Genomic DNA, 57137 nt, shown 5'->3' with positions numbered 1-57137 from the left:
GAGAAAACCAGTAATCGGATAGCAGTCGTGACCGCCACGACACTCCATTTGTCATTTTTGCTCCCTTTTATTTCAGGCATGCGTGTTGTACAACAATCCTGGCTCAAGCCGATCATCGTCTCAGGCAGGAATAATAATGAAAACCCTTGTCGATCATCTCAGCCAATACGCTGCGTATCACCGTGATTCACGCAATATCGTGACGCACTTCGTGGGCATTCCATTGATTGTACTGGCCGTGGCGGTACTTCTGTCGCGCCCGGGCTGGACTGTAAGCGGCGTGTGGGTTTCGCCTGCGGCCCTGCTAGCCCTGGGTTCGACGATTTTCTATCTGCGTCTGGACCGTCCGCTGGGCGTGGTCATGGCAGTGCTACTGGCACTGTGCATCTGGGCCGGGGCCAACTTGGCGCAACAGGCGACCATGGTCTGGCTGAGCGCGGGCGTCGGGCTCTTTGTGATCGGCTGGATCATCCAGTTCATCGGCCATTACTACGAAGGGCGCAAACCGGCGTTTATCGATGACGTGACCGGCCTGATCATCGGCCCGCTGTTCGTGATCGCGGAGCTGGCGTTCCTGATGGGCTTGCGCAAACCGCTGCAACACGCCATCGAAGAACGCTCCGGCCCAGTGGGGCGCAATACCCGTAAGGCTGCGATGTAGCGACCGTTAACGATCAGTCTCCGTGCTCTGGCCCGTCAGTCCGCTGGTCCCGCTGGTGTGGTGCAGCCCGGCCAGCAGCAGTCGCTGATACAACTCTTCGCGCAAGCCCTGAGGCTGGTCGAGTTGCATTCGTTGCAAGTGCTCCGGGAAGGCTTCGGGGGCCGGGGCGTCGAGAGTGGCCTTGCCCAATTCCAGAATTTCGGTAAGTTTGAGCTTGCTCTTCAGCCAGTTCAACGCACGCATCAGGTCGCGCTCTTCACCTGTAAAATCGCATCCCAGCGGGTATTCAGTAAACAGCGACGGATAGCGCGATGCCGTCTCCTTGAGGCGTTCCGGGGTGTTTTCTATGAAGCGTGGATCAAGGCGGAATTCCCTGGGCAGCTTTCCGGCCTTTTGCGCCTGCTCGATCAAGCCGGGCTGAAAGCGCGAGTCAGTGATGTTGAGGATGCGCTCGATCACCGTGGCGTCGGTCTGACCGCGCAGATCGGCAATGCCGTATTCGGTCACGACAATATCGCGCAGGTGCCGGGGGATCGTGGTGTGGCCGTACTGCCAGACGATATTGGAGCTGACCTCGCCACCTGACTCACGCCAGCTGCGCAGCATCAGGATCGAACGAGCGCCCTCCAGGGCGTGAGCCTGCGCCACAAAGTTGTATTGGCCACCCACACCGCTGAGCACTCGGCCATCTTCCAATTGATCGGCCACGGCTGCGCCCATCAGGGTGACGGTGAACGCACTGTTGATGAAGCGCGCATCGCGGCGTTGCAGGCGTTTGAGTTCTTCCTGACCGTAAAGCTCGTTGATATAGCTGATGGCAGTCATGTTGAACTGCGCCAGTCGCTCGGCGGGCAGCTCGCGCAAGCGCTCGTAGAAACTACTCGGGCCAAGGAAAAAGCCGCCGTGCACCACCACGCCTTCGGGATGGGCGTCTTCATCCAGCGTGCCCAGGTTGGCCAGCCGTTGCAGCTCTGCGTCGGCATACACCTTGCGTCGCACGATCCCGGCATCGGCCAGTACCAAAAGACCGTTGACGAACATTTCGCTGCAACCGTAAAGGCCGCTGGCGAACGGCTGAACGCCGCCTTCGCGGTCGATCAGGGTCTGCCAGTTACTCATGTTCAACTCAGCCAGAAGACTGCGCCAGGTTTCATTGTCGGCTTGCCTGGCCAGCAGTGCGCCGGTCAGTGCATCGCCCATCGAGCCGATGCCGATCTGTAGCGTGCCGCCGTCGCGCACCAGTGTACTGGCATGCAGACCAATCAAATGGTCTTGATAACCCACCGGCATGTTCGGGGTGGAAAACAGCGTGCTGCGCTCATCTTCGTTGATCAGCAGGTCAAACGCATCGACATCCAGCTCCGAGTCGCCCGGCATGTAAGGCAGGTCGGCGTGGACCTGACCCAGCATGAGGATCGTTTCTCCGGCGGCGCGGCGTTTGGCGATCATGGGCAGCAGGTCGAGGGTCACATCCGGGTTGCAACTCAGGCTCAGCTTGCCCGGGTGCTGATCGTCACGGGCCACCAGTTGCGCGACCAGATTCAGGCCGTTGGCATTGATATCGCGGGCGGCATGACTGTAATTGCTGCTGACGTAGTCTTGCTGGGCTGACTCGCTATTCAGCAGGCTGCCCGGCTGCATGAAGAATTGCTGCACGCGAATGTTGTGTGGAAGTTTGTCGCGACGCAGCGCGGCTAGAAACTCCAGCTCCGGATAGTCACCGAAGACCCGCTCCAGAAACGGCTCCAGAAACCGCGCCTGCAAACCCTCTCCCGGCGTTGGCCGCCCGAGTGTCAGCGCGGTGTAGATCGTCAGCCGTCGCTCGGGCAACTGGCTGATGCGCTGGTACAGCGCATTGACGAACCGATTGGGCTTACCCAGCCCGAGCGGCATGCCGAGGTGAATATGCTCGGGCAACTGCGCCAGAACGTGATCGACAGCGTGCTCGATGGAACAGGAATACGGCATCCCAGCTCTCCTGAATTGTTATTGGTGCAGCTTGGACCGGTGGCAATCTGAAATTGCTGCATGCTCGCTGCGCAACTATCGTTCCCACGCTCCAGCGTGAGAACGGAGTGCACCTCACTTCAACCCGGACATGCTCTGAATGGCGCTCTTCAGTTCGTCGTTAGTGCAATCGCCGCAGGTGCCTTTCGGCGGCATGATGCCAATGCCTTTGATGGTGCTGGCCAGCAGGCCGTCAAGGCCGCCTTTTTGTCTGGCCCGCTCTTCCCAGGCGGCCGTGTCACCGGTTTTCGGCGCGTTGAGCAGGCCGACGCTGTGACACGCGACGCAATGGGCGGCGATGATGTCGTCAGGGGCTCGGGCGGTATCGGCGGCTTGCACATTGAACACCCACAACGTCAGAACGCCAGCGTTGCTCAGAATCTTCCGGGTCAGCTTCACGCGTCACTCACTGCAAGGGGCGGGTCAGAAATTGGCTGGCGTTGCCGCACTGATCAATCGTGCCGGGACGTCGAACGGGTTGCGGAAGCGGTGCGGCCGGGTGCTTTCAAAATAATAGCTGTCCCCGGCTTCCAGTACGTAGGTGTCGAGACCCACTACCAGCTCCAGTCGCCCCTCGACGAGAATTCCGGTTTCTTCACCGTCGTGGACGAGCATTTCTTCACCGGTATCGGCACCCGGCGGGTAGGTTTCGGTAAGAAAGGCGATGGCACGGCCCTGGTGCGACTTGCCGACCAGCTTCATGGTCACGGCACCGTCCGAGATATCAATCAACTCGCTGGCCTTGTACACCACCTGCGCTGCGTTTTCCGGAACGGTTTCTTCCGAGAAAAACTCGACCATGGACATGGGAATGCCGCCGAGCACCTTGCGCAGCGAGCTGATCGAAGGGCTTACGCTGTTTTTCTCGATCATGGAGATGGTGCTGTTGGTCACGCCTGCGCGCTTGGCGAGTTCACGCTGGGACAGGCCCTTGAGCTTGCGGATCGATTGCAGTCGTTCACCCACGTCCAATGCGATATTCCCCCAGGTTTTGTCAGGTCTAGTCGAGATGAACGCCATCATGGCAACAGCGTTCAATATTTACAACACTTCGACAGACACCAGACATACAGCGGCCTGACGGACAGGGGCTCGATCAGTCTTGGGAATAGATACGCGGAACGCGACGCAGATTGCAGAAGATTTCGTAGGGAATCGTTTCTGCCCGTGTGGCCACTTCACTGGCGAGCACGTGCTTGCCCCATAACTCGACCCGGCTGCCAATCCCGGCCTGCGGTACGCCGGTCAAGTCTACGCAAAGCATGTCCATGGACACTCGCCCGAGCAGCCGGGAGGGCTGACCGTCGATCTGCACAGGCGTGCCGGTCGGCGCATGACGCGGATAGCCGTCGGCGTACCCCATCGCCACCACGCCAATACGCAATGGCCGATCACAGACAAACGTCGCGCCATAGCCCACGGCTTCACCGGCAGGCAGTTCACGCACGCTGATGATCTTCGATTCCAGGGTCATGACCGGTTGCAGGCGGTCAGCCAGCGGGTGCGCCTGACCAAACGGCGTAGCGCCGTAGAGCATGATGCCGGGGCGCGACCAGTCGCTTGGAATATGCGGCCAGCCCAGAACGGCCGGGGAGTTTTTCAGGCTGGTTTCTGCAACCAGGCCTTTGCGAAAGCTCTCGAATACAGCGAACTGTTCATCACTGCATCCACTGTTCAGTTCATCGGCGCGGGCGAAGTGGCTCATCAGGACGATTCTGGCCACTTTGCCGGTTACCAGCAGGCGTTGATAGGCGGACTGATATTCATGCGGGTACAGGCCGACGCGGTGCATGCCCGTGTCAATCTTGAGCCAGACCGTTAAAGGTTTGGCGAGCTGCGCCTGCTCGATGGCCTCCAGCTGCCAGGTCGAATGCACGACCGTCCAGAAGTTGTGCTCGACAATCAGCGCCAGTTCATCGGCTTCGAAAAAACCTTCAAGCAGCAGAACAGGTGCGTGGATGCCTGCCGCGCGCAGCTCGAGCGCTTCTTCGATGCAGGCCACTGCGAAACCGTCGGCCTGGGCTTCCAGTGCCTGGGCGACGCGTACCGCGCCGTGACCATAGGCATCGGCCTTGATCACCGCGAGCGCTTTGCCGCCGCTGTGTTCACGAGCCAGTTGGTAGTTGTGACGCAGTGCCTGAAGATCAATTAAGGCGCGGGCTGGACGCATGATGACGTTTCTTGCCTGAAGGGTGAAAAGGGTCAGAAAAACCCCGACGCAGAGATGCGTCGGGCACAACAGTATGAAGACAGCAGACTCAAGGCAGCGCGGCGACAACCGACAGTTCGACGAGGATTTCCGGCTCGCACAGCTTGGCCTCGACGGTTGCACGCGCAGGCGCGACACCCTTGGGCAGCCATTTGTCCCAGACGCTGTTCATGCCGGCAAAATGAGCATCGATGTCTTTCAGATAGATCGTGACCGACAGAATGCGAGTCTTGTCAGTGCCGGCCAGGTCGAGCAGGCGCTCGATACTGTTCAGAACCTCGCGAGTCTGTTGCTCGACACCTGCAGTCATGTCATCGCCGACCTGGCCCGACAGATAGACGGTGCCGTTGTGGACAACGACCTGACTCATGCGCTCATTGGTGAGCTGGCGCTGGATTGACATGCTGTGCATTCTCCTGAGTGTTGCCGTAACGAGAGATATCGAGGCCTTCGGCACTGATACGGGGTGTCTTGCGGGCAATGAGGTCTGCCAGCAAGCGACCGGAACCACACGCCATCGTCCAGCCCAATGTGCCATGGCCGGTATTGAGGAACAGGTTGCGGAACGGTGTTGCACCCACAATCGGTGTGCCATCGGGAGTGGTCGGACGCAACCCGGTCCAGAAACTGGCCTGGGTCAGGTCGCCACCCTGAGGATAGAGGTCACCGACGATCATCTCCAGTGTTTCGCGTCGACGCGGATTGAGCGACAGGTCGAAACCGGCGATTTCCGCCATGCCGCCGACCCGGATGCGGTTGTCGAAGCGGGTGATGGCGACCTTGTAGGTTTCATCGAGAATGGTCGAGGTCGGAGCCATGGCCGGGTTAGTGATCGGCACCGTCAGCGAATAGCCCTTCAGCGGGTAAACCGGAGCCTTGATACCCAGCGGTTTGAGCAGTTGCGGAGAATAGCTGCCCAGCGCCAGCACGTAGCGGTCGGCTGTTTCCAGATTGCCGTCGATCCACACACCATTGATGCGGTCGCCAGCGTGGTCGAGGCGCTCGATGTTCTGTCCGTAGCGGAACTCGACACCCAGCTCTACGGCCATTTCTGCAAGGCGCGTGGTGAACAACTGGCAATCGCCGGTCTGGTCATTAGGCAAGCGCAGTGCACCGCTGAGAATACCGGTCACACCGGCCAGTGCGGGCTCGACACGGGCGATGCCTTCGCGATCCAGCAGTTCGTAAGGAACACCGGACTGCTCGAGCACGGCAATATCCTTGGCAGCGTTGTCCAGCTGGGCCTGAGTGCGGAACAGCTGAGTAGTACCCAGGCTGCGCCCTTCGTAGGCAATACCTGTTTCCAGGCGCAGTTCATCCAGGCAATCACGGCTGTATTCGGACAGGCGCACCATGCGCTCTTTATTCACGGCATAGCGGCTGGCGGTGCAGTTGCGCAGCATTTGCGCCATCCACAGGTATTGATCGATATCTGCCGTGGCCTTGATCGCCAATGGCGCGTGGCGCTGCAGCAACCACTTGATCGCCTTCAGCGGAACACCCGGCGCTGCCCATGGCGAGGCATAGCCTGGCGAGACCTGGCCGGCATTGGCAAAGCTGGTCTCCATGGCGGCGGCTGGCTGGCGGTCTACCACGGTCACCTGAAAACCGGCACGCGCCAGATAATAAGCACTGGTTGTACCGATTACACCACTTCCAAGGACCAGAACGCGCATGTAGATGACCTCATCGCGGATATCCGCTGACGTTTTGAAGTTTTAAGCAAGAATGTGCGCAGTATATTGAGCAATGGGCAGTGCTTCTCACTGTATAAACATCTATATTTGGCGTTTATTCCCGGCGATAAACGCTTTGGTAGAGGGGAAATAACCCATGCGCACTCAACACCAGTCAAATCGTGAACTGGACAAGATCGACCGCAATATCCTGCGCATCCTCCAGGCAGATGGGCGTATCTCGTTTACCGAACTGGGCGAGCGCGTCGGCCTCTCGACCACTCCGTGTACCGAGCGGGTTCGCAGGCTGGAACGCGAGGGCATCATCATGGGCTATAACGCCCGCCTGAACCCGCAAAGCCTGAAGGCCAGCCTGCTGGTATTTGTGGAAATCAGTCTGGACTACAAGTCTGGCGACACCTTCGAGGAGTTCCGCCGTGCCGTGTTGAAGCTTCCGCATGTGCTGGAGTGCCACTTGGTATCAGGCGACTTTGACTATCTGGTCAAGGCGCGCATTTCCGAGATGGCGTCCTACCGCAAACTGCTGGGCGATATCCTGCTCAAGCTGCCGCACGTGCGTGAGTCCAAGAGCTATATCGTGATGGAAGAAGTGAAAGAGAGCCTGAACCTGCCGATTGCCGACTGATTGCGCTAGGTTCTGTACGAAAAGTCGGCGAGCGAAGGTCAGGCAAGGCAAAAACAGGCGAGGAAGCGGAGTCTACGTGTTGTAAATGAGCATTCCGAGCCTGTTTTTAACGCAGCATCACCGAGCGCAGCCACTTTACGTACAGAGCCTAGACCAGCACTTGTCGGGTGGAAGCCATATATTCGTGTATCTGCTTCTCTACCCGCGGGTGAATCAGTTCGACCGGGCGACGGCCATTCGGGCATGGCAGGCTGTCGGTGGTGCCAAACAGACGGCAGATCAACGGGCGTTCGTCATACACGGTGCAGCCCTGCGGGCCAAGGTGCACGCAATTGAGCTCATCGAGCGCGGCTTCCTGTTCGGCGGCAGTCTTGCGCGGCAGGCGCGACATTTCTTCGGGCGACGTGGTAACCGGGCCGCAGCAGTCGTGGCAGCCAGGCACACACTCGAACGAGGGAATCTGGCGGCGCAGATCACTTATTTTCTGACGGTTGCAGCTCATTGAATCAACCATTCCTACACAATGCGCTGAGTTTGCCCCAGTTGGCAGGCTCATGACAGCGGCTTATCCTCCCCACACGCAAACCGCCACCGACAGGACCCGCTCATGAACGCCCGCGTTCAGCACCCGACTCTTCACGACGACCAGCATGTTGCCTCCTACTACGCCGCCAGCAGCCATCCGCAACCGGATCACCCTGCGCTGCAAGGCGAGGTGAAGGTTGATGTGTGCGTGGTGGGCGGCGGATTTTCCGGCCTCAACACTGCCATCGAGCTGGCCGAGCGCGGGCTGAGTGTCGCGTTGCTTGAGGCACGCAGGATTGGCTGGGGTGCCAGCGGACGCAATGGCGGCCAGCTGATTCGCGGGGTCGGCCACGGTGTCGAGCAGTTCGCCAATGTCATCGGCAGCGAGGGTGTGCGGCAGCTCAAGCTGCTGGGCATTGAGGCGGTCGATATCGTGCGTCAGCGCATCGAGCGGCACGCTATCGATTGCGACCTGAAATGGGGTTATTGCGACCTGGCCAACAAGCCGCGCGACCTGCACAGCCTTGCCGAAGATGCCGATGAACTGCGCAGCCTGGGCTACCGCCATGAGCTGAAATTGCTGCAAGCCGATCAGATGCGCAGTGTCGTGGGCTCCGACCGGTATGTCGGCGGTTTGATCGACATGGGTTCCGGGCATCTGCACCCGTTGAATCTGGCTTTGGGAGAAGCTGCCGTAGCGCAGTCACTGGGCGTTCGGCTGTTCGAACATTCTGCGGTGACGAGAATCGACTACGGCCCGCAGGTCAAAGTGCATACGGCTCAGGGGGCGGTGCTGGCGAAAACGCTGGTGCTGGGCTGCAATGCCTACCTCAACGATCTGAATCCGGAAATAAGCGGCAAGGTATTGCCCGCGGGCAGTTACATCATCGCGACCGAACCCTTGAGCGAGGCTCAGGCCCGGGAAGTGTTGCCGCAGGACATGGCGGTCTGTGATCAGCGCGTGACTGTAGATTACTACCGGCTGTCAGCGGATCGCCGTTTGCTGTTCGGGGGCGCCTGTCACTATTCGGGCCGCGACCCACGGGACATCGCCGCTTACATGCGGCCGAAGATGCTCGATGTGTTTGCGCAACTGGCTTCAGTGAAGATCGATTACCAGTGGGGTGGGATGATCGGCATCGGTGCCAATCGCCTGCCGCAAATTGGCCAGCTCAAGCAGCACCCCAACGTGTTTTATGCTCAGGCTTACTCGGGCCATGGTCTGAACGCGACACACCTTGCAGGTCGCTTGCTGGCAGAAGCCATCGCCGGGCAACACAGCGATGGCTTCGAGCTATTCGCCAAAGTGCCACACATGACCTTTCCGGGCGGCAAACACTTGCGCTCGCCGTTACTGGCATTGGGCATGCTCTGGCACCGGCTCAAAGAGCTGCGCTGAAAGGCTCAGGGCCTCCAGAACGGTTTCATCGCTTCGACCCGCGCCTGCTGGAAATCCAGCCCGATGTCGCGCAGCTGATCGTCCGTCAGCTCCAGCAAGGTGCGGCGGGAGGTCCAGCGGTGACGATACAGTGCCCAACGACCCATGCCCGCCATCAGATCGGCCTTGTTCGAGCGGACCGTTCTGACCGCAGTTGGCCGATAGTCATTCAATTCCTGGCTGTGAAGCGCAAGGCGTACGTCGCTGAACCCGTTCATTTCCGATTCCCTCATCCTGGGTGGGTGTGGGTCTATGATGAAACGAACGGCCAAACCATTACAGATTCAAAAACAGGTTATATTTTCCATACAGATGAGGCAAAAACAGCACTGAATGCTATATTTTTGCCCAATCTGTATTGCTATACCACGCTCACCAGCCTGAGAGTACGTCATGACGCTTTACGTCAACCTCGCCGAACTGCTCGGCTCGCGGATCGAAAACGGCTTCTACCGCCCCGGCGACCGCCTGCCATCGGTGCGTGCGTTAAGTGTCGAACATGGCGTCAGCCTGAGCACCGTGCAGCAAGCGTATCGGGTGCTGGAGGACAACGGCCTGGCAGCGCCGAAACCTAAATCCGGCTATTTCGTATCGGTCAGTCGAGCGGCACCTGCACTACCTGCTGTCGGGCGACCCGTCCAGCGGCCTGTGGATATCTCTCAATGGGATCAGGTGCTGGACCTGATTCGGGTGGCGCCTCTCGAAGCGGTCACGCAACTGGGGCGCGGCATGCCCGATGTCACCAGCCCTACCCTGAAACCGTTGATGCGCGCGCTGAGTCAGCTGAGTCGTCACCAAGACATGCCGGGGCTGTATTACGACAACATCTACGGCGTACGCAGGCTGCGTGAGCAAATCGCCCGACTGATGCTCGACTCGGGCTGCAACCTGACCGCCAATGACCTGATCGTCACCAATGGCTGCCATGAAGCGCTGTCAGCGAGCGTCCGTGCCATTTGCTCGCCGGGTGATATCGTTGCGGTGGACTCGCCCAGTTTCTTCGGCGCCATGCAGACGCTCAAGGGTGTGGGCATGAAGGCCCTCGAAATCCCCACCGACCCATTGACCGGCATTAGCCTCGAGGCGCTGGAACTGGCCCTTGAGCAATGGCCGATCAAGGTCATTCAGCTGACGCCCAATTGCAACAACCCGCTGGGTTACGTCATGCCCGAAGCCCGCAAACGTGCGTTGCTGACGCTGGCGCAACGTTTCGATGTGGCGATCATCGAGGACGATGTGTATGGCGATCTTGCTTACAACTACCCTCGCCCGCGCACCATCAAATCCTTCGATGAAGACGGTCGTGTCCTGCTGTGCAGCTCGTTTTCCAAGACCCTGGCACCCGGCCTGCGGATTGGCTGGGTAGCGCCGGGGCGGTATCTGGAGCAGGTGCTGCACATGAAATACATCGGCACCGGCTCGACTGCACCGCAGCCCCAGTTGGCCATCGCCGACTTCATCGAAGGCGGCCATTACGAGCCGCATGTAAGGCGCATGAGAACCCAATACCAGCGCAGTCGCGACCAGATGACCGACTGGGTGATGCGCTACTTTCCCGAAGGCACCCGCGCCAGCCGCCCGCAAGGCGGTTTCATGCTGTGGGTGGAACTGGCCGAAGGCTTCGACACGCTGCGCCTGAACCGCGCGCTGCTGGACAAGGGTGTACAGATCGCGGTGGGCAGTATTTTTTCCGCCTCGGGCAAGTACCGTAACTGCATGCGCATGAACTTCGCGGCCAAACCGAGCCGCGAAATCGAGAACGCTGTGCGTATCGTGGGCGAGACAATTGCACTACTGAATGCGCAAACTGACTGACGTTGGCAAATCTTTCCCGGTTTTTCGGGTCATAACGCCAAGTCGAGCCATGTACAGACGCGGAAGATCAATTTGAATAACTCATGGGCCTTGCCCTTTTGCCTGCTGGTTGCACTGTGCGTCAGCGGTTGCGCACATCAGCAACTTGCCAGCGAGCCAAGCCAGGCCATGCCGCCCTCGAGTTCTGCTTTCGGCCGCTCTATTCAAGCCATGGCGATGCCCCACGACGGGCGTTCCGGCTTTCGCCTGCTGCCCGACAGCAGCGATGCATTCAAGGCGCGCGCCGAGCTGATCCGTAACGCCAAAAGCAGCCTCGACCTGCAGTATTACATCGTCCACGACGGCCTGAGCACGCGCGCTCTGATCGACGAACTGCTCAAAGCGGCAGACCGTGGCGTGCGGGTGCGCATCCTGCTGGACGACACCACCAGCGACGGGCTGGATCAGGCCATCGCCACCCTCGCCGCGCACCCGAACATTCAGATTCGCCTGTTCAACCCGCAAAATCTGGGGCGCGAGACCGGCGTCACGCGCAGCTTGGGGCGTTTGATGAACCTGTCGCGTCAGCACCGGCGCATGCACAACAAACTGTGGCTGGCCGACAGCAGTGTGGCCATCGTTGGCGGGCGCAATCTGGGCGATGAATACTTCGACGCCGAACCGAACCTGAACTTCACCGATATCGACATGCTAAGCGTGGGACCGGTCGCCGAACAGCTCGGCCAGAGCTTCGATCAATACTGGAACAGCACGCTCAGCAAGCCCATCGATGCGTTCATGTACTTCCTGCCCGACGGTGAGGATCTGGCCCAGGCCCGGCAGCGGCTGGACGATTCGCTGGAGCAGGCGCATCAGCAACACAAGGCTCTGTATGAGCGATTGATGGCCTACAAGACTCAGCCACGCATGAAGACCTGGCTCAACGAGCTGGTCTGGGCGCACAACCAGGCATTGTGGGACGCGCCGACCAAGGTACTGGCGCAGGGAGATCCGGATCCGCACCTGCTACTGACCACGCAACTGGCCCCCGAGCTGCTGAACACTCGCAAGGAACTGATGCTGATTTCGGCTTACTTTGTGCCGGGTCAGGAAGGTTTGCTGTACCTGACCGGCCGTGCCGATGCCGGCGTCAACGTCAGCCTGCTGACCAATTCACTGGAAGCCACCGACGTTCCTGCCGTGCATGGCGGCTACGCGCCTTACCGCAAGGCGCTGCTGGAGCATGGCGTGAAGCTGTTCGAACTGCGCCGCCAGCCTGGCGATACCGAAACCATGCGCGGCAGCGGCCCGCATTTGTTCAAGAAAAGCAGCTCGTTGGCCAGTTCGGAATCAAGCCTGCACAGCAAGGCGATGATCTTCGATCGGCAGAAAGTCTTTGTCGGCTCATTCAATTTCGACCCGCGTTCTGTGCTGTGGAACACCGAAGTCGGCGTGCTGGTCGACAGTCCGCAACTGGCCGAAGAGCTACGCGAACTGACGCTTCAGGGTATGGCTCCCTCGCTCACTTACCAGGCGAAGCTGGAGGATGGCAAAGTGGTGTGGGTGACCGAAGACAATGGCCAGATCCACACGCTGCATACCGAACCCGGTGACTGGTGGCGGCGTTTCAACGCGTGGATGAGCCGTGCCATCGGCCTGGAAAGAATGCTTTAGGCGGGCGCAGCCTGGGCAACCCCGAACGCTCCACGTCGCCTGATCAGAATCAGCAGGCCAAAGGCACCTGCCGCCATCAGCAGCGGCAAGGCCTCACCGCTGACCCACTGACTGCCCGCGCCCGCTATCAGGGGCCCGATCAGACACCCGATGCCCCACAGTTGAGCGACATGCGCATTGGCGCGGACCAGTGAATCATCTCGGTAACGCTCGCCGATCAGGATCAGCGACAGGGTAAACAGCCCGCCAGCACTGGCGCCGAACACTGTCCAGAGCGGCCAGATCAGAACGGTATCGATCAGTAACGGCACCAGCAGACTGGACGCCAGCAACAAAACGGCGCATCCGGTAAACATTGCGCGGCGCGAAACGCGATCAGCGAGCATGCCGATCGGCAGCTGCAGTAACGCGTCACCTATCACCACCACACTGACCATGATCAGGGCGATTTCCGGGGAGAACCCGTGGCGTATGCAGTAGAGCGGCAGCAGCGTGAGGATCAAGGCTTCGAATGCAGCGAATAGCGCCACTGCCCAGGCGATAGCGGGCATGCCGCGACAGAAGCCCGCCAGATCAGTGAAGGTCACGTTGCAGGATTCAGTCGATGGCGCACCCGTGCGACCCAGCAGCAGGAACGGGGAGCCGACCAGTAGCAGCACGCCAATCCAGAAGCCGTAGTCGGCCTGAGTGCCGATAACGCCCAGCAACAGCGGGCCAGCCAGTTGGCTCAAGGCGTAAGTGCTGCCATACAGCGCTACCAGCCGTCCGCGCAGACGCTCGATCACCAGTTGGTTGATCCAGCTTTCACCCAGCACGAAGACGATGGTCAGAATCACCCCGAGCGCCAGACGCAAGACCAGCCAGACTCCGTAATACGGCAGCAGCGCCAGTGCGCCGACCGAAACGGCGCCGCCCCACAGGCACAGGCGCATCAGCTTGGCGGTACCGAAGCGCGCGGCGAGACGACTGGCCAGCGCCGCACCCACCAGCACACCCATCGCAGGCATCGCCGCCATGATGCCAATGGCAAACGAGCCGTAGCCCCAGCCTGCCAGACGCAATGAAACCAGCGGCATGCTGACGCCCATTGCCAGCCCGACGCCCAACACGGACGCCAGCACGGCAAAATAAGTACCCCAACGCATTATCAAGCTCCTGCTGCCCTAACGGCGCAATCAAGACCGGACGCAGAGCGTCCAGAACGGCATGCGACGCGGAGCGTCGCACGATAGTTGAGGTTATCGCTCCTCACGCTCCAGCGCGGGAATGCCGTGCGTGAAGCTCCGCGTCACAAATCTGCGCCGCGCCGCAAACGCAAGACCGGACGCGGAGCGTCGCACGATAGTTAAGGTTATCGTTCCTCACGCTCCAGCGTGGGAATGCCTTGCGTGACGCTCTGCGTCACAAATCTGCGCCACGCCGCAAACGCAAGCCAGGACGCGGAGCGTCGCACGATAGTTAAGGTTATCGTTCCTCACGCTCCAGCGTGGGAATGCCTTGCGTGACGCTCTGCGTCACTAATCTGCGCCGCGCCGCAGACGCAAGACCGGACGCGGAACGTCGCACGATAGTTGAGGTTATCGTTCCTCACGCTCCAGCGTGGGAATGCCGTGCGTGACGCTCTGCGTCACAAATCTGCGCCACGCCGCAAACGCAAGCCAGGACGCAGAACGTCCAGAACGGCGTACCGACGTTGGAGCGTCGGCACGATAGGTGTCGCGCTCCTGACTTACAGCTTGATCCAGGTGGATTTCAGCTCGGTGTATTTGTCGAAGGCATGCAGCGATTTATCACGACCGTTGCCTGACTGCTTGAAGCCACCGAACGGGGCAGTCATATCGCCGCCGTCGTATTGGTTGACCCATACGCTGCCCGCGCGCAGTGCCTTGGCGGTCAGGTGTGCTCTGGAGATATTTGCAGTCCACACGGCAGCAGCCAAGCCATAAGGCGTGTCGTTGGCTATCTGTATCGCTTCTTCGTCGCTGTCGAACGTCAGCACTGAAAGTACCGGGCCGAAGATCTCCTCTTGGGCGATCTTCATGGCGTTGTTCACGCCGTCGAAAATGGTCGGTTCGACGTACGTGCCGCCGGTTTCCTGCAGAATGCGCTTGCCGCCCGCAACCAGTCTGGCACCCTCGGCGTGACCGGCTTCGATGTAAGACAGCACTGTGTTCATCTGCTGGGTGTCGACCAGCGCGCCCACATTGGTCGCAGGGTCCAGCGGATTGCCGGGCTTCCAGGTGGCCAATGCCTCAAGCACCATCGGCAGGAAGCGTTCCTTGATAGAGCGCTCGACCAGCAGCCGAGAACCGGCAGTGCAGACTTCGCCCTGATTGAAAGCAATTGCGCTGGCGGCTGCTTCGGCGGCGGCCTGCAAATCCGGCGCGTCGGCAAAGACGATATTCGGGCTTTTGCCACCGGCTTCCAGCCAGACGCGTTTCATGTTCGACTCGCCTGCGTAAATCATCAGTTGTTTGGCGATTTTGCTCGAACCGGTAAACACCACGGTATCCACGTCCATATGCAGCGCCAGCGCCTTGCCGACGGTATGACCGTAACCCGGCAATACGTTGAGCACGCCCGCAGGAATGCCTGCCTCGATGGCCAGCTGCGCAATACGAATGGCGGTCAGCGGAGACTTCTCCGACGGCTTCAGGATCACGGAATTGCCGGTGGACAGTGCAGGACCAAGCTTCCAGCAAGCCATCATCAACGGGAAGTTCCACGGCACGATGGCGGCGACGACACCGACCGGCTCTCGGGTAACCAGGCCCAATTGGTCATGAGGCGTTGCGGCGACCTCGTCATACAGCTTGTCGATGGCTTCGCCGCTCCAGCTCAGGGCTCTGGCAGCACCGGGGATGTCGACACCGAACGAGTCGCCAATCGGTTTGCCCATGTCCAGAGTCTCAAGCAGGGCCAGCTCTTCGGCATTTTGCTTGAGCAGCCCGGCGAAACGGATCATGGTTTCCTTGCGTTTGGCCGGAGCCAGTCGCGACCAGGCACCCGAGTTGAAGGCGCTGCGCGCACTGTCGACAGCGCGTTGCGCGTCAGCGGTGTCGCAACTGGCGACCTTGGCAAGCATCCGGCCATCGACCGGGCTGATGCAATCAAACGTCTCGCCGGAGGAGGCTGCGGTGTATTCACCTTGAATGAAGGCACGGCCTTCGATCTTCAAATGCTGGGCGCGTTGCTCCCAGTCAGCACGAGTCAGGGTGGTCATTTGCATGTCCTCCTCTTGTTGAATGTGGGTGTGTCATGGTTGATTAAAGACACAATCTGAAATTTTTCAGGAAGGCCGTTACCCTAAACCAGCGGCCCGACAAAACCAATATATTTGACATAAATAGCCGCTACGGTGCTTTTATGTTGATTTTATTAAACAGCTCCGCACGCACGCCGAGGCACTAACGCACAGCACGCACGTCAAACCCTCAACGCATTCAGGACAAGGGGCCCATCATGAGCATCGAAAGCATCGTCGACTTCAGTGAAGCCAGCACCGCCGCCGAGCACTATCGCCCTGCACCGGAAAAGGTCTTTAAGGGCGATCCGGCACAAACCCTCTACAACCACTACAACAGCCCCTGCGGACAGATGAGCGCGGGGGTCTGGAATGGCGAGCCCGGGCAGTGGCAGGTGAATTACTCGGAGCATGAGTATTGCGAGATTGTGCAGGGTGTTTCAGTCCTGCGCGACGAGCAGGGCAACGCGAAAACCCTGCGCGCAGGCGACCGTTTCGTGATTCCAGCCGGCTTCAAGGGCACTTGGGAGGTGCTGGAAACATGCCGCAAGATTTATGTGGTGTTTGAAGCCGCTGCGGATAAATAAGTACTGCCCTTGCAGCTATGCCAGGAGCGCAGACACAAAAAAACCCGCCGAGGCGGGTTTTTTTGTAGCCGACAGAATCAATTACTTGATTTTGCCTTCTTTGTAGATCACGTGCTTGCGTACAACCGGATCGAATTTTTTGATTTCGATTTTATCCGGGGTAGTACGTTTGTTCTTGTCGGTGGTGTAGAAATGGCCTGTACCAGCGCTCGACACCAAACGGATCAATTCACGCATGATTCTCTCCCTTAAATTTTGCCGTCGCGACGCAGTTCAGCGAGCACAACTTCAATGCCACGCTTGTCGATGATACGCATGCCTTTAGCAGATACGCGCAGACGAACAAAACGCTTCTCGCCTTCAACCCAGAAGCGGTGATGCTGCAGGTTTGGCAGGAAACGACGACGGGTTTTGTTGTTTGCGTGGGAAATGTTATTCCCAGTCACCGGACCCTTACCGGTAACTTGACATACTCTCGACATGCCTCAGCCCTCTAAAACCACATGCCCAACCCGGCATGGGTTGGCCGCTTAATCTCTCAGTCATTTGGCGCCAGGCGCCGCGTTTCTTTAAGGGTCTTACCGGCTACACCTACAGTGAAGGAACCGGGCCCCTAGAAAAGAGCGCTGCTTTATACCAGAAACCCTTGGACGCAACAACAGGCAAAGCACTTTGACCCGAATGAATCCGCTCTGCGCGGCGGTATGCTCAAGCAATGCGGGGGCACAGGCAAATCGACCGCTCGTCGCACCGTGACGATTGTTCTACGCCAGCACATGGTCTAGGGTTAGTCCCTCACCAGACTGCGCCGGCAGATGGGGCCCTTTCTGAACAGGAAATAACGCCATGCGCCTAGCTGCACTCCCTTTTTTGCTTGTTCCGTTGCTGCTTCCGATTGCCGCCCAGGCATCGAGCCTTGTGGTTTGTACCGAAGCCAGTCCCGAAGGCTTCGACGTTGTGCAGTACAACTCACTGACCACCACCAACGCATCGGCCGACGTGCTGATGAACCGTCTGGTGGACTTCGATGCACAGAGCGGCAAGCTGGTACCGAGCCTGGCAGAAAGCTGGACCGTATCCAAAGACGGCCTGACTTACGACTTCAAGCTGCGCTCCGGAGTGAAATTTCATACCACAGACTATTTCAAGCCGAGCCGCGAGCTGAGCGCCGATGACGTGCTGTTCAGCTTCCAGCGCATGCTCGACCCGCAGAACCCGTGGCACAAGATTGCCCAGAGCGGCTTCCCGCATGCGCAATCCATGCAGTTGCCCGCGCTGATCAAGAGCATCGAAGCGCCTGACGCGCACTCCGTCCGCTTTACACTCAATCGGGCGGACTCGACCTTCCTGGCCACGCTGAGCATGGGTTTTGCGTCGATCTACTCGGCCGAATATACCGCGCAACTCCTGAAAGCCGGCACACCGGAAAAACTCAACAGCCAGCCGATCGGCACCGGGCCGTTCGTGTTCAAGCGCTTCCAGAAAGATGCAGTGGTGCGTTATGAGGCGTTCAAGGATTACTTCGCCGGCAAGTCTGATGTCGACACCTTGGTGTATGCCATCACAGCGGACGCCAATGTGCGCCTGCAGAAAGTCCGTCAGAACGAGTGCCAGATAGCGCTTTCGCCAAAGCCTCTGGATATTCAGGCGGCCAGCGAGGATAACTCGCTCAAGGTCGAGAAGACTGAAGCATTCATGACCGCGTTTGTCGCGATCAACAGTCAGCACCCGCCATTCGACAAGCCTGAAGTTCGTCAGGCCATCAACCTGGCGTTCGACAAGGCCAATTACCTGAAGGCCGTGTTCGAAGGCACCGCTGAAAAAGCCAATGGTCCTTACCCGCCCAATACCTGGAGTTACGCCAAGGACCTGCCTGGCTATCAGCACGATGTTGCCAAGGCCAAGGCGTTGCTGGCCAAGGCCGGTGTAAAGGAAGGCTTCAAGACCACTATCTGGACGCGACCTTCCGGGAGCCTGCTGAACCCGAACCCGAGCCTGGGCGCTCAATTGTTGCAGGCTGACTTGAAGCAGGTCGGCATTGATGCCGAGATCAAGATTATTGAGTGGGGCGAACTGATTCGCCGCGCCAAGGCTGGCGAGCATGACCTGCTGTTCATGGGCTGGGCAGGCGACAATGGCGACCCGGATAACTTCCTGACCCCGCAGTTCTCGTGTGCAGCCGTGCAGTCGGGCACCAATTTCGCCCGTTATTGCGACAAGACACTGGACAAGCTGATCGCAGACGGTAAATCAGTCAGTGACCAGGCCGAACGCAGCAAGCTGTACCATCAGGCGCAGCAGCAGATCCAACAGCAGGCACTGTGGATACCCCTCGCCCACCCGACCGCAGCAGCCCTGGTACGCAAGGACGTCACGGGTTATCAGGTCAGCCCGTTTGGCAGGCAGGATTTCTACAAGGTGCAGGTCAAGTAAATCGCCAGACCTAGGCCTGTCTGCGTAACTGGCGTGCCAATGCCCTGCATTGGCACGCCCCACCTCAAGACCGGACGCAGAGCGCGGGAACGATAACCCGAGTCTCGGCCTACCGCTCTGCGTGAGCGCTACATCAACCCGCGCTCAACCATCGACAGTGGCTCGCCGTCACCCACGATCACGTGGTCCAGCACATGAACATCCACCAGCATCAGTGCTTCCTTGAGGCGCTTGGTCAGGTCTATGTCGGAACGGCTGGGCGTGGTGATGCCGGAAGGATGGTTGTGGCAGAGGATCAGGCTGGCGGCGTTGTGAGCCATCGCTCGTTTCACCACCTGGCGCGGATGCACATAGGAGGCGTTGATCGTCCCGCGAAACAGTATCTCGAAGGTCATGACCCGGTGCTTGTTGTCCAGAAACAGGCAGGCGAAAACTTCATGCTGTTCATGTCTGAGCTGAGCTTTCAGGTAGTTACGCACCTGAGTGGGGTTTTCCAGCGCTGAGTCACGGCGCAAGGACTCGGCCATGTGCCGGCGCGCCATCTCCATGACAGCCTGCAACTGAGCAAATTTGGCAGGCCCCAGCCCGAGCTGGGAGGTAAACGTGGACAGGTCAGCATCCAGTAACGATCTGAGCCCGTCGAATTGATTCAGAAGATGACGGGCAAGGTCTACGGCGCTTTTTCCGGCCACCCCGGTGCGTAAAAAGATAGCCAGCAACTCGGCGTCGGAAAGGCTCCCCGCCCCCAACTCCAACAAGCGTTCCCGCGGGCGTTCGGCCGCGGGCCAACTGCGAATACTCATAGCACCTCCATGTGATTGGGCACCGCTGTTGCGGTGCAGTCGCTGTGCTATCTTAGCCCATCTTTTTTGCGCGACGGCCTGGCCTGGGGAGGCGTCATGGGCGTCGCGTATTCACTCGACCAAAAAGGCAGGTCTATGCAGCGGCTGTATCGAAAACGCATCGTTCTTGGCGTCGGCGGCGGCATCGCGGCCTACAAGAGCGCCGAGCTGGTCCGCCGCCTGCGCGATCAGGGCGCAGAAGTGCGTGTCGTCATGACCAAAGGCGGAGCAGAGTTCATTACGCCGCTGACCATGCAGGCCCTGTCCGGGCACCCTGTGCACCTGGACCTTCTCGACCCGGCCGCAGAGGCCGCGATGGGCCATATCGAACTGGCCAAATGGGCCGACCTGATCCTGATCGCTCCGGCCACCGCCGACCTGATCGCGCGCCTGGCGCAAGGCATCGCCAACGACTTGCTGACCACCATCGTGCTGGCAACCGATGCCACCGTCGCCATCGCACCGGCGATGAATCAAGCAATGTGGCGTGACGCCTCAGTGCAAGCCAATACCCGGCAGCTTGAAGAGCGTGACTTTCGTGTGTTTGGGCCAGCGTCCGGCAGTCAGGCCTGCGGCGATGTCGGCTTCGGTCGCATGCTGGAGGCCGACGATCTGGCCCTGTGCGCAGCGGACTGTTTCCAGCGCCTGAGCCTGACCGGCAAGCATGTACTGATCACCGCTGGCCCGACCCAGGAAAACATCGATCCGGTGCGCTACATCACCAACCACAGCTCCGGAAAAATGGGCTTTGCCCTGGCCGAAGCGGCTGTGGAAGCCGGTGCGCGCGTCACGCTGATCACCGGGCCAGTCAATCTGCCGACGCCGGATCGCGTCTCGCGCATCGATGTGGTCAGCGCCCGCGACATGCTGGCGGCGTGCGAGGCTGCCATCCCCTGTGACCTGTTCATCGCCTCGGCAGCGGTGGCTGACTACCGTCCGGAAGTTGTCGCCCCGCACAAATTGAAGAAAGATCCTTCAAACGGTGACGGCTTGCTGCTGCAGATGGTCCGCAATCCGGATATTCTGGCGACCATCGCAACCCGCCCGGATCGCCCTTTCAGCGTCGGCTTCGCCGCCGAGACCGAACACCTGCTCGACTATGCTGCCCGCAAGCTCAAGGACAAGAACCTGGACCTGATTGTCGCCAATGATGTCGCCAACCCCAGCATCGGCTTCAACAGTGAAGAGAACGCTTGCAGCGTGATTGACCGGGCGTTGCACGCAACGCTTTTTGCCCAGACCAGCAAGGCCAAGATTGCCCGCCAGCTGATCACTTTTATCGCCGACCGCATGAATCAGGTTTAACTACGAATGCACGCTCTACAAGCCAAGATCCTCGACCCTCGCATTGGCAGCGAATTTCCACTCCCGGCCTACGCCACTGTTGGATCGGCAGGCCTGGACCTACGTGCCATGCTCAAGGAGGATACCGTCCTCGAGCCCGGCCAGACCCTGCTGATCCCTACCGGCCTGTCGATTTACATCGGCGATCCGGGCCTTGCCGCGTTGATCCTGCCGCGCTCCGGCCTGGGTCACAAACATGGCATCGTGCTGGGTAACCTGGTGGGTCTGATCGACTCCGATTATCAGGGAGAATTGATGGTGTCGTGCTGGAACCGTGGCCAGACTGCATTCAACATCGCGGTGGGCGAGCGTATTGCGCAACTGGTGCTGGTGCCTGTGGTGCAGGCGCACTTCGAGCTGGTTGAAGCATTCGACGAAAGTCAGCGTGGCGCAGGCGGCTTCGGCCACTCCGGCAGCCATTAATCGTCATTCGGCACATAATCCGGGTTCGGAAAAAGGCTCAGGGAGAGGTCGGTGAAAGGCAGTCAGCACAGCGCTCCAAAACATGCTATTGCGGCCGATAACTCTCCCCCTGCAGCGAGCCTGAAAGGGCTTGCTCCAGGCCTTGTGCCTGCGACAATCGGCCTGATAATCGCCGCGGCGCTGGTCTGGGTTGCGCTGATATCAAGCCCCCAGCAGCAGGATCAGCTTGTTCAGGCATGGGGCGACAGTCAGGCGGCAGCCATTGGTCTGGCGCTGCAGCAGATCAATGCCGACACTCGATCGGCCGCCTCCGGCGCAACACTTGTACAGACGCTTCAGAGCAATGATGCCTCCGCATTGCTGGCAGCACAGGATCGCTTCACTCGCTGGGACGGCCTGGCAGGCGCGCGGCTTTACCCCAAAGGCCTGGCTGACGTCGATACCCAGGGCGCGTTGCCGGTAAGCTTTGCCACGCTGGATATGCTCAACAAGGCTGCACAAGGCGAGGTCGTCGCCCCGGAGGCTCGCAAGGTGGGCGAGCGCTGGTTGATCTACAGTGCTGCGCCGGTACGTGCCGCGCCAACTCAGCCGGTGGTGGGCACATTGCTGCTGGCCTTTGACCTGCAGCGCTTGCTCAATGCCTTGCCCGCACTGCCTGCCGAAGCCGGGCAAGTGGTGCTCAGCCAGCAGTTTGGCAACGGACCTGCGCAGGTTTTCCTGCAGCGCGGTCAGGCCGACGGCGGCAAACCGCAGGTGTTCGATACCGGCTATTCAGGCTGGAAACTCGAATTCACGCCCGGCCCCGGCCTGAAAACTTCGCCTTCCGTCGTACTTTTGCTGCTGGCGCTGGTTATCGCTGCAGCGGGCGTGCTGCTTGGCTTGCATCGCAGCGAGAGAGCTCTGCAACGGCGTATTTGCGCCGACGCACGACAACTGGATCAGTTGCTCCAAGAACTCTCACGCGGAAAAGCCGTCAAACCCTTCGGTTTGAGCCTCCCGGCCCTGAGTGGTCTGGCCCAGGCCCTTGCTCGTGTCTCGCTTCGCAGTCAACCCCAGGCAGTGCCTGCGTTGGTTGCCGGTGAGCAGCGCGATGCAGATATTGTCAAAGGCAGTGCTCCGTCCACAGTGGCTGCATCACGCACCGACTGGACCGATCCACTGTTTCAAGATACCGATATCCTTGATATCGACCTTCTCGATGAAAACCAGGACTTCCTGAGATCGGAGCATCCCCTCGCTATGAACAGCCCAGCATCCGTGGCACCCAACCTTCCCGAGACTATTTTCCGCGCCTACGACATCCGTGGTGTGGTAGGGGACACCCTCAACGCTGAAACGGCTTACTGGATCGGCCGCGCCATCGGCTCCGAAAGCCTGGCGCAGAACGAACCCAACGTCAGCGTCGGTCGCGATGGTCGCCTTTCCGGCCCGGAACTGGTGCAGCAACTGATTCAAGGCTTGCACGACAGCGGCTGCCATGTCAGCGATGTGGGCCTGGTGCCGACACCTGCGCTGTATTACGCCGCCAACGTGCTGGCAGGCAAGACCGGTGTGATGCTGACCGGCAGCCACAACCCCAAGGACTACAACGGTTTCAAGATCGTCATCGCGGGCGACACTCTCGCCAACGAGCAGATCCAGGCGCTACACGAGCGTATCAAGACCAACAACCTGACTTCGCAGAAAGGCAGCATCACTAAAGTCGACATCCTCGATCGCTACTTCAAGCAGATCAAGGACGACATCGTCATGGCCCGCAAGCTGAAGGTCGTGGTCGACTGCGGCAACGGCGCGGCAGGCGTGATCGCGCCGCAGCTGATCGAAGCGCTGGGTTGTGAAGTGATCTCGCTGTTCGCGGAAGTGGACGGCAACTTCCCCAATCACCACCCGGACCCGGGCAAGCTGGAAAACCTGCAGGATCTGATCGCCAAGGTCAAGGAAACCGGTGCCGATCTGGGCCTGGCGTTCGACGGTGACGGCGACCGTGTCGGTGTCGTGACCAACAAGGGTAATGTGGTTTACCCGGATCGCCTGTTGATGCTGTTCGCGCTGGACGTGCTCAAGCGCAACCCGGGTGCCGACATCATTTTCGACGTCAAATGCACACGTCGCCTGACTCCGCTGATCAGCGAACATGGCGGTCGTCCAGTGATGTGGAAAACCGGCCACTCGCTGATCAAGAAAGAAATGAAAAAGAGCGGCGCGCTGCTCGCAGGTGAAATGAGCGGCCACATCTTCTTCAAGGAGCGCTGGTTCGGTTTTGACGACGGCATCTACAGTGCGGCACGTCTGCTGGAGATCCTCAGCCAGGAGTCAGCCAATGCCGAAGACCTGTTCGAAACCTTCCCGAACGATATTTCGACGCCTGAAATCAACATCAAGGTGACGGATGTCACCAAGTTCAGCATCATCAAGGCCCTTGAAACCGACGCGCAGTGGGGCGACGCCAAACTGACGACCATCGACGGTGTCCGCGTGGACTATCCGAAGGGTTGGGGTCTGGTCCGTGCGTCCAATACCACGCCGGTACTGGTGCTGCGTTTCGAGGCCGAAACCGAGGCTGAGTTGCAGCGCATCAAGGACGTGTTCCACGCTGAGCTGAAAAAAGTTGCACCGGATCTCGACCTGCCATTTTGATTGTTTTTCCTTTTGACTGGAGCCCTGAATGACCCTCGAACGTGATGCCGCCTCTAATGTAGCCAAGGTCCTTTCCGAAGCGCTGCCTTACATTCGCCGCTTTGTCGGCAAGACGCTGGTTATCAAGTACGGCGGCAACGCCATGGAGAGCGAAGAGCTGAAAACCGGCTTTGCGCGCGACATCGTGTTGATGAAAGCGGTGGGCATCAACCCGGTGGTGGTTCACGGCGGCGGGCCGCAGATCGGTGATCTGCTCAAGCGCCTGTCCATCGAGAGCCACTTCATCGATGGCATGCGCGTGACCGATGCGCAGACTATGGATGTGGTGGAGATGGTCCTGGGTGGCCAGGTCAACAAGGACATCGTCAACCTGATCAACCGTCACGGCGGCAGCGCGATCGGCCTGACCGGCAAGGACGCTGAGCTGATTCGTGCGAAGAAACTCACCGTCACGCGCCAGACGCCGGAAATGACCAAGCCCGAAATCATCGACATCGGTCAGGTCGGTGAAGTGGTCGGGGTCAACACCGGGCTGCTCAACATGCTGGTCAAAGGGGATTTCATTCCGGTCATCGCGCCTATCGGCGTGGGCCCGGACGGCGAGTCGTACAACATCAACGCCGACCTGGTCGCAGGCAAGGTTGCCGAAGCCCTCAAGGCCGAGAAGCTGATTCTGCTGACCAACATCGCCGGCCTGATGAACAAGCAGGGCGAAGTGCTGACTGGGCTGACCACCGAGCAGGTCGACGGCCTGATCGCCGACGGCACGATCTACGGCGGCATGCTGCCGAAGATCCGTTGCGCGCTGGAAGCGGTTCAGGGTGGGGTCAATAGCTCGCACATCATCGATGGACGAGTGCCCAATGCGGTCCTGCTGGAAATCTTCACCGACAGCGGTGTAGGTACTCAGATCACCAACCGCAAGCGGCATTGATTCAGGCGTAACACCCAAAGGCCGCGTGAGCTGACGCTGACGGGGCCTTTTTGTTGGTTGATGATGATCGCTGATTATCGTTCCCACGCTGGAGCGTGAAGAACGATAGGTGCCTGGCTTCGACCCCTTTCGCGAACAAGTTCGCTCCTACGGCCTTCGGCCAGAATCAAAAAAAGGCGTGGGCATGCGCTTCTGGACGCTCTGCGTCCGGTCATTGAGTCAGGCGCTGGACGCGTGCACGATCGACGGCGAAATCTGCTTCAGCCTTTACCCGTGCGGCCTGATACCCGGCGATATCGGTTTGCAGCTTCTGCTGCTGATCGCGCAAGTCATTCAACTGATCGACCAGCCCCTGCTGAACCGGACGCCCCGCACGCTCCAGGTCGGCTGCCTGACCTTGCAGATTGCGCTGCTGAGCCGCCAGCCCCTGAATATTGCCCTGAGCAACGCCAATCAGCGCATCCAGCTCGGCCAGTTTACGGACCTTGACGCGGTCCACCTCATCGACACTGCTGTAAAGGCTTAACAGCTGTGCATCCGCAGCGGCCTGGCGCTTGTCTGCTTCGGACTGACGAATCTGCTCGGCAGTCGGCGCGGGCGGTACGACCTGTATCACCCGGCCACGACCATTGAGCACTTCATAGCCTTTGGCAACGTAGTCGGGCGGCACGCCTTGCGTATCGATCACGGTCACGCCACGGCTGTCGACGTAGCGATAAAGTCGAGCTTCAGGCGCATCAGCCGCTTGAGCGAGCGAGGGCGCAAGCATGCCAAGAGCCAGCCAGAACCCCAAAACGCTCAGTACGCCTGAAACCGAAGCCCGCTCCGTGCCGCTGACTGCCATAGGCTCGTCCTCAGATTCCGTATTGCGCGCGATAGGCTTCGACGGCAGGCAGATGCTGCTTGAGCTGCGGATCGTCGGCCAGGAACTCAAGCACTTGATTCAATGACACGATACTCACTACCGGGATGCCGAAGTCACGCTCGACCTCCTGAATCGCCGACAGCTCGCCATTGCCGCGCTCCTGGCGATTGAGGGCAATCAGGACACCTGCCGCAGTCGCGCTCTGGTCCTTGATGATCTGCATAACCTCGCGAATCGCCGTGCCCGCAGTAATGACGTCGTCGATAATCAGCACGTTGCCCGCCAGCGGGGAGCCCACCAGGCTGCCACCTTCGCCGTGCGCTTTGGCTTCCTTGCGGTTGAAACACCACGGCAGATCACGGTCATGATGCTCGGCCAGCGCCACGGCAGTTGCCGAGGCGAGCGGAATACCCTTGTAGGCCGGGCCGAACAGAACGTCGAAGGCAATACCGCTTTCAACCACGGCTGCTGCGTAGAAACGCCCCAGTTGTGCCAGTGCGGAACCGGTGTTGAACAGCCCCGCATTGAAGAAGTACGGGCTGGTGCGCCCGGACTTGAGAGTGAACTCACCGAAGCGCAGAACACCGCGATCGATGGCAAAACGAATAAAATCGCGCTGATACGCTTGCATGGAAAAAGCTCCGGATACCACGGATTTAGCTAATTAGGTAGAGCTCGGGTATCATACACGCACGTGATTTTTGGGGCCATTTATGCGGATCATCAGTGTGAACGTAAATGGCATTCAGGCTGCGGTCGAGCGTGGTTTGCTCAGCTGGCTGCAAGCTCAGAATGCCGACGTCATCTGCTTACAGGACACCCGCGCCTCCACCTTTGAACTGGATGATCCAGCCTTTCAGCTGGACGGTTACTTCCTCTATGCCTGCGAAGCCGAGGTTCCCGCTCAGGGTGGTGTGGCGCTTTATTCGCGGTTGCAACCGAAGGCGGTAATCAGCGGTCTCGGTTTCGAGACAGCCGACCGCTACGGGCGCTACCTGCAAGCAGATTTCGACAAGGTCAGTATCGCTACCCTGCTCTTTCCGTCAGGGATGAATGGCGATGAAGACCTGAATCAGAAATTCAAGCTCATGGACGATTTCGGCAAGTACATGGACAAGCAACGCCGCAAGCGTCGCGAATACATCTATTGCGGATCGCTCTACGTCGCGCAGCAGAAGCTCGACATCAAAAACTGGCGTGACAGCCAGCAGTCTCCTGGCTTCCTGGCGCCTGAACGCGCCTGGATGGACGAGATTGTCGGCACCATGGGCTATGTCGATGCCCTGCGTGAAGTCAGCCGCGAAGGTGATCAGTACAGCTGGTGGCCGGATAACGAACAGGCCGAGATGCTGAATCTGGGCTGGCGCTTCGATTATCAGATACTGACCCCAGGCTTGCGCCGCTTCGTACGCAGCGCTCGCCTGCCGCGTCAGCCGCGCTTCTCGCAGCACGCGCCATTGATCGTGGACTACGACTGGACCCTGACTATCTGATCGTCAGACGAACAGTGCACACGAAAAAGCCGACTTCAAGTCGGCTTTTTGAGTTGCCCGAAGTGATGCTACTTGATCAGGCGCAAAGTGAACGGATAGCGATAATCGACGCCGTCATTGGCTTTTATCCCGGCAATGATCGCAAGCACTGCGGCTCCGATCCCCACCAGGGTCAGTAATGCAAAGCCGATGATCAGCAGCACCAGCAGCATGCTGACGGTGGCCGCAATGGCGACTGTGATCTGAAAGTTCAGCGCCTCCTTGCCTTGCGCGTCGATAAACGGATCGGAGTCTTTCTTCAACTGCCAGATAATCAGTGGGCCCAGTAGATTGCCGAACGGAAACATCAGTCCGGCAAACGCCGACAAGTGACAGAACATCGCCCACTGGCGAGCGCTTTGGGGCGGTTTGCTGAACGGTTGCAAGCTGTCACTCATTATCGGACCCCTTCTGGATATCAGTCGGCCAACGCGGCGCGCTGCAATTCAAACAGCTCGGTCATGCCTTTCTGAGCCAGGGCGAGCATCGCGCTCAGCTCTTCAGGCTGGAACGGTGCACCTTCGGCTGTGCCCTGTACTTCAATGAAGCCGCCTGCACTGGTCATGACCACGTTCAGGTCGGTCTCCGCAGCGGAATCTTCCAGGTAATCGAGGTCAAGCACCGGCTCGCCCTGATACATGCCGACCGAAACGGCTGCGATCATCTGCTTGAGCGGGTCACCGCCCTTCAGGCCGCCACGCTTCTTGATCACTTTCAAGGCGTCTGCCAGAGCAACCATTGCGCCGGTAATGGACGCGGTGCGAGTGCCGCCGTCCGCTTGAATGACATCGCAATCGACGTACAGGGTCACGTCGCCCAGCTTGGACATGTCCAGCGCAGCGCGCAGCGAACGACCGATCAGGCGCTGGATTTCGAGTGTACGACCACCCTGCTTGCCGCGACTGGCTTCACGCTGGTTACGCTCGCCGGTAGCGCGCGGCAGCATGCCGTACTCGGCAGTCAGCCAACCCTGGCCCTGACCCTTGAGGAAGCGTGGTACGCCGTTTTCGACGCTGACGGTGCAGATCACCTTGGTATCACCAAACTCGACCAGTACAGAACCCTCGGCGTGTTTGGTGTAGTTGCGGGTGATGCGGATCGAGCGGAGCTGATCGGCGGCGCGACCACTTGGACGTTTCATCTGGGATACCTGTACTGAGACGGAAAACTGCTGGGCATTATAGAGGTCACAGCTGCCGCTGGGCATCTCTAAAAGCCGCCAATGCCGATTTGCTACGAACAGAAGGCTCTGGATCAATACTTTCGACGCTCTGGCGTGATCGCAAGGAATGCCTTGTGTCACTTGTAACGCTGCCGGATTGGGAGCCTGCGCCGCACTGCGCTACAATCCTGCGCCTCTGCAGCCAGTCGGCTTTCACGACACCCATGAACGCCGATCCTGTGCACTCATGGGTTGAATCACGCTCCTGAATCGATAAGAGGTACTTCCCATGGTGCACAGCATGACTGCCTTTGCCCGCGTAGAGCGAGCCGGTGCCCAAGGCACACTGAGCTGGGAACTGCGCTCGGTCAATCACCGCTATCTGGAGCCGCACCTGCGCCTGCCAGAGTCGTTCCGTGATCTGGAAGGTGCGATTCGCGAAGCGCTACGCCAGGGGCTGTCGCGTGGCAAAGTTGAATGCACACTGCGTTTTGTCGAGGAAACCGCCGGCAAACCGCTGCAAGTGGATCTTGAGCGTGCAGGCCAGTTGATCGCCGCAGCCGAATCGGTTGCCGGCCTGATCAAACAGCCTGCCGCGCTGAATCCCCTGGAAGTTCTGGCATGGCCCGGCGTACTGGTGGCCGACGCCAGCGATCCACAGGTGTTGAACACCGAGGCGCTGAAGCTGTTCAATGATGCACTGACTGAATTAAAGAGCGGGCGCGGACGCGAAGGTGCAGACCTGGCCAGACTGCTTGATGACCGGTTGTCTTCCATCGTCGAGGAGGTTGCCACCCTGCGCACCCTGGTGCCGCAAATGCTGGCAACTCAGCGCCAGAAAGTACTGGATCGCTTTGCCGACATGAAAGCCGAACTGGATCCGCAGCGCCTTGAGCAGGAAATGGTTCTGTTGGCACAGAAAAGCGATGTTGCCGAAGAGCTGGACCGCCTCAGCACACACGTCACCGAAGTGCGTCGCGTACTCAAGGCTGGCGGTCAGGCAGGCCGGCGCCTTGATTTCCTGATGCAAGAGCTTAACCGCGAAGCGAATACACTGGGCTCCAAGGCCTTTGACCCACGCAGCACGCAGGCTGCCGTCAACCTTAAAGTGTTGATCGAGCAAATGCGCGAGCAAGTGCAGAATATTGAGTAAGGCTGAACCTCACATGAACCATATCACTGGCACCCTGTATATCATTTCCGCCCCGTCCGGCGCGGGCAAGACCAGCCTGGTCAAGGCCCTGATGGACGCCCAGCAAGAGCCTCAGCACGGCGCGCAGGCGAAGATTCGCGTCTCGGTCTCGCACACCACCCGGGCCATGCGCCCCGGCGAAGTGAACGGCGTGAACTACAACTTCGTCGATCGTGCCGAGTTCGTGCGCATGATCGAGCACGGCGACTTTCTTGAGCAGGCCGAAGTCTTTGGCAATCTGTACGGCACCTCGCAGAGCCACCTGCAGCAGACCCTGGACGAAGGCCACGACCTGATTCTGGAAATCGACTGGCAGGGTGCCCGGCAGGTTCGTGCACAAATGCCGCAGGCCCGGTCGATCTTCATTCTGCCGCCTACCCAGCAGGCATTGCGTCAGCGTCTGACCAATCGTGGCCAGGACAGTGACGAGATCATTGAAGCGCGGATGCGTGAGGCGGTCAGCGAAATGAGCCACTACAACGAGTACGAATACGTTGTGGTCAATGACGATTTTGCCGGTGCACTGGAAGACCTCAAGGCAATATTCCGCGCCAATCGCCTGACTCAGCAGCATCAGCAAGAGCAATACAGCGAGCTTTTTCAGGAGTTGCTGGCTTGATCGAGTCGTTTCCAGACATCAGGCAACAGGTTAAAAGCATGCCGTTGGTGGCTTGCCGCTTGATGCCTGGTGCTGTCCGCTTGTAAACTATCGAGTCCGCTCGCCCATCCGGGCATCGCGCATCCGCATTTGCTACGAGGAATACCCATGGCCCGCGTAACCGTTGAAGACTGCCTAGAACACGTGGATAACCGCTTTGAGCTGGTCATGCTCTCTACCAAGCGTGCCCGTCAACTGGCAACCGGCGGCAAAGAACCAAAGCTGGCCTGGGAAAATGACAAGCCTACCGTTATGGCACTGCGTGAAATCGCGGCTGGCCTGATGGATTACGCTGTAATCGCAGAAGCCGAAATCGTTGAAGATGAACCATTGTTCGCAGCGTTCGAGGACGAGTCCAACGAGGCCGTCTAAGCCTATGCCAGGTCGACGTAGTACGGCGCAGGGTAAAAGCCATTGGCAAGGGGTAGCGCCTTGCCGAGCATAGACGCCCTCGCCGAAAGACTGTCGGCCTACCTCGGCAAGGACCAGGTCAACCTGGTGCGCCGAGCGTATTTCTATGCCGAACAAGCCCACGATGGCCAGCGCCGTCGCAGTGGTGAAGCCTACGTCACGCATCCTCTTGCGGTGGCGAACATTCTTGCAGACATGCACATGGACCATCAGAGCCTGATGGCTGCGATGCTGCATGACGTTATCGAAGACACCGGGATTGCCAAGGAAGCGCTCAGCGCGCAGTTTGGCGAGACTGTCGCGGAACTGGTCGACGGGGTCAGCAAACTGACCCAGATGAACTTCGAGACCAAGGCCGAAGCCCAGGCGGAGAACTTCCAGAAAATGGCCATGGCCATGGCGCGCGACATTCGCGTGATCCTGGTCAAACTCGCCGATCGCCTGCACAACATGCGCACGCTGGAAGTGCTGTCGGGCGAAAAGCGTCGGCGCATCGCCAAGGAAACCCTCGAAATCTATGCACCCATCGCCAATCGACTGGGTATGCACAGTGTGCGCATTGAATTCGAAGACCTCGGTTTCAAGGCGATGTACCCGATGCGCTCCTCGCGAATCAACCAGGCGGTCAAGCGCGCCAGGGGCAATCGCAAGGAACTGGTCAACAAGATCGAAGAGTCCCTTAGTCATTGCCTGGCCGTTGACGGCATCGAAGGGGACGTGAGCGGGCGGCAGAAGCATCTTTATGGCATCTACAAGAAGATGCGCGGCAAGCGTCGCGCCTTCAACGAGATCATGGATGTCTACGCATTCCGCATCATCGTCGACAAGGTCGATACCTGTTATCGCGTACTTGGCGCTGTACATAATTTGTATAAGCCGCTGCCCGGCCGCTTCAAGGACTACATCGCGATCCCCAAGGCCAACGGCTACCAGTCCCTGCATACGACCTTGTTCGGTATGCATGGCGTACCGATCGAAATCCAGATTCGCACCCGCGAAATGGAAGAGATGGCCAACAACGGCATCGCTGCACACTGGCTGTACAAATCCAGCGACGACGAGCAGCCAAAAGGCACTCATGCCCGTGCCCGGCAGTGGGTCAAGGGCGTGCTGGAAATGCAGCAGCGTGCGGGCAACTCTCTGGAGTTCATTGAAAGCGTCAAGATCGACCTATTCCCGGACGAGGTTTACGTTTTCACGCCCAAAGGCCGGATCATGGAGCTGCCCAAAGGCTCCACGGCGGTGGATTTCGCCTATGCGGTACACACCGACGTCGGCAATAGCTGCATCGCCTGCCGGATCAACCGCCGGCTGGCGCCGCTGTCCGAACCGCTGCAAAGCGGCTCGACCGTCGAGATTGTCAGTGCGCCCGGCGCACGTCCGAACCCGGCATGGCTGAACTTCGTCGTCACCGGCAAGGCGCGTACGCATATTCGTCACGCGCTCAAACTGCAACGCCGCTCCGAGTCGATCAACCTCGGCGAGCGCCTGCTGAACAAGGTGCTCAACGGCTTTGAATGCAGCCTCGACAAGATCACCCAGGAACGCATTCAGCTGGTGCTCAACGAATACCGGGTTGAAGTGCTGGAAGACCTGCTCGAAGACATCGGGCTGGGCAATCGCATGGCCTATGTCGTCGCCCGCCGTCTGCTGGGCGAGGGTGAGCAGTTGCCAAGCCCTGAAGGTCCGCTGGCGATTCGCGGTACCGAAGGCCTGGTGCTCAGCTACGCCAAATGCTGCACGCCAATCCCCGGCGACCCTATTGTCGGCCACCTGTCTGCAGGCAAGGGAATGGTTGTGCATCTGGATAACTGTCGCAACATCAGTGAAATCCGTCACAACCCGGAAAAATGCATCCAGTTGTCCTGGGCCAAGGACGTGACTGGCGAATTCAACGTCGAATTGCGTGTCGAACTCGAACATCAGCGCGGCCTGATCGCCCTGCTGGCCAGCAGCGTCAACGCGGCCGACGGCAATATCGAAAAAATCAGCATGGACGAACGCGATGGTCGCATCAGCGTGGTCCAACTGGTGGTCAGCGTGCACGACCGTGTGCATCTGGCTCGTGTGATCAAGAAACTGCGCGCCCTGACCGGTGTCACACGCATCACCCGGATGCGCGCGTAGGCCATCCCATCATCAGGAGTTCTCATGACCAAGACTGTCATCACCAGCGATAAAGCCCCTGCGGCAATCGGCCCGTACTCTCAGGCCATTAAAGCTGGCAATACCGTCTACATGTCCGGACAGATCCCGCTGGACCCGAGCAGCATGGAGCTGGTCGAAGGCATCGAAGCACAGATTACCCAGGTCTTCGAAAACCTGAAGTCTGTTGCCGAAGCGGCGGGCGGTTCCTTCAAGGACATCGTCAAACTGAACATCTTTCTGACCGATCTGGGCCACTTCGCCAAGGTCAACGAGATCATGGGTACCTATTTCACCCAGCCTTATCCGGCTCGCGCAGCCATCGGCGTTGCGGCATTGCCGCGCGGCGCGCAGGTTGAAATGGACGCGATTCTCGTCATCGAATAATCCCCCGACGGAGCGTGCCTTGCGCTCCGTTCTCCCTGAAGGAAGGAATCCGTTATGCGCTCCGCGCTCGCCATCTCGCTGCTCGCCGTCATTCTGGGCGGCTGCGCCAGCCACGCCGACCGCAATCCGGACGGCACCTGGATCAACCAGACCGCCATCGACGCCGCCGTCAAACAAGGCAACCTGCGTCAAGCCCTGCTCGCCAACGGCCCCAATCTGGAGTGGAAAATCAACTCCAAAGCCAATCAGGCCATCTATTCCAATGGTTTCGAGCTGGGTGAAGGCAAGATTGTCAGCGCCGCTGAAGGAAAGTTGCACATCGACTTCTACGGCAACTTCTTCGAAGACCTGAGCGTGAAAGGTGATGAGCTGGTTCAAGCTGCCAGCGAGTCAGGTCCTGAGCAGCACTTTCAGAAGCCCGAGAACCCGGCACCGGAAGGCGCTCAGCCTGGCACCAGTTTCGAGAAAGCCTTGTATGGTGCCTACATGGGCGGCAAATGGACCATCGTAGAAGGCGACGGCCAAGGCAGCACCGTGCAATTCATGCCTGACGGCAGTGTGCAGGGGCTTCCCGAAAACGATCGCTACGCACTATGCCTGGCGGGCGATTGCGCAGCCATGAGCGGCGAATACGACAGCATGTGGCTGGAGAAAGCCGAAAAAGGCAACCCGTGGATCTTTGCTCGCAAAGGCAAGCAGCTGGAGATATTCCAGGCTATGAACAATGCCGGTGCTGACCAGATGCCCGAGTTGCGTCCAGGCCCACGTCGCTGGTTGCTCGAACAGCAGTAAGCAACTCAAGCCTCGGGAGCGCCCTTCAAGGCGCTCCTGACTGCGACGTTTCTACCCCAACAAAGCCGCATAGCCAGCCCGATAATCCGGGTACATTGGCGTCCATCCCAGTGCGCGCGCCCTGGCATTGCTGCAACGCTTGCTGCCCACGCGCTGCACGCTGACCTCCTCCGACCATTCGGTCACCCCCAGATATTCACGTATCCACGCCACCACATCGGCCAGCGCGGCCGGATCGTCGTCAACGCCCAGATAGCAGCTCTCCAGTGCCACACCTCGTTGATCCGCCTGCAGCAGATGCTCCAGCAAGCTGGCGGCATCGTCGGCATGAATGCGATTGGCATAGACCGGCGGATCAATTCTGACACTGTGCCCCTGACGCACACGGTTCGACAGGTCACTGCGTCCGGGTCCGTAGATACCGGTCAGCCTCACCGCCGTGGCTGGCAGTCCGCTGTTCAGCGCGAGCTGCTCGGCTTCCAGCATCACAGTACCGGTGTAGTTGGCCGGTTCGGTGACGGAGTCTTCATCAACCCACTCCCCGTTCTGCTGACCGTACACACCGCTGCTTGAGACAAAGATCAACCGCTTTGGACGCTGCCCGGTCTGCTCAAGCCAACTCAATACATTGCGCAAGCCCTCGACATAGGCCATCCGGTAACCCGCCTCGTCACGCTGCGAAGGAGTTGCGCAATACACCATATAGTCCAGTGCCGCAGCGGGCCACAGGGCAGGCTTGCGGGTATCGAACAAATCGCCCGCCACACCGTGAACACCGGCAGGCAGCTCGGAAACAGTGCGCCGCAGCCCATGCACGGTCCAGCCGTGAGGCAGCAGGCGGCTAGCGAGTCGCGAACCGATGTCGCCACAGCCGGCGATTAGAAGCGAAGGGGCAGTCATTCGGTATCTCCATAACAGGTGGCGTCAGCGCCGTACAAAATGATCATCGACAGGCGAAAATTCGGGCGAATATGTAAAAAAGATACTGTATTACTTTTGTTAACAAGAACGATTTGCAATAATGGCAGCCCATTTGTTCCCCGTGAGCGTCGAGAGCACTGAACGACGCACTGGAACCATCCCCTATTTTTCTCTCAGGTCCGGCCAGCATGACACGCATTCAATCAATCGCTTCGCCTACCCGGATGCCTCGCCTGCCTCGTGCATGGCGCGGTGTCGCAGCCCTCGTCTTGAGCCTGATGTTCGTACCTATGGCGCTTGCAGATCAATCGGCACCTACTGCTGCACCTGCAGCCTCTGCCGCACCCGCGGCGACAGCTCCTGTCGCGCCTGATGCCGCTGCCCCGGTGCAGGCTCTGGAGCCTGCAGCCGAAGACAACAGCCTGGGCATGGCACATGACCTGTCGCCATGGGGCATGTACCAGAACGCCGACGTCGTGGTCAAAGCGGTCATGATCGGTCTGGCCATCGCATCGATCATTACGTGGACCATCTGGATCTCCAAGGGTTTCGAACTGCTGGGTGCCAAACGCCGGTTGCGTGGTGAAATCGTCAACCTGAAAAAAGCCCGCTCCCTGAACGAAGCGAGCTCGACCGCCAGCAAGGAAGGCACCCTCGCCCACCTGCTGGTGCATGACGCTCTTGAAGAGATGCGCCTGTCGGCCAACAGCCGTGAGCGCGAAGGGATCAAGGAACGTGTCAGCTTCCGCCTCGAGCGCCTGGTCGCAGCCTGCGGCCGCAACATGAGCATGGGCACCGGCGTACTGGCGACCATCGGCTCTACCGCACCGTTCGTGGGTTTGTTCGGTACGGTATGGGGCATCATGAACAGCTTCATCGGCATCGCCAAGACCCAGACCACCAACCTCGCTGTCGTGGCACCGGGTATCGCCGAGGCCCTGCTGGCCACGGCACTGGGTCTGGTTGCCGCAATTCCTGCGGTAGTGATCTACAACGTGTTCGCCCGCTCCATCGCCGGTTACAAGGCTCAGGTTTCAGATGCTTCGGCGCACGTTCTGCTGCTGGTCAGCCGCGACCTGGATCATCTGCCAGAACCGACCGAGCGCAATCAACAACAACCGCACATGGTCAAGGTGGGCTAACACGTGGGCCTGCATCTTAACGAAGGCGGCGATGACCTCGCCGAGAACCATGAAATCAACGTGACGCCGTTCATCGACGTCATGCTGGTGCTGCTGATCATCTTCATGGTGGCTGCACCGTTGGCGACCGTGGACATCAAGGTCGACCTGCCGGCATCCACTGCCACGCCACAGCCCAGGCCCGAGAAGCCGATCTTCCTCAGCGTCAAGACCGACAAGAGCCTGTATCTGGGTGAAGAGAAGGTTGCCCGCGAGCAGATCGGTCAGGTGCTGGACGCCCGGACCAAGGGCAAGAAGGACACCACGATCTTCTTCCAGGCCGACAAGGGCGTGGATTACGGCGATCTGATGGAAGTCATGAACACGCTTAGGGGTGCGGGTTACCTCAAGGTTGGTCTGGTGGGTCTTGAGACGGCTGGTAAGAAATGATCAGTACGCGCCAAAAACTGACGCGCTATAGCGGTAGTCTGTTGTTGGTGCTGGCCGTGCACGCTATCGCGATCATCATCGCCGTTCGCTGGCCCGCCTCTCAGGCAATTGAGCTACCGCCAGCGGCCATGATGGTCGAGCTTGCGCCTCTGCCTGAGCCCGCACCGCCGCCACCACCAAAAGTCGTTCAGCCACCTCCGCCGCCAGCCCCTGAAGAACCAGAGCCCATGCCGGAAGTCGCGCAAGCGCCGAAGCCGGAAATCGTGGTGCCCAAAAAGGTTGAAAAGCCCAAGCCAAAACCGCAGCCGCCAAAGCCGCAGAAGAAGCCTGAGCCACCTCAGGAAAAACCTGCTGACGAAAAACCGGTCGACACGCCGCCTACGACTGCCAAACCGGAAAAAGCAGCTGCTCCGAAGCCCGCTCCTGCGCCTGCGCCGCCCAGCAATGCGCTGCCAAGCTGGCAGGGTGACCTGTTAAGTCATCTGGGCAAGTACAAGAAGTATCCCGAGGATGCGCGTCGTCGTGGCATGCAGGGTGTTGCACGCCTGCGCTTCGTTGTCGATGCTGACGGCAACGTGCTGTCTTACTCGATTGCCAATAGTTCAGGCAGCCCGGCGCTGGATCGAGCGACCATGGAAATGATCCGTCGCGCTCAGCCACTGCCCAAGCCGCCCAAGGAAATCCTCAACAACGGCACCATTGAAATCCTCGCACCGTTCGTTTATTCACTGGATAAACGCTGAATTGTACTTTTGTTACTTGTGAGTGCTTCTGATAACGTGCGTCTATCGATCGCACCCGCTATGCTGGGGTCGCAACTTCATGGACGCACGTTATGACTCTTACAGAATTACGCTACATCGTCACGCTTGCCCAGGAGCAGCACTTTGGCCATGCGGCTGAGCGCTGCCACGTCAGCCAGCCAACGCTGTCGGTGGGCGTCAAGAAACTAGAAGACGAACTCGGTGTGCTCATTTTCGAGCGCAGCAAGAGCGCCGTGCGCCTGACACCGGTCGGTGAAGGCATCGTTGCGCAAGCGCAGAAAGTGCTGGAGCAGGCTCAAGGTATTCGTGAGCTGGCCCAGGCAGGCAAGAATCAGCTGACCGCGCCGCTGAAAGTCGGCGCTATTTATACCGTCGGCCCTTACCTGTTCCCTCACCTGATTCCACAACTGCACCGGGTTGCGCCGCAGATGCCGTTGTACATCGAAGAGAACTTCACGCATGTGCTGCGCGACAAGCTGCGCAACGGTGAGCTGGATGCCGTCATCATTGCCTTGCCGTTCAACGAAGCCGACGTGCTGACCCTGCCACTTTACGACGAGCCGTTCTCCGTCCTGATGCCGGCCGATCACCCATGGACTCAGAAAGAGACCATCGACGCCTCGGCACTCAACGACAAGAGCCTGTTACTGCTGGGCGAAGGTCACTGCTTCCGTGATCAGGTTCTGGAAGCCTGCCCTACCCTGGGCAAAGGCAATGAAGGCGCCAAGCACACGACAGTAGAATCCAGCTCGCTGGAAACCATTCGGCACATGGTCGCTTCCGGGCTGGGTATTTCGATCCTGCCGCTTTCGGCCGTTGACAGCCACCACTACGCGCCCGGCGTGATCGAAGTCCGCCCGCTGACGCCGCCTGTGCCTTTCCGCACAGTCGCCATCGCCTGGCGCGCAAGCTTCCCGAGACCCAAAGCCATCGAAATTCTCGCTGACTCTGCTCGCCTGTGCTCGGTGGCACGTCCGAAAACAGTCGCAAGTTAGGCAGAAAAGAAATGAGCGAGCTTTCCAGGGTCTCGGTCACGGCGCTCAAGGGCGTCGGTGAAGCGATGGCAGAAAAGCTGGCCAGGGTCGGGCTGGAAACTCTGCAGGACGTGCTGTTCCATCTGCCGTTGCGTTACCAGGACCGGACCCGCGTCGTACCGATTGGCGCATTGCGCCCTGGCCAGGATGCCGTGATCGAAGGCGTGGTCAGCGGCGCCGATGTGGTAATGGGCAAACGCCGCAGCTTGCTGGTACGGCTTGGCGACGGCACAGGTGTCGTCAGCCTGCGCTTCTACCACTTCAGCAACGCGCAGAAAGAAAGCATGAAGCGTGGCACGCACCTGCGCTGCTTCGGCGAAGCGCGTCCCGGTGCTTCCGGCCTGGAAATCTATCACCCGGAATATCGAGCGATCACCGGTGATGAGCCCGCGCCCGTCGAACAGACCCTCACGCCGATCTATCCCACGACCGAAGGCCTCACCCAGCAGCGCCTGCGTCAGTTGTGTCAGCAAAGTCTGGCGATGCTCGGCCCCAAAAGCCTGCCGGACTGGCTGCCGGATGAGCTGGCCCGCGACTATCAGCTGGCCCCGCTGGATGATGCGATCCGCTATCTGCATCACCCGCCCGCCGATGCCGATGTGGAGGAGCTGGCCCTCGGGCATCACTGGGCGCAGCACCGGCTGGCTTTCGAGGAATTGCTTACCCACCAGCTTTCCCAGCAGCGCCTGCGCGAAAGTCTGCGTTCACAGCGCGCACCGGCGTTGCCTGTTGCGAAAAAACTGCCGAAACAATTTCTCGCCAACCTCGGCTTCGCGCCCACGGGTGCCCAGCAGCGGGTCGGCAAGGAAGTTGCCTACGACCTGAGCCAGCCTGAGCCGATGCTGCGGTTGATCCAGGGTGACGTTGGTTCGGGCAAGACCGTGGTCGCCGCTCTGGCTGCCTTGCAAGCGCTGGAAGCAGGTTATCAAGTGGCGCTGATGGCCCCCACCGAGATTCTCGCCGAGCAGCACTACATCAACTTCCAGCGCTGGTTAGAGCCGCTGGGCGTTGGCGTGGCCTGGCTGGCGGGCAAGCTCAAGGGCAAGGCGCGCGCGACGTCCCTGGAGCAGATCGCCAGTGGCACCCCTATGGTAGTGGGCACCCATGCGCTGTTTCAGGACGAAGTGCAGTTCAAGAACCTCGCGCTGGTGATCATCGACGAGCAGCACCGGTTCGGTGTTCAGCAACGTTTGGCGCTGCGTAAAAAGGGCGTCGGCGGCCTGATGTGTCCGCATCAATTGATCATGACCGCCACACCGATTCCACGCACGCTGGCGATGAGCGCCTACGCCGATCTGGACACGTCGATTCTGGACGAACTACCGCCCGGAAGGACACCGGTCAATACCGTGCTGGTTGCCGACAGCCGCCGCCTGGAAGTCGTGGAACGTGTGCGCGCAGCTTGCGCCGAAGGTCGCCAGGCCTATTGGGTGTGCACGCTGATCGAAGAATCCGAAGAGCTGACCTGCAAAGCAGCTGAAACCACCTACGAAGAACTGAGCAGTGCCTTGGGTGAGGTTCGCGTCGGGTTGATACACGGGCGCATGAAGCCCGCAGAAAAGGCCGCGATCATGGCCGAATTCAAGCAGGGTGCGCTGCAATTGCTGGTGGCAACTACAGTGATCGAAGTTGGGGTCGACGTGCCGAACTCCAGCCTGATGATCATCGAAAACCCCGAGCGCCTCGGTCTGGCTCAATTGCACCAGTTGCGCGGGCGCGTCGGTCGCGGCAGTGCGGTCAGCCATTGTGTGCTGCTCTACCACCCGCCGCTTTCACAGATCGGACGGCAGCGGCTGGGCATCATGCGCGAAACCAACGACGGCTTTGTCATCGCCGAAAAGGACCTTGAACTGCGTGGTCCCGGTGAAATGCTGGGAACCCGACAAACGGGCCTTCTGCAATTCAAGGTCGCCGACCTTATGCGTGACGCAGACCTGCTACCGGCCGTACGCGACGCGGCTCAGGCCCTGTTGGAGCGCTGGCCCCAACATGTCAGCCCACTGCTCGACAGATGGCTGCGTCATGGCCAGCAGTATGGCCAGGTGTGATGCAGGCTACGCTTTGAACACCACGTGCGACCGAAAACGAATAACGTGGTTATACTTCAAAAAATGTAGGAATTTGGACATAGCTCATGACAGAAGTCGCCCACGTCAATGATCCGCAGCATGCGCCGTCGGTAATCCGGCAGTTGCTTGAAAAATTGGCTATCCGCTACAACGAAGTCATGGACAACAAAAGCTTGCCCCCGGCGCGCAAGGTTCAGGCTGTGCTGGTCGAGGACGCTGTCGGTGCGCTGCTTATCCTGTTCCCGCAGAGCCAGTTGCTCGACCTCAGCCGAATCACCGAGCTGACCGGGCGCCAGTTGACCGCTGTGCCGCATGATCGTTTGCAGCGCATGCTCACCAAGCACAACCTGCAAGTGCTGCCGGGGCTCCCGGCACTGACCAGCTCACCGTGCCTTTACGATGATCGCCTGCTGCAAGAGCCGACACTGCTGGTGGGCTCGGGCGAAAAGGGCCTGTTGCTGGAAATCAGCAGTGACGACTTCAAAGGCATGCTGAGCAAGGCCAGCGCCGCGCACTTCGGCCAGTCGGTCGCAGCCATCCGTCCGAACCTGGATCGTCCTGACGACGATCCGGCAGAAATCACCCAGGCCATGCATGTTTTCACGGCGCGTCGCATCCAGCAGCGTCTGGAAGCGACCCTGGAAATACCACCACTGGCCGGAACTGCACAGAAAATCATCAAGCTGCGGGTCGACCCCGATGCGACCATCGATGACATCACCGGCGTAGTCGAAACCGACCCTGCGCTGGCGGCACAGGTCGTGAGCTGGGCGGCATCGCCCTATTACGCGTCGACCGGCAAGATCCGCTCGGTAGAAGATGCAATCGTCCGCGTGCTGGGCTTTGATCTGGTGATCAACCTTGCACTGGGCCTCGCTCTGGGCAAAACCCTGAGTCTGCCCAAGGACCAGCCGCAACAGACTACGCCGTATTGGCAGCAATCCATCTATACAGCTGCCGTCATCGAAGGTCTGACCCGCGCCATTCCCCGCGCCAGTCGCCCGGAAGCTGGCCTGAGCTACCTCGCCGGTTTGCTGCACAACTTCGGCTACCTGCTGCTGGCCCATGTGTTTCCGCCACACTTCACCCTGATTTGCCGCCAGCTGGAGGTTAACCCGCATCTGCACCATAGCTTTATTGAGCAGCACCTGCTGGGTATCAGCCGCGAGCAGATCGGGGCCTGGCTGATGCGCTATTGGGACATGCCGGATGAACTCGCCATCGCGCTGCGCTTCCAGCACGACCCCCACTACAAGGGCGAACATCACGTCTACGCCAACCTGGTTTATCTGGCCGTACGTCTGTTGCGGGTGAACGGCATCGGTGCCGGGCCAGAGCAAGAGATTCCTGACGAGTTGTTCGAACGCTTGGGCCTGTCCCGCGAAAAAGCCAACGAGTCAGTGAAAAAAGTGCTGGAGGCCGAGGTACTTCTGCGCGAACTGGCTTCGCAGTTCAGCAAGTAATGCGCTGATGCAATGTGCGAACAGTGCCTAAGGCTCTGGCTCAGGCACTATTTATCTCCTCAAACCTCAGAAAGGCTCGCCCTCTACCCCTGGCAGGTGCTCATCCAGGCGTAGCCAGGGAAGCCGGTTCTCTATCCAGATGTGTCGTGCGGGCGTTGCCAGCTCCGGTTGGTCAAGTGTCGCAATGGTGACGTCGATCTCGTCCGGGCTGTTGCGCGTGAACAACGCCAGGTGAGCGCCGCACTTGCCGCAGAAATAGCGTACGCAGCTGGGTGAGGAGTCATACGCACAGGGGCTGCCTGTCAGCCACGTGAACGAAGCCAGCGGCACACTTATCCAGGTTACAACCGTTGCACCCGAGGTGCGTCGACAGATGGAGCAATGACAGTGAGCGATGTCCCGCAACGGCGCATCGAACAGGTAACGCAGCCCGCCGCAATGGCAGCCACCCGAGTGTATCTCGCTCATCCATGCTTCTCCTTCATGCCCATAATCCGTGTGACAATAAAATTTCCACAATAGCTGATTGAAAGGTCGGTGAAAGCTTGGCCAATTAGCATCGCCTCACTTCCGGCAAAAAGACCGGCTAGCCAGGAACGGATTCCAACGTGTTTCAGGCCCAATTAACAACAATAATGGTGATTCCGATGCTTGCTGACTTCTCGTTCCACACCCTCCTTGCGCCTCCACTCCACGTACCGATCTGCTGAGCTGACTCGTTCATTTCACGTTCTGTAGCCGTATTACGTCTGGAGTATTCCCATGCTGACTTTCCTTGGCTTTGCCATGGTTATTGCGTTCATGTACCTGATCATGAGCAAGCGCCTGACTGCGCTGATCGCCCTGATTCTGGTTCCAATCATCTTCGCCCTGTTCGGTGGCTTCGCGGCCCAGATCGGCCCGATGATGCTGGCAGGTATCACCAAGCTGGCGCCGACCGGCGTGATGCTGATGTTCGCCATCCTTTATTTTGCGCTGATGATCGACTCCGGCCTGTTCGACCCGGCCGTGCGCAAGATCCTGAAAATGGTCAAGGGCGACCCGATGCGCATTTCGGTCGGCACCGCCGTGCTGGCGCTGGTGGTGTCCCTCGACGGTGACGGCGCGACCACCTACATGATCTGCGTCGCCGCCATGCTGCCGCTGTACAGCCGCGTCGGCATGAGCCCGCGCATCATGGCCGGCCTGATCATTCTGGCGGGTGGCGTGATGAACATGACCCCGTGGGGTGGCCCGACCGCTCGTGCGGCCAGTGCCCTGCATGTCGATGCATCCGACATTTTCGTACCGATGATCCCGGCAATGCTGGCTGGCGTGGTTGCGATCCTGGCAATTGCCTACTTCTACGGCAAACGCGAACGCGCTCGTCTGGGTGAACTGCACCTTAAGGGTGATGAAGTCGATCACAGCGAAATCAGCGTCTCGCAATTCCCGGATGCACGTCGTCCAAAGCTGATCTGGTTCAACGGCGCGCTGACCTTCGCACTGATGGTTGCCCTGATCATGGGCCTGCTGCCGCTGCCGGTACTTTTCATGATCGCGTTCAGTATCGCGATGATCATCAACTACCCGAACCTGCAGGACCAGAAGGACCGCGTATCAGCCCACGCAGGTAGTGTTCTGGCAGTGGTCGGCCTGATCTTCGCCGCAGGTATCTTTACCGGCATTCTGTCTGGCACCGGTATGGTCGACGCCATGTCGAAAAGCCTGCTGGCAGTGATCCCGGATGCGCTCGGCCCGTACCTCGCCGTGATCACCGCGCTGGTGAGCATGCCGTTCACCTTCTTCATGTCCAACGACGCGTTCTACTACGGCGTACTGCCAGTGCTCTCCGAAGCCGCTGCCCACTACGGCATCAGCCCGGTTGAAATGGCCCGCGCCTCCATCGTCGGTCAGCCGGTCCACTTGCTCAGTCCTCTTGTGCCATCGACCTACCTGCTGGTTGCCCTGGCCGGTATCGAGTTCGGCGACCATCAGCGCTTCACCCTGAAATGGGCGATTCTGGTGTGCATGTGCATCCTGGTTGCCGCGCTGCTGATGGGGATCTTCCCGTTCTATAGCAGCATGTAAGCTTCTTTAGCTGTCCCAAAACTCGCCGTCGACTTGATCGTTGACGGCGAGTTTTTGCGTTTGGGCGGTCAATTAGTTGAGGGCCGATACTGCAACGCCTCGGCCAGATGACTGATCTCGCGGTTGATTCTGATTACACTTCTGACGGGTGTAAAAGGCCCGCCGAGGATCGCAGGCCCGGCGCATCGATTGTCATTAGCCCATTTCTATACTTGCCGAGGGATAGCCCATTCAGTTGGCAGACAGCGTTGACATTCAAACTAAACAATGAAATCATAGATGGCGCGTATGGAAAGCGCAAATAATTATAAATATCTAAAGGAATAGCATGCTTTATACCCTGCGTTCTCATTTGCACTCCCCTCAATTCAAGTGGCCCTCGAAAGTATCTCTTATACTGTCGGGCTCTGTGCGTCTCTCTTTCAACGATTATTATCATTCCGCCACCGGGGCGGATTAATTTTCGACTGACTGAAATTTACTCACTATACAAACTCTCTACCGCATAGCGTTCTGCTATTTGTACGGTCGTGCACGCTACGTTTCTGTCGCAGAAACGTACGGCAACCGGTATTGAAAAAATATCAATACCGCCGCGTATAAACCACGGCAGAGGCCCAATGCGTTATTCCCTATGCGTTAATTTATTGGTCGGTTCGACCATGAAAGGTAGTGTATGAAGACTGTCGTAATGATCGGTGGCCATGATGAAACTTTTATGCATTATGATGGCTTGGGTTTTGACTTTACCGTGCTGCAATTGCCGGACTCGGTAGGTCCTAACCTCACCGCACTCACAGACAAAATTCATCTTGTCAGCGATTTCTCCGAAGCCACCGTACTCGGCAAAATCGATGAAATCCTTAAAAAGCAGACAGTCGATTTCATTTTTTCGTTCACCGAAGACGGACTGCTGGCAGCGGCACGAGCGAGCCAGCATTATGCTATTCCCGGCATGGACTTTGACGCATGCGAAGTCTGCATAAACAAGGCGCTGATGCGCACCAGGCTGGAAAATACAGAGTTTGCGGTCCATAGCGCAATCTGCAGAACACGCGCTGACGTTGAGCATTTTTTCAATTACCGCAATGGCCCGATTGTCCTGAAAGACCCCACAGGCTCCGGGAGCGAAAACGTATTCATCATCAAAGATGCCACGTCTTTGCAGAGCACGCTGGAGGGGTTTTCTCAGGAAAATTTCGTTATGTTGGCGGAGGAGTTTCTGAACGGTCGAGAGGTCAGTGTCGAAACGTTGACCATCGACTCACAACATCGTGTTCTTGCCGTCACCAACAAGCGACTGTACGAGACCTCCCTGGCGGAAGAGCAGCACATCATCTCGCCAGATAATCTGGAGGCCGCGGTGTTCGAGCAGTTAGCCGGCTATTGCGAGCGGTTGTTGACTGCCCTCAATCATACACACGGCCCCTGCCATATTGAGGTGACCATCGCGGATGGACAGTTTCATCTCATAGAGGTCAATAACCGGGTCGGCGGCGATTATATTGGCTTGCTGGTTGAACTGACTACAGGCGTTGACCTGTTCAGGGAGACTTTGCAGTTCCATAGCTGTGCGGTGGATAAAAACAGTTTCGAACAGCCGGCCCGTTACATGTTCGCGGGCTCTCATCTTTTTTATGAGCCGCTGGACACTGCACTTCTTAATGATGTTTTACAGGAAGTGGATATCATCAGGTTGATCATGGGCGAAGCCAATCCGCCATTGAACAGATCGCACACCAATGATGACAAGGTCGGCATGGTGGTCATCGCTAGTCATGACCGGGAAAAGTTCTATGCCGCCATCGAACGTCTCAACACACTGAGTTCCGCCAACTAAGTTTATTACGCAAAGGAATAGCAGATATGGAAGTCATCTCTCGTAACGATATCGAGACCCTCAACAGCGTAATGGTTGATGGCGCCTTGCACGATTTAGGCGTTGTGAAGATATTCTCCCAGCACCCTGCGCTGGCTGAATTCATCCCGTCCAACAGTGAGCTTGCTATCAGTTGGGTCCGGCTCGAAAAGGATCAGGAACTGTCGGTTCATCAGCATCCCGAAGCAAGCCTGATACTGATTTGTGATGGTTCGGGGGAAACGTTGGGGGCGACCGAGCGTGCGATAGAAGCGGGTGACATGGTTTTAGTGCCACCTCATGCCCTGCATGGCTTCAAAGGCACCCAAAATGGTTTTTGGGCACTTTCCATTCAGTTCAATGGCAAGGCCCTGTACGAAGACACGTCGCGACCGAGCGTCGTCTTCAAATCACAGGAATCCGATACCGCGAAGCCTGCCGATGTGCTGTTACGAGACAATCAGGCTTACCTGGATAGCTTCAAGAATAGTCGGCTGTTGTCGCTCATCAATTCGCCATCCATTGATCAACCGCAAGTGCGCGAAAAACTCCTCGACTGCCTGCAGACCTGGTCAGATATGTTTCAGGATTTGCTGCATATCCGAGTGGCGATGACGCTTGATCAGGCTCACAAAAAAATTGCTCTTGAGCACTTGATAGAAGAGCTGGGTCATAACAATAACCTGCGTCTTCAGCGCAACACCAACCCTTCCCCGGTTTCGGATGCAGCCTTTCATTCCACTATGGAATGGTTCAGGCACCAGATGCTTTATAAAAGCGATATGGTCAAGACGCTCTTGATGCACGTCGTACTGGAAGGCAGCGGTGAAATTTTCCACAGCGAAGCCGCTCGGGTATTCGCTGGCATGCCGCACTTTCAGGAACATGGCGAAGACGATGGTCATCACGTCAGTATGGGCATAGCGCTGCTGAACGACGCGTCGCCAAGAGAAGTCGAGGATTTACGCGTAGCGTTAAGTGAAGGCTGGGAGATGATCACACTGCTTTGCGATCGATTTGCCGATATTGCCTGTCAAGACTCACTGGGACGTGAGACCGTCACGGATCTTCAATCTGTGCCGGTATATAACTGATTCCTATGAAGATTGCAGAAGTCTTGAAAACCGTCCTTTGCTTCCGTACGCCTGAAGGAGCTCGAGGAGCGCATTTGGTCCACGCCTACCGCTGGCAACGCTGGTGCAAGGCCGCGATCGATGATGCAAGTAGAGCCGGAAACAGACGGCTTCATATCGAGATTTTTGCAGCCCTCAAACGGGATGTCATGTTAGCGCTGGTTGCAATCGGGGTGCATACTGCGGCGGCTTTTGGTGCCGCAGTCACCTTGAAATCATTGCTGATCCAACTGATGCGGGCTGACTCGTCCGTGCTCTCGAATATTACCCAAGGCACCACCTGTCTTCTGCTGATTTACTGTGCCTGGCTGGCGCTCAACCACACTTTCTTTCTGGCTGAGCTAGTCGGCGTAGGCAGTCGCTCCTATGTGGAACAAAGGGTATTAATCAAAAGGACTGTTGCGCAAAACGGCATCTTTGCGCTCAGCCTGACAACGTTGCTCGACCGAGAGGCCGCGCGTGTCGAATCCTCATGGTCAGGATTGATTACGATAGCGCTTGCGCTGGCAACGGTGCTTTTCACCTCCGCTTTTTTCTTTCTTGCTCTGGGCGCTAGCGGGGTGGCTGCCCTTGCGGTCATCGCTGGCAGTTCAATGATCGTGTTCTGGGTTGCTCAACGACTGGGCGCAACCTATGAACAGTTATCGTTGAGTGCGACTCAGCGCATAGAGGTGGGGGTATTCGCAACGAAAAATCGGCGTCAAGCCTGGCTGAAGAACTGGAATGCCGAACTGATCCGTGACTACGCCGCCAAACGAAACCTCGAAGAGGGCTCCTTGAAAAAAGCTGCTCGCCTGGTCGCGGCCATTAGTCTGATCTCGACCATGACGCCGATTACCGCACTTTTAAGCTCGGCGCTGCTACAACTAATCTATCTGGGCCAAGTCGATACACCAGGGGTGCTGGCCGCCATCGCGTTGATTGGGGGACTGAAGTCAGTCGCCAATAATATTCCAGACATTGTGCAAAGTATTTCCCAAGGCTTTGTAGGCCACCGTCATATCGAGCAATACCTTGACGCCCCTGGGCCCGTTAACCCCCCTTGCGCAACATCAATACCGCCCTCCACGAAGGCAAAGCATATTGCCATTGTCGGCGCCGCAGGCAGTGGCAAGACATCTATGCTGAGAAACTGTGCGCAACGCTTTCCCGGGGCTGACGATCAGGCGATTTTCATTCCGGACGAACCGTGGATATTCGCTGGCGGTCTTGGCGAAAATCTGAGTATCTATCGGCGTGAATTTTCAGACGAAGAGGTACAGGAGGCGATTGCGCTCGCACGCCTGCCCGGGGACTTTTATCTCGACTACATCAGAGAGCGGGATTGCGGCGCAATCAAGCAATGGGACGTTTCCAGAGGCCAGGGAAAACGAATAGAACTGGTCCGCGCCCTAGTGGCACGCACAGACTGGATCTACATCGACCAACCGACCTCAGGGCTGGATGACGCGCTGGCTGCGGGATTGTTGAGAACACTGCTGGACGGCCCATGGCGTGATACAAACGTAATGTTCGTCACGGATAAGCCGGAGGAAAGAGACACTGCCGAAGAAATCTGGACTGTTTCTGGCGGTAGGATTATCGACATAAAAACTCACCACGCTTGCGCTTCTTCGCGACCTCTCGCTTCACCGGTGGCAAGCTCTTTCTCTGCGTCCTCGCCGCCAAAGGCAGTACACAGTAAAAATGATTCGACAGAACAGCCTGAGCGGGTTTCCAGATCAATCACCAGCAGCCTGATAGCGTTCGGCACGGGCGCCATCACGTTGGTCGCATTCACCCTGATGGCACTCAAAGAAGTGCTCACTATTGCAGGCGACTACCTGATCGCTAGCGGTTATCTGGGTACGCATCTGAATGCATCTTTGCTCGGGCTGGCCGGCGTTTTGCTAGTGAGTGCTTTGCTGTCGATTTCCGGGGCGTTGGTCACGGCGAAGAAATGTATTGAGGCGGCGTCTGCACACTGCAATCGATACCTTTCTTATTTAATGAACCCGGGCCTTGATGAGCGTCTGACCCAGAAAATCAATCACGACAGCCAAAACAAGCTGACATGGGATCAGCGGCGCGTCGATGAAGTATTGCCCGTTCTGTTGCTGGAAACCATCGGCGCGGCAACCTTGCTGTCGGTCACGGCAGGGTATGTTGTGCTGAATAACATTTACGTACTGTTTCCGTTTGTTTTCATCAGCCTGTGTTATTGGCGGGGAGCACGACGCTCCGGCGAGTTGCTAAAAAAATCCAACACTCGGGAAATCGACACCACCGCCCTATTGTTCACACGCATTCAAGCACTGAGTTGGGACGGCGGTCGATTTGAAAGCATGGCCAGAAACTCCAGCATCCTGAACTGGTTGAGCGGCAACCTGGCCGCTCGAGCGTTTGCTTCTCTGGATAATGCTGCGATGCGTCGTTGGTATAGCTACAAACTGGATTTGATGGGTGTTTTCTTTCTTTCCGGCATCGTGGCATCAACCCTTTACTTTCACGCCATCGGCGTAGCCACGATGGCGAACGTTCTGGCTGTGAGTCTTTCATACAGCCTGATTGCGATTTTCGCGCGCTTGGGAAGGTGCGTGGTGGAGTTGCGACAAGTCCTCGACAGTGCCGATCGCCTGGTCGTGGCTGGCCTCTTGCCAACGGCAGCGCCGAGATGCCAATACGTTCAAAATGGTGCGCCATTGGTATCGTTTTCAAACGTCACATTCGTTAACCCTCACAGCGGAATAACGGTGCTAGAAGATTTCGACCATGCGTTTCACGAGAATGATGTCGTGGTGATCATGGGGGCAAGCGGTGTCGGTAAATCAACCTTCGCCAGTCTGGTAGTGGGCAGCCTGCTGCCAAGTCAAGGTCAGGTATCGACGCTGGGTGGCACTATCGGGTATCTGACACGGCCACATGCCGAAGACGTTCAGTTATTGACCTCCAGCCCGATATTCAAGCCGGGACCGCTGTTTGAACATTTCAATAGCACGTCTCAGGAAGAACTTTATCAGCAGGCCTCTTATCTGGGCCTCTCGAGCATTATCGAGCGCCTGCCGGAGGGCTTCAATCAAGAGGTTGCCTGGAGTGGTGACGTTAACCTGAGCAAGTCAGAGCTTCAACGACTTGCGCTGCTTGATTTGACCATCAATGCACCGTCCATCGCCATCCTCGACGAGGCCACCTCCGAGCTGGACAGCGTCGAAGAACTTCAGCTCATCAGGAAGTTGATGGCAGCCCTGCCAAAAACCTTGTTTTTCATCATTACTCATAACGCTGAGCTTTCTGCGCTGGGAAACAGAAACTTTACCTTCAACTCTGAAAAGCGATTGGTTGAAAAAACGATATAAGCCTATTCTCACACATTGTTATACAAGGATCGTAAGTATGGAGTTGCCTGCGCAGCGGGAGGCGTTTTGCATCAGTTATGGCGTCTCTAACCCACAGCTGCCCTTGAGCGGTATTGCCCACTGGGAGTCAATGCTCAAAGGGCTTGCGGAGCAAGACGGTATCCTGCATGAAGAGCAGGCCTATGTCGCACCCGGCTTCTTTTATATGCCTGTTACTGCGCAGCCGGACCCACCGTTCCTGAAGCAATTGATACGTCAGGCACATACAGCCGACTGGCTGTTGGTTCCCTCCCTGAAGAAAACCGATCACTCGCTGCGCCAGCAATATGAAACAGACATAATAGTGGTTCCCTTCATGCAGGTTGCCTATCTGCATGTTGACGGAGAACTTGACGCTTGTTTGCTGACTGCCATGGGCAGAAAAGCATACAAGGAGATGGTACGTCTTACCCGAAGGACTGAAGAACTGTGCCATACGCGACTCTATCGCTTGGACGAACTGGTTGAAAACAATCAAGTATTGGAAGCGTTTTCAACACTGCAGTCGTTAAACGTGGACAAATACCAGCACGTGAGGAACCTGTACGCTCTTGAAACACTGCAGGCACTGGCACGCTCAACTGAAGGTCCAAAATACTATATAAAAATGAATTATGAAAAATTGAATAATGTCGCTGTCTACGGTTCCCTAAGCTACGCTGATCAGCAACAGGGCGTTTTCTCTCAGCTGGTGCAAGGTCAAGACCGCAGCCAGGTACCCCCCGGGCTCAACTTGTACGTCAGCGATTACTATCAACTTTATAAAGTGGCTGATGAGCTTGGATTCAAGACAAGCTGTCTTGGCCGCGGCGCCATCGATATGAAAAAACGAATGGGTGCCAACCGGGTAGTCGACCTGGACAACTGGCTGATTCCTGTCAGAACGAATCGGCAAAAACAAATGCATGCATTTTCAGTCAGAGCATACGGTTAATAAGGAATTTTCGTGTCTTTCTTTGATCTCAATCGGCAACTTGATAGCCAGCACATAATAGAGAATGGTATCTCGATTATGGACTACTCGACATCGACCTTCGATTTGGCTGGTACACTTCAAAAAACGCTCGTCGGCCGCTATAAGCTCAGGGCTAACTTCCCGCTGGACAAGATTCACGAATGCCTCGAACACGAAGAAATCCAACGCCACCGAAAAGAGTCTGGCCACTGGTATGACCCGTTACAAACGCTGGGTGAGCCAATGATCAATGAATACTACACGTTTGTGAATGGGCTCAGTCAGCGTCTGGGTTTCGACTTTGTGTTCGAACATAACCCGCTGGTGCGCTACCACATTCCCACGACACTGGATGACCGTTACAGACTACCGGACGGCGAGTTGTTTACTCACCACTCGGATACCTTACTGGGCGACTATTTCCAGCAAATCAATATATGGTTACCGTTCTGCGACGTTAAAAATACCGCAGCACTCAGCGTTTGCTCGAAGCGTGCCAGTCTGCGCGCTCTAAAAACGTTCGCCCATGAGCAGAGTTATAGCTACGACGAATATAAGGACAGTCGAATCGATTTCTTTGATTATGCAAAGCAACGTCCGCAGTTCATATCGGACCTCAGGATGGATGCCATGCCGACCAACCTTCGCTACGGCCAGTGCCTGATGTTTGATCCACGTGTACTGCACGGGACGGCAGAGAACTCGGAGAATGTAACGCGTGTGAGCATGGATTTCAGGATTATCCCGGTGGATGATTACGAGTCCATCATCAAGGAACTCCAGCTTCAAGGGGGTCGCCCTAATAGCTACGAAGGCGAAGGTTTGATCAAGGGCGAGTTCTACAACGCATTGACTGCACGTGAAGTCGTCAGCCGCTGATTCCTCTGCACTGTCATAACACCTCAATAATTAACCCGAGAACGGATCATGACGACGACAATCGCGTGGCTGGACGGCCAGTACCTCGAGATAGACAAAGTATCTTTTTCACCCGTCACTCACTCGCTTTCTTATGCGTCATCAGTTTACGAGGGTATGCGCAGTTACGGCTCAAGCATTTTCAAATGCGAGGAGCACTTGCAACGTCTGCAACGGTCAGCGCAGGTATTCAAACACGAAGTTAATTACAGCAACGCCATGCTGGCGGAAGCCTGTCATGAACTACTGAGGCGAAATGAACTTATAGACGCTTACATTAAAATCGTCGTGTTCTATGACGATGTCGACGTCAGTTTTATGGGCCGAAACTGTCGCAGCAAAGTGGTAATATTTGTCCTTCCATTCGCCCCCAAATCCGCGACCACACCTTACCGGCTGACGATAGCCAATTGGCGTCGAGCCCCTGCTGCTTGTCATCCCTACCAAGCAAAAACCTCATCTACCTATGCGCTCAGTTTTTTGAGTTTTCGTGACAAGGGCGAGTGTTTCGACGACGTGCTGTTTCTTTCTACGATGGACACGGTCTGTGAGTCCAGCGGCTCGAACGTCTTTTTTGTGAAAGAAAACCTACTCATCACGCCGACCACTGACATGGCATTGGCGGGAATAACGCGCCAGGTTGTCATCGACGAGCTGTCTCAGTTACTGAACTTGCAAGTTGTGCAGCGGGATATTTCAAGCTTGGAGCTGAACCAGTTTGACGGTGCCTTTCTGTGCGGTACCGCTATGGAGATCACAGAGGTCAGTTGTATTGATGACGTCATCTACAAGAAAAATTCATGGGTCGAGTTATTGGCTACCGCGTATAAAAAAATGGTGATGAGCGCGTCGGGTTGACCCACACAGAAGCGAGTGCGCCCCTGTTGTTTATCCATGGTGGACTTACATTCTGCCGAGTCAATTATTCGAAGGCCGATATTGCAACGCCTCGGCCAGATGACTGCGGCTGATCGCGTCCACTTGCTCCAGATCCGCCAACGTCCGTGCCACTTTCAGCAGTCGATGCGCCGAACGTAATGAGAGGGTCAGACGCTCGCAGGCCGTCTCCAGCCAGCGTTCATCGACACTGGACAGCGCGCAGTGCTCGCGCAGCCCCGGCAGGTCGAGAAACGCATTGGCACAGCCCTGACGACGTTGCTGCCGTTCTCTGGCCTGCGCAACCACCGCTGCCGCGCTTGCAGTGTTCTCACTGGTGGTCGGGTCGGGGTTGAGGGCTGTGGCTTCGCGGGCAACGGTCAGGTGCAGATCGATCCGGTCCAGCAGCGGGCCGGACAGCTTGTTGCGATATCGCTGCACCTGCTCGGTGGAGCAACGGCAGCGCCCGGTCGGCTCACCAAGATATCCACAGGGACACGGGTTCATCGCTGCCACCAGTTGGAACCGCGCCGGAAAGCGCACGCGATCCCGCGCACGGGAAATCACGATATGCCCGGACTCCAGTGGTTCGCGTAAAACCTCCAGCACGCGGCGATCGAACTCCGGCAGTTCATCAAGAAATAAAACGCCGTGATGCGCCAACGTGATCTCGCCAGGTTGCGGACGACTGCCACCGCCCACCAATGCAGGCCCGGACGCCGAGTGATGTGGCTGCCGAAACGGCCGCTGCGGCCAGCTGGTCAGCGGCACCTGACTGGCGACCGACTGAATCGCCGCCACCTCCAGCGCTTCGTGCTCGTCCAGCGGTGGCAACAAACCCGGCAGGCGGCTGGCGAGCAGCGTCTTGCCGGTGCCGGGTGGCCCACTGAACAGCAGGTTGTGCGCACCCGCAGCGGCAATCACCAACGCACGCTTCGCGGCGGTCTGGCCCTGCACTTCGCTAAGGTCCGGGTACGGCTTGGGCTGATGCAGCAGGCCGCTGGACTGATACGGCGCAATCACCGTGCGCCCGTTGAAATGCGCGACCAGCTCCAGCAAGTGACTCACCGCAATCACCCGCAGCCCCGACGCCAGACACGCTTCCTCAGCGTTCACCGCAGGAATGATCAGCGTCCGCTCCGCCGCACGTGCCGCCAGCGCAGCAGGCAGCACCCCCTGAATCGGCCGAATCGCCCCCGACAGCGCCAGCTCGCCGAGGCATTCAACATCCTGCAACGCAACCAGCGGCACCTGCCCGCTGGCAGCCAGCAAACCCAGCGCAATCGCCAGATCGAACCGCCCGCCATCCTTGGGCAAATCAGCCGGCGCAAGGTTGAGCGTGATCCGCCGCGCCGGAAAATCCAGCCCGGAGTTGAGAATGGCACTGCGCACCCGGTCCTTGCTCTCCTTGACCGCCCCCTCCGGCAGCCCCACTAGCGTCAGGGCCGGCAGGCCGTTGGCCAGATGCGCTTCAACAGTAACCGCCGGGGCTTCCACCCCGACCTGGGCACGACTATGGACGATAGCCAGCGACATGGATCATTCCTTGATATGAGCGATGGGCGGGTATCGTGCTTTATTTGTGGGATGGGGGTGAGGGGGGAATGGATACAGGGTGTGAGTGGGAAACCAGGCTAGCGCCTAAGGTCCGATGTCATTCCGTTAAGCTTTCAGTACCTGAAAGTCGAGTCTCTTGCGCTGAAGTGCTGCTATTCACGCGTCATCTCATTCATATCCGTTTCATACTTCCAACCATCTCATCCCAGAAGCGCAATGCCTCTTGGTCACTCTTAAACCCGACCCCTTTATCGAGGGTGCTCAGTTCCAGGACTGTATAAGGTTCCATACTTGATTCAGGCGTGCCGGGATACTCAAGCCGGAAAGCGTAAAGGGTTCTGCCGTAAGCCCTTGTCTTCAACAACAGTTCCTCAAACGGCAGCCCTGCAACCGTCCGCTTCGACTTTCTCAACACGCTTGTACTGGATAGCACGTTGCTTAGCACGCTGGCTATTCCTCCTGACGTGCGCTGTTCATAACGCGCGATCAAGCCGGGCTCCGGTTGACCGATCCGCTGCGTATCGAAGGTCAGATGAATGCCCGGCACGGATGACACTGGCAGACCAATAGATACCTGCTCTTCAAATGTATCGACGGGCAGGTTCATATACCCCGCTTCAAGCGCAAAGGTGTTGCTGGGTGGGCGCTCAGTAGGATTACGATCATGGATTAACGTATTCAACTCTTTGGCGAGAGCGATGACCTGGTTCAGGGCGTTCAGCGGGATCCCCTCCACAACCTGCCGGTACAAGGTATTGTTTGCCGTCATGTAGTAAATATCAAAGTCGTAAGACGTGGACCTGGACACAACGACGGCCCCACCGCCGTCCAATGGCACAGTCTGCTCGTAGGCAGGGTACCCAACCTTATGCAAATTTTTTATTTTACTGATGACACTTGGAAGACGGGTCTCCAGGTCCCGTTTCCCATCATGACTGATGTGCTCGATCTCTTGACCGACCACCTTATAGGCGGACCAGATGTCTGCCCCGTCGGTAGGCACCTGCAGCGTGTACCGGCCAAAATAGAAAGACGTTTTTTCTGCAGGCCTATCGCTTGCTGCCTCTGCGCTGCCGGTCAATAAAGCCAGGATCAAAATGTGTGTTGCCTGCAGTAATCTGATTTTTTTCAACACTGAAGTCCTGTTGGAAGTTTCACCAGACTGAATGGGGATGCGCAAATTCAAGTAGGCATCGGATGTTAAGCACGCGATTGTACCAACACCAACATATCTTTATTGTCGGTTACTCACTGCCCGCAAGCTCCTGCTAAATGTGCAGTCGCTTGCCGCGTAAGGGCGAGGCGAGACATTGATTACGCAACGCTCACAATTGGCAACGCCCAATGTGCCTGTTTGCCATAAGACAAGAACTATGGCGTGAGGAATGGCAAGGGCTATCTGATTGATTTCGGCGTTATTATACAGGCGAAGCTGGCCATGCAACCCGCCCATTGAACCATCGACGTTTTAGACCCCAGCCGATACCAAGCACCGAGCAGGAGCATTGATATGAGCATCCGCCTTGCCCTTCCCAAGGACTCGCTGCAGATAGCGACGATTCATCTGGAGTCATGGAGAAGTGCCTATGAGGGCATCATTCCCTCTGCCTATATCAATCGGATAACGCTTGAGGCGAGGCTGTCCCATTGGACCAAGGAGATCGCTTCAGGCGAATCGGACCTGTACGTCAAAGTCGACAGGTTAGATCGGGTTTTGGGCTGGATGGCAACGGGGGCTGACAGGGAACATCCCGAAGACCGCTGCGTCGCGGAAATACAGGCCATCTATGTCAGCCCAATGCACACACGCCAGGGTATTGGGCGAGAGCTGTTCGACCATGTGATGCCTCTCTTTCAATCCGCTGGCCGCACCAGAGTTGTCGTCTGGGTGCTGGAGAGCAATGCCCCTGCCATCGATTTCTACCATCAGCGAGGGTTCGCAAACGAGCCGATCAAAACCAAGACGATCGAACGAGACAATGCCAGGCTGGTCGAGATCAAACTTGAACAGCTCATCACGACACCGCCCTCAACGGGGCCCTGCTCACCTTAGCTAAACCTGCCCCTCAATAAACACTCCGCTATCGCCGTCATGCAACGTATCGGATGCGCAGACTTTTGCGCATCCAAAGTCCGGGTGACACAGGCAGCGCTTTATATTCAAAGCGCCGCAACACACATGAAAGAATTCGCACGTATGCGCAGAAGCTTGCGCGCTTTTTAGCGGTTTCTTGATTAAATATTGACCAATCACTTCGTAGAAAATCTTTATCTATCTGTTTTTATTAGATAAAAATCTTCTCGGCATGCATCTTGGAATGTACTTCTGCATACAGCGGGCGAAATTGCCCGTTTC

At 58.0% G+C, this 57137-nt stretch carries 54 protein-coding genes (1 of these 54 running past the window's edge); 32 read left to right on the top strand and 22 right to left on the bottom strand.

Annotation, left to right across the window (positions count from 1 at the left end; translation table 11 throughout):
• Window positions 1–55: the start of a Crp/Fnr family transcriptional regulator gene (locus tag RYC18_RS20350; protein ID WP_005778512.1), read on the bottom strand. Its footprint begins 653 nt before the window's first position; 55 of the gene's 708 nt are visible here — the first part of the coding sequence; it begins with the start codon at window positions 53–55; its stop codon lies off the left edge, out of view.
• A gap of 81 nt (window positions 56–136) precedes the next feature.
• On the opposite strand from RYC18_RS20350, the gene RYC18_RS20345 reads away from it, so the two are divergent.
• Window positions 137–661, top strand: coding sequence for a DUF962 domain-containing protein (locus RYC18_RS20345; RefSeq protein ID WP_005731642.1), 525 nt, complete (start codon window positions 137–139; stop codon window positions 659–661).
• Window positions 662–667: 6 nt separating this feature from the next.
• Here the strand turns inward: RYC18_RS20345 and RYC18_RS20340 are convergent, their stop codons facing one another.
• From RYC18_RS20340 to dadA, 6 genes are all read right to left on the bottom strand, one after another.
• Window positions 668–2629 carry an acetyl-CoA hydrolase/transferase C-terminal domain-containing protein gene (locus RYC18_RS20340; RefSeq protein WP_005744834.1) on the bottom strand — a complete coding sequence of 654 codons (1962 nt, stop codon included), beginning with the start codon at window positions 2627–2629 and terminating at the stop codon, window positions 668–670.
• A gap of 114 nt (window positions 2630–2743) precedes the next feature.
• The gene (locus RYC18_RS20335) at window positions 2744–3067 is read right to left on the bottom strand and encodes a c-type cytochrome (RefSeq protein WP_016982492.1); all 324 of its coding nucleotides are present in this window, start codon (window positions 3065–3067) and stop codon (window positions 2744–2746) included.
• A 24-nt stretch (window positions 3068–3091) separates the two neighbouring features.
• Entirely contained in the window at window positions 3092–3640 is a 549-nt protein-coding gene (locus tag RYC18_RS20330; protein ID WP_004655316.1) for a cupin domain-containing protein, read from the bottom strand.
• Between the two features lie 124 nt (window positions 3641–3764).
• Window positions 3765–4838 (bottom strand): alanine racemase, encoded by a 1074-nt coding sequence (gene alr, locus RYC18_RS20325; protein ID WP_316886665.1) that lies wholly within the window; start codon window positions 4836–4838, stop codon window positions 3765–3767.
• Between the two features lie 88 nt (window positions 4839–4926).
• Window positions 4927–5280, bottom strand: coding sequence for a RidA family protein (locus tag RYC18_RS20320; protein ID WP_002551525.1), 354 nt, complete (start codon window positions 5278–5280; stop codon window positions 4927–4929).
• Entirely contained in the window at window positions 5252–6553 is a 1302-nt protein-coding gene (gene dadA / locus RYC18_RS20315) for a D-amino acid dehydrogenase (protein WP_117140259.1), read from the bottom strand. The genes RYC18_RS20320 and dadA overlap by 29 nt, the downstream gene beginning before the upstream one ends.
• A gap of 157 nt (window positions 6554–6710) precedes the next feature.
• Here dadA and RYC18_RS20310 point away from each other — a divergent pair, with 157 nt between their 5' ends.
• Window positions 6711–7199 (top strand): Lrp/AsnC ligand binding domain-containing protein, encoded by a 489-nt coding sequence (locus tag RYC18_RS20310; protein WP_004655323.1) that lies wholly within the window; start codon window positions 6711–6713, stop codon window positions 7197–7199.
• 148 nt (window positions 7200–7347) lie between these two features.
• On the opposite strand, the gene RYC18_RS20305 is transcribed toward RYC18_RS20310, so the two are convergent.
• Entirely contained in the window at window positions 7348–7701 is a 354-nt protein-coding gene (locus tag RYC18_RS20305) for a YkgJ family cysteine cluster protein (protein ID WP_316886664.1), read from the bottom strand.
• Window positions 7702–7806: 105 nt separating this feature from the next.
• Between RYC18_RS20305 and RYC18_RS20300 the strand changes: the two genes are divergently transcribed.
• On the top strand, window positions 7807–9123 hold the full coding sequence (locus RYC18_RS20300) for an NAD(P)/FAD-dependent oxidoreductase (protein WP_005744842.1): 1317 nt from the start codon (window positions 7807–7809) through the stop codon (window positions 9121–9123).
• A 5-nt stretch (window positions 9124–9128) separates the two neighbouring features.
• On the opposite strand, the gene RYC18_RS20295 is transcribed toward RYC18_RS20300, so the two are convergent.
• Window positions 9129–9380, bottom strand: a complete 252-nt coding sequence (locus RYC18_RS20295; RefSeq protein WP_005757559.1) for a DUF1127 domain-containing protein — start codon at window positions 9378–9380, stop codon at window positions 9129–9131.
• A 175-nt stretch (window positions 9381–9555) separates the two neighbouring features.
• On the opposite strand from RYC18_RS20295, the gene RYC18_RS20290 reads away from it, so the two are divergent.
• Complete coding sequence (locus RYC18_RS20290; protein ID WP_316886663.1) at window positions 9556–10977, top strand: PLP-dependent aminotransferase family protein; 1422 nt, start codon at window positions 9556–9558, stop codon at window positions 10975–10977.
• A 72-nt stretch (window positions 10978–11049) separates the two neighbouring features.
• Window positions 11050–12630, top strand: a complete 1581-nt coding sequence (locus tag RYC18_RS20285; protein ID WP_316886662.1) for a phospholipase D family protein — start codon at window positions 11050–11052, stop codon at window positions 12628–12630.
• Here the strand turns inward: RYC18_RS20285 and RYC18_RS20280 are convergent.
• Entirely contained in the window at window positions 12627–13775 is a 1149-nt protein-coding gene (locus tag RYC18_RS20280; protein WP_316886661.1) for an MFS transporter, read from the bottom strand. The two genes, RYC18_RS20285 and RYC18_RS20280, sit on opposite strands and share 4 nt — an antisense overlap.
• Window positions 13776–14359: 584 nt before the next feature.
• The gene (locus RYC18_RS20275) at window positions 14360–15853 is read right to left on the bottom strand and encodes an aldehyde dehydrogenase (RefSeq protein WP_004666556.1); all 1494 of its coding nucleotides are present in this window, start codon (window positions 15851–15853) and stop codon (window positions 14360–14362) included.
• Between the two features lie 239 nt (window positions 15854–16092).
• Here RYC18_RS20275 and RYC18_RS20270 point away from each other — a divergent pair, with 239 nt between their 5' ends.
• Window positions 16093–16461, top strand: a complete 369-nt coding sequence (locus RYC18_RS20270; RefSeq protein WP_004666557.1) for a cupin domain-containing protein — start codon at window positions 16093–16095, stop codon at window positions 16459–16461.
• An 81-nt stretch (window positions 16462–16542) separates the two neighbouring features.
• Here the strand turns inward: RYC18_RS20270 and rpmG are convergent, their stop codons facing one another.
• Window positions 16543–16698 carry a 50S ribosomal protein L33 gene (rpmG, locus tag RYC18_RS20265; protein WP_002551515.1) on the bottom strand — a complete coding sequence of 52 codons (156 nt, stop codon included), beginning with the start codon at window positions 16696–16698 and terminating at the stop codon, window positions 16543–16545.
• 11 nt (window positions 16699–16709) lie between these two features.
• Window positions 16710–16943: a 50S ribosomal protein L28 gene (gene rpmB / locus RYC18_RS20260; protein ID WP_002551514.1), complete on the bottom strand. Its 234-nt coding sequence runs from the start codon at window positions 16941–16943 to the stop codon at window positions 16710–16712.
• A 364-nt stretch (window positions 16944–17307) separates the two neighbouring features.
• Here rpmB and RYC18_RS20255 point away from each other — a divergent pair, with 364 nt between their 5' ends.
• Window positions 17308–18894 carry an ABC transporter substrate-binding protein gene (locus RYC18_RS20255; protein ID WP_316886660.1) on the top strand — a complete coding sequence of 529 codons (1587 nt, stop codon included), beginning with the start codon at window positions 17308–17310 and terminating at the stop codon, window positions 18892–18894.
• Between the two features lie 128 nt (window positions 18895–19022).
• On the opposite strand, the gene radC is transcribed toward RYC18_RS20255, so the two are convergent.
• Window positions 19023–19697 carry a RadC family protein gene (gene radC, locus RYC18_RS20250; RefSeq protein ID WP_002551512.1) on the bottom strand — a complete coding sequence of 225 codons (675 nt, stop codon included), beginning with the start codon at window positions 19695–19697 and terminating at the stop codon, window positions 19023–19025.
• 135 nt (window positions 19698–19832) lie between these two features.
• On the opposite strand from radC, the gene coaBC reads away from it, so the two are divergent.
• The 4 genes from coaBC to argB are packed head-to-tail and all read left to right on the top strand — an operon-like array spanning window position 19833 to window position 25074.
• Window positions 19833–21041, top strand: a complete 1209-nt coding sequence (coaBC, locus tag RYC18_RS20245; protein WP_316886659.1) for a bifunctional phosphopantothenoylcysteine decarboxylase/phosphopantothenate--cysteine ligase CoaBC — start codon at window positions 19833–19835, stop codon at window positions 21039–21041.
• 6 nt (window positions 21042–21047) lie between these two features.
• The gene (gene dut, locus RYC18_RS20240) at window positions 21048–21503 is read left to right on the top strand and encodes a dUTP diphosphatase (RefSeq protein ID WP_316886658.1); all 456 of its coding nucleotides are present in this window, start codon (window positions 21048–21050) and stop codon (window positions 21501–21503) included.
• A 51-nt stretch (window positions 21504–21554) separates the two neighbouring features.
• Window positions 21555–24140 (top strand): phosphomannomutase/phosphoglucomutase, encoded by a 2586-nt coding sequence (locus tag RYC18_RS20235; protein ID WP_316886657.1) that lies wholly within the window; start codon window positions 21555–21557, stop codon window positions 24138–24140.
• Window positions 24141–24168: 28 nt separating this feature from the next.
• A complete protein-coding gene (gene argB, locus RYC18_RS20230; protein WP_002551508.1) occupies window positions 24169–25074 on the top strand; it encodes an acetylglutamate kinase in 906 nt (301 codons plus the stop codon).
• Window positions 25075–25285: 211 nt separating this feature from the next.
• Here the strand turns inward: argB and RYC18_RS20225 are convergent, their stop codons facing one another.
• Both RYC18_RS20225 and pyrE read right to left on the bottom strand, forming a co-directional pair.
• The gene (locus tag RYC18_RS20225) at window positions 25286–25918 is read right to left on the bottom strand and encodes a DUF4124 domain-containing protein (RefSeq protein ID WP_117140266.1); all 633 of its coding nucleotides are present in this window, start codon (window positions 25916–25918) and stop codon (window positions 25286–25288) included.
• A 10-nt stretch (window positions 25919–25928) separates the two neighbouring features.
• Window positions 25929–26570, bottom strand: coding sequence for an orotate phosphoribosyltransferase (gene pyrE, locus RYC18_RS20220; RefSeq protein WP_005778502.1), 642 nt, complete (start codon window positions 26568–26570; stop codon window positions 25929–25931).
• An 82-nt stretch (window positions 26571–26652) separates the two neighbouring features.
• Here pyrE and RYC18_RS20215 point away from each other — a divergent pair, with 82 nt between their 5' ends.
• On the top strand, window positions 26653–27432 hold the full coding sequence (locus RYC18_RS20215) for an exodeoxyribonuclease III (protein WP_002551505.1): 780 nt from the start codon (window positions 26653–26655) through the stop codon (window positions 27430–27432).
• Between the two features lie 68 nt (window positions 27433–27500).
• On the opposite strand, the gene RYC18_RS20210 is transcribed toward RYC18_RS20215, so the two are convergent.
• Both RYC18_RS20210 and rph read right to left on the bottom strand, forming a co-directional pair.
• Window positions 27501–27869: a DUF4870 domain-containing protein gene (locus RYC18_RS20210; protein ID WP_003313990.1), complete on the bottom strand. Its 369-nt coding sequence runs from the start codon at window positions 27867–27869 to the stop codon at window positions 27501–27503.
• Between the two features lie 20 nt (window positions 27870–27889).
• A complete protein-coding gene (gene rph, locus RYC18_RS20205; protein ID WP_316886656.1) occupies window positions 27890–28612 on the bottom strand; it encodes a ribonuclease PH in 723 nt (240 codons plus the stop codon).
• A gap of 310 nt (window positions 28613–28922) precedes the next feature.
• On the opposite strand from rph, the gene RYC18_RS20200 reads away from it, so the two are divergent.
• The 6 genes from RYC18_RS20200 to RYC18_RS20175 all read left to right on the top strand — a co-directional run bounded on the left by RYC18_RS20200 (window position 28923) and on the right by RYC18_RS20175 (window position 34218).
• The gene (locus tag RYC18_RS20200; protein WP_002551502.1) at window positions 28923–29786 is read left to right on the top strand and encodes a YicC/YloC family endoribonuclease; all 864 of its coding nucleotides are present in this window, start codon (window positions 28923–28925) and stop codon (window positions 29784–29786) included.
• 13 nt (window positions 29787–29799) lie between these two features.
• Entirely contained in the window at window positions 29800–30444 is a 645-nt protein-coding gene (gmk, locus tag RYC18_RS20195; protein WP_005744853.1) for a guanylate kinase, read from the top strand.
• Window positions 30445–30591: 147 nt separating this feature from the next.
• Complete coding sequence (gene rpoZ / locus RYC18_RS20190) at window positions 30592–30855, top strand: DNA-directed RNA polymerase subunit omega (protein ID WP_002551500.1); 264 nt, start codon at window positions 30592–30594, stop codon at window positions 30853–30855.
• 60 nt (window positions 30856–30915) lie between these two features.
• Complete coding sequence (gene spoT / locus RYC18_RS20185) at window positions 30916–33021, top strand: bifunctional GTP diphosphokinase/guanosine-3',5'-bis pyrophosphate 3'-pyrophosphohydrolase (protein WP_004655368.1); 2106 nt, start codon at window positions 30916–30918, stop codon at window positions 33019–33021.
• A 24-nt stretch (window positions 33022–33045) separates the two neighbouring features.
• Window positions 33046–33426 carry a RidA family protein gene (locus RYC18_RS20180; protein ID WP_004655371.1) on the top strand — a complete coding sequence of 127 codons (381 nt, stop codon included), beginning with the start codon at window positions 33046–33048 and terminating at the stop codon, window positions 33424–33426.
• Between the two features lie 54 nt (window positions 33427–33480).
• On the top strand, window positions 33481–34218 hold the full coding sequence (locus RYC18_RS20175) for a hypothetical protein (RefSeq protein WP_004655373.1): 738 nt from the start codon (window positions 33481–33483) through the stop codon (window positions 34216–34218).
• 51 nt (window positions 34219–34269) lie between these two features.
• On the opposite strand, the gene RYC18_RS20170 is transcribed toward RYC18_RS20175, so the two are convergent.
• Window positions 34270–35118: an SDR family oxidoreductase gene (locus RYC18_RS20170; RefSeq protein WP_005744854.1), complete on the bottom strand. Its 849-nt coding sequence runs from the start codon at window positions 35116–35118 to the stop codon at window positions 34270–34272.
• 209 nt (window positions 35119–35327) lie between these two features.
• Here RYC18_RS20170 and exbB point away from each other — a divergent pair, with 209 nt between their 5' ends.
• From exbB to RYC18_RS20140, 6 genes are all read left to right on the top strand, one after another.
• Entirely contained in the window at window positions 35328–36281 is a 954-nt protein-coding gene (gene exbB, locus RYC18_RS20165; RefSeq protein WP_046835111.1) for a tonB-system energizer ExbB, read from the top strand.
• A 3-nt stretch (window positions 36282–36284) separates the two neighbouring features.
• Window positions 36285–36710 (top strand): TonB system transport protein ExbD, encoded by a 426-nt coding sequence (gene exbD, locus RYC18_RS20160; RefSeq protein WP_002551495.1) that lies wholly within the window; start codon window positions 36285–36287, stop codon window positions 36708–36710.
• Window positions 36707–37453, top strand: coding sequence for an energy transducer TonB (locus tag RYC18_RS20155; protein WP_005731616.1), 747 nt, complete (start codon window positions 36707–36709; stop codon window positions 37451–37453). Before exbD ends, RYC18_RS20155 begins: the two co-directional genes overlap by 4 nt.
• A 92-nt stretch (window positions 37454–37545) precedes the next feature.
• Window positions 37546–38469 (top strand): hydrogen peroxide-inducible genes activator, encoded by a 924-nt coding sequence (locus RYC18_RS20150; protein WP_002551493.1) that lies wholly within the window; start codon window positions 37546–37548, stop codon window positions 38467–38469.
• Between the two features lie 11 nt (window positions 38470–38480).
• Complete coding sequence (gene recG, locus RYC18_RS20145) at window positions 38481–40556, top strand: ATP-dependent DNA helicase RecG (protein WP_005757521.1); 2076 nt, start codon at window positions 38481–38483, stop codon at window positions 40554–40556.
• An 86-nt stretch (window positions 40557–40642) separates the two neighbouring features.
• On the top strand, window positions 40643–42040 hold the full coding sequence (locus tag RYC18_RS20140; RefSeq protein ID WP_316886655.1) for an aminoacyl-tRNA deacylase and HDOD domain-containing protein: 1398 nt from the start codon (window positions 40643–40645) through the stop codon (window positions 42038–42040).
• 66 nt (window positions 42041–42106) lie between these two features.
• Here the strand turns inward: RYC18_RS20140 and RYC18_RS20135 are convergent, their stop codons facing one another.
• Window positions 42107–42508, bottom strand: coding sequence for a GFA family protein (locus RYC18_RS20135; protein WP_005744858.1), 402 nt, complete (start codon window positions 42506–42508; stop codon window positions 42107–42109).
• A gap of 294 nt (window positions 42509–42802) precedes the next feature.
• Here RYC18_RS20135 and RYC18_RS20130 point away from each other — a divergent pair, with 294 nt between their 5' ends.
• From RYC18_RS20130 to RYC18_RS20100, 7 genes are all read left to right on the top strand, one after another.
• Window positions 42803–44110: a CitMHS family transporter gene (locus RYC18_RS20130; RefSeq protein WP_004655389.1), complete on the top strand. Its 1308-nt coding sequence runs from the start codon at window positions 42803–42805 to the stop codon at window positions 44108–44110.
• A 676-nt stretch (window positions 44111–44786) separates the two neighbouring features.
• On the top strand, window positions 44787–45950 hold the full coding sequence (locus tag RYC18_RS20125; RefSeq protein ID WP_316886654.1) for an acetyl-CoA carboxylase biotin carboxylase subunit family protein: 1164 nt from the start codon (window positions 44787–44789) through the stop codon (window positions 45948–45950).
• 26 nt (window positions 45951–45976) lie between these two features.
• Window positions 45977–47062 carry a cupin domain-containing protein gene (locus RYC18_RS20120; protein WP_057404322.1) on the top strand — a complete coding sequence of 362 codons (1086 nt, stop codon included), beginning with the start codon at window positions 45977–45979 and terminating at the stop codon, window positions 47060–47062.
• 5 nt (window positions 47063–47067) lie between these two features.
• Window positions 47068–50436 (top strand): ATP-binding cassette domain-containing protein, encoded by a 3369-nt coding sequence (locus RYC18_RS20115; protein ID WP_316886653.1) that lies wholly within the window; start codon window positions 47068–47070, stop codon window positions 50434–50436.
• Between the two features lie 37 nt (window positions 50437–50473).
• The gene (locus RYC18_RS20110; RefSeq protein ID WP_117140273.1) at window positions 50474–51409 is read left to right on the top strand and encodes a hypothetical protein; all 936 of its coding nucleotides are present in this window, start codon (window positions 50474–50476) and stop codon (window positions 51407–51409) included.
• Window positions 51410–51421: 12 nt separating this feature from the next.
• A complete protein-coding gene (locus tag RYC18_RS20105) occupies window positions 51422–52309 on the top strand; it encodes a hypothetical protein (RefSeq protein WP_005778484.1) in 888 nt (295 codons plus the stop codon).
• 48 nt (window positions 52310–52357) lie between these two features.
• Complete coding sequence (locus RYC18_RS20100; protein ID WP_044295705.1) at window positions 52358–53206, top strand: aminotransferase class IV; 849 nt, start codon at window positions 52358–52360, stop codon at window positions 53204–53206.
• A gap of 60 nt (window positions 53207–53266) precedes the next feature.
• On the opposite strand, the gene RYC18_RS20095 is transcribed toward RYC18_RS20100, so the two are convergent.
• Both RYC18_RS20095 and RYC18_RS20090 read right to left on the bottom strand, forming a co-directional pair.
• Window positions 53267–54760 carry a YifB family Mg chelatase-like AAA ATPase gene (locus RYC18_RS20095; protein ID WP_316886652.1) on the bottom strand — a complete coding sequence of 498 codons (1494 nt, stop codon included), beginning with the start codon at window positions 54758–54760 and terminating at the stop codon, window positions 53267–53269.
• Window positions 54761–54953: 193 nt separating this feature from the next.
• Complete coding sequence (locus RYC18_RS20090) at window positions 54954–55913, bottom strand: T6SS immunity protein Tli4 family protein (RefSeq protein WP_316886651.1); 960 nt, start codon at window positions 55911–55913, stop codon at window positions 54954–54956.
• Window positions 55914–56291: 378 nt separating this feature from the next.
• Between RYC18_RS20090 and RYC18_RS20085 the strand changes: the two genes are divergently transcribed.
• The gene (locus RYC18_RS20085) at window positions 56292–56834 is read left to right on the top strand and encodes a GNAT family N-acetyltransferase (protein WP_316886650.1); all 543 of its coding nucleotides are present in this window, start codon (window positions 56292–56294) and stop codon (window positions 56832–56834) included.
• Window positions 56835–57137 lie beyond the last annotated feature (303 nt).

Source organism: Pseudomonas syringae group sp. 247E2, from assembly GCF_032587795.1.
Classification (GTDB): domain Bacteria; phylum Pseudomonadota; class Gammaproteobacteria; order Pseudomonadales; family Pseudomonadaceae; genus Aquipseudomonas; species Aquipseudomonas amygdali.
The sequence above is the reverse complement of the archived record's forward strand: the minus strand, read 5'-3'. Positions and strand labels throughout refer to the sequence as shown.

Bases quoted from the DNA above. Each gene is read 5' to 3' on its own strand.
- alr (WP_316886665.1), bottom strand. From the start codon at position 4,838: ATGCGTCCAGCCCGCGCCTTAATTGATCTTCAGGCACTGCGTCACAAC.
- RYC18_RS20180 (WP_004655371.1), top strand. From the start codon at position 33,046: ATGACCAAGACTGTCATCACCAGCGATAAAGCCCCTGCGGCAATCGGC.
- RYC18_RS20270 (WP_004666557.1), top strand. From the start codon at position 16,093: ATGAGCATCGAAAGCATCGTCGACTTCAGTGAAGCCAGCACCGCCGCC.
- RYC18_RS20305 (WP_316886664.1), bottom strand. From the start codon at position 7,701: ATGAGCTGCAACCGTCAGAAAATAAGTGATCTGCGCCGCCAGATTCCC.
- coaBC (WP_316886659.1), top strand. From the start codon at position 19,833: ATGCAGCGGCTGTATCGAAAACGCATCGTTCTTGGCGTCGGCGGCGGC.
- RYC18_RS20280 (WP_316886661.1), bottom strand. From the start codon at position 13,775: ATGCGTTGGGGTACTTATTTTGCCGTGCTGGCGTCCGTGTTGGGCGTC.
- rph (WP_316886656.1), bottom strand. From the start codon at position 28,612: ATGAAACGTCCAAGTGGTCGCGCCGCCGATCAGCTCCGCTCGATCCGC.
- RYC18_RS20100 (WP_044295705.1), top strand. From the start codon at position 52,358: ATGACGACGACAATCGCGTGGCTGGACGGCCAGTACCTCGAGATAGAC.
- RYC18_RS20255 (WP_316886660.1), top strand. From the start codon at position 17,308: ATGCGCCTAGCTGCACTCCCTTTTTTGCTTGTTCCGTTGCTGCTTCCG.
- rpmB (WP_002551514.1), bottom strand. From the start codon at position 16,943: ATGTCGAGAGTATGTCAAGTTACCGGTAAGGGTCCGGTGACTGGGAAT.
- RYC18_RS20140 (WP_316886655.1), top strand. From the start codon at position 40,643: ATGACAGAAGTCGCCCACGTCAATGATCCGCAGCATGCGCCGTCGGTA.
- RYC18_RS20110 (WP_117140273.1), top strand. From the start codon at position 50,474: ATGGAGTTGCCTGCGCAGCGGGAGGCGTTTTGCATCAGTTATGGCGTC.
- RYC18_RS20150 (WP_002551493.1), top strand. From the start codon at position 37,546: ATGACTCTTACAGAATTACGCTACATCGTCACGCTTGCCCAGGAGCAG.
- RYC18_RS20175 (WP_004655373.1), top strand. From the start codon at position 33,481: ATGCGCTCCGCGCTCGCCATCTCGCTGCTCGCCGTCATTCTGGGCGGC.
- radC (WP_002551512.1), bottom strand. From the start codon at position 19,697: ATGAGTATTCGCAGTTGGCCCGCGGCCGAACGCCCGCGGGAACGCTTG.
- rpmG (WP_002551515.1), bottom strand. From the start codon at position 16,698: ATGCGTGAATTGATCCGTTTGGTGTCGAGCGCTGGTACAGGCCATTTC.
- RYC18_RS20225 (WP_117140266.1), bottom strand. From the start codon at position 25,918: ATGGCAGTCAGCGGCACGGAGCGGGCTTCGGTTTCAGGCGTACTGAGC.
- argB (WP_002551508.1), top strand. From the start codon at position 24,169: ATGACCCTCGAACGTGATGCCGCCTCTAATGTAGCCAAGGTCCTTTCC.
- RYC18_RS20200 (WP_002551502.1), top strand. From the start codon at position 28,923: ATGGTGCACAGCATGACTGCCTTTGCCCGCGTAGAGCGAGCCGGTGCC.
- RYC18_RS20135 (WP_005744858.1), bottom strand. From the start codon at position 42,508: ATGAGCGAGATACACTCGGGTGGCTGCCATTGCGGCGGGCTGCGTTAC.
- RYC18_RS20085 (WP_316886650.1), top strand. From the start codon at position 56,292: ATGAGCATCCGCCTTGCCCTTCCCAAGGACTCGCTGCAGATAGCGACG.
- recG (WP_005757521.1), top strand. From the start codon at position 38,481: ATGAGCGAGCTTTCCAGGGTCTCGGTCACGGCGCTCAAGGGCGTCGGT.
- RYC18_RS20170 (WP_005744854.1), bottom strand. From the start codon at position 35,118: ATGACTGCCCCTTCGCTTCTAATCGCCGGCTGTGGCGACATCGGTTCG.
- RYC18_RS20210 (WP_003313990.1), bottom strand. From the start codon at position 27,869: ATGAGTGACAGCTTGCAACCGTTCAGCAAACCGCCCCAAAGCGCTCGC.
- RYC18_RS20295 (WP_005757559.1), bottom strand. From the start codon at position 9,380: ATGAACGGGTTCAGCGACGTACGCCTTGCGCTTCACAGCCAGGAATTG.
- RYC18_RS20120 (WP_057404322.1), top strand. From the start codon at position 45,977: ATGGAAGTCATCTCTCGTAACGATATCGAGACCCTCAACAGCGTAATG.
- RYC18_RS20125 (WP_316886654.1), top strand. From the start codon at position 44,787: ATGAAGACTGTCGTAATGATCGGTGGCCATGATGAAACTTTTATGCAT.
- exbB (WP_046835111.1), top strand. From the start codon at position 35,328: ATGACACGCATTCAATCAATCGCTTCGCCTACCCGGATGCCTCGCCTG.
- RYC18_RS20095 (WP_316886652.1), bottom strand. From the start codon at position 54,760: ATGTCGCTGGCTATCGTCCATAGTCGTGCCCAGGTCGGGGTGGAAGCC.
- RYC18_RS20310 (WP_004655323.1), top strand. From the start codon at position 6,711: ATGCGCACTCAACACCAGTCAAATCGTGAACTGGACAAGATCGACCGC.
- RYC18_RS20340 (WP_005744834.1), bottom strand. From the start codon at position 2,629: ATGCCGTATTCCTGTTCCATCGAGCACGCTGTCGATCACGTTCTGGCG.
- RYC18_RS20130 (WP_004655389.1), top strand. From the start codon at position 42,803: ATGCTGACTTTCCTTGGCTTTGCCATGGTTATTGCGTTCATGTACCTG.
- dadA (WP_117140259.1), bottom strand. From the start codon at position 6,553: ATGCGCGTTCTGGTCCTTGGAAGTGGTGTAATCGGTACAACCAGTGCT.
- RYC18_RS20155 (WP_005731616.1), top strand. From the start codon at position 36,707: ATGATCAGTACGCGCCAAAAACTGACGCGCTATAGCGGTAGTCTGTTG.
- RYC18_RS20300 (WP_005744842.1), top strand. From the start codon at position 7,807: ATGAACGCCCGCGTTCAGCACCCGACTCTTCACGACGACCAGCATGTT.
- pyrE (WP_005778502.1), bottom strand. From the start codon at position 26,570: ATGCAAGCGTATCAGCGCGATTTTATTCGTTTTGCCATCGATCGCGGT.
- RYC18_RS20320 (WP_002551525.1), bottom strand. From the start codon at position 5,280: ATGTCAATCCAGCGCCAGCTCACCAATGAGCGCATGAGTCAGGTCGTT.
- RYC18_RS20345 (WP_005731642.1), top strand. From the start codon at position 137: ATGAAAACCCTTGTCGATCATCTCAGCCAATACGCTGCGTATCACCGT.
- RYC18_RS20115 (WP_316886653.1), top strand. From the start codon at position 47,068: ATGAAGATTGCAGAAGTCTTGAAAACCGTCCTTTGCTTCCGTACGCCT.
- RYC18_RS20215 (WP_002551505.1), top strand. From the start codon at position 26,653: ATGCGGATCATCAGTGTGAACGTAAATGGCATTCAGGCTGCGGTCGAG.
- RYC18_RS20290 (WP_316886663.1), top strand. From the start codon at position 9,556: ATGACGCTTTACGTCAACCTCGCCGAACTGCTCGGCTCGCGGATCGAA.
- RYC18_RS20275 (WP_004666556.1), bottom strand. From the start codon at position 15,853: ATGACCACCCTGACTCGTGCTGACTGGGAGCAACGCGCCCAGCATTTG.
- rpoZ (WP_002551500.1), top strand. From the start codon at position 30,592: ATGGCCCGCGTAACCGTTGAAGACTGCCTAGAACACGTGGATAACCGC.
- gmk (WP_005744853.1), top strand. From the start codon at position 29,800: ATGAACCATATCACTGGCACCCTGTATATCATTTCCGCCCCGTCCGGC.
- dut (WP_316886658.1), top strand. From the start codon at position 21,048: ATGCACGCTCTACAAGCCAAGATCCTCGACCCTCGCATTGGCAGCGAA.